At 51.9% G+C, this 56,756-nt stretch carries 64 protein-coding genes (1 of these 64 running past the window's edge); 39 read left to right on the plus strand and 25 right to left on the minus strand.

The features are described from left to right. The 11 genes from DPV68_RS07490 to DPV68_RS07540 all read left to right on the plus strand — a co-directional run. A partial coding sequence (locus tag DPV68_RS07490; RefSeq protein WP_198662270.1) for a transposase occupies positions 1-326 on the plus strand: 326 nt, incomplete at its 5' end. 158 nt (positions 327-484) lie between these two features. Then, positions 485-919 carry a hypothetical protein gene (locus DPV68_RS07495; protein WP_051627722.1) on the plus strand — a complete coding sequence of 145 codons (435 nt, stop codon included), beginning with the start codon at positions 485-487 and terminating at the stop codon, positions 917-919. A 92-nt stretch (positions 920-1,011) separates the two neighbouring features. After that, a complete protein-coding gene (locus tag DPV68_RS07500) occupies positions 1,012-1,695 on the plus strand; it encodes a hypothetical protein (protein ID WP_114166150.1) in 684 nt (227 codons plus the stop codon). A 71-nt stretch (positions 1,696-1,766) separates the two neighbouring features. After that, positions 1,767-2,543, plus strand: a complete 777-nt coding sequence (locus DPV68_RS07505) for a hypothetical protein (RefSeq protein ID WP_114166151.1) — start codon at positions 1,767-1,769, stop codon at positions 2,541-2,543. A gap of 221 nt (positions 2,544-2,764) precedes the next feature. Further along, complete coding sequence (locus DPV68_RS07510) at positions 2,765-2,959, plus strand: hypothetical protein (protein ID WP_114166152.1); 195 nt, start codon at positions 2,765-2,767, stop codon at positions 2,957-2,959. A 9-nt stretch (positions 2,960-2,968) separates the two neighbouring features. After that, complete coding sequence (locus DPV68_RS07515) at positions 2,969-3,475, plus strand: DUF2750 domain-containing protein (RefSeq protein WP_114166153.1); 507 nt, start codon at positions 2,969-2,971, stop codon at positions 3,473-3,475. Between the two features lie 145 nt (positions 3,476-3,620). Then, positions 3,621-4,382 (plus strand): hypothetical protein, encoded by a 762-nt coding sequence (locus tag DPV68_RS07520; RefSeq protein ID WP_114166154.1) that lies wholly within the window; start codon positions 3,621-3,623, stop codon positions 4,380-4,382. Positions 4,383-4,407: 25 nt separating this feature from the next. After that, positions 4,408-4,917: a GNAT family N-acetyltransferase gene (locus tag DPV68_RS07525; protein WP_114166155.1), complete on the plus strand. Its 510-nt coding sequence runs from the start codon at positions 4,408-4,410 to the stop codon at positions 4,915-4,917. Positions 4,918-4,961: 44 nt separating this feature from the next. Then, on the plus strand, positions 4,962-5,444 hold the full coding sequence (locus DPV68_RS07530) for an SRPBCC family protein (protein ID WP_157964150.1): 483 nt from the start codon (positions 4,962-4,964) through the stop codon (positions 5,442-5,444). Between the two features lie 6 nt (positions 5,445-5,450). After that, positions 5,451-5,927: a GNAT family N-acetyltransferase gene (locus DPV68_RS07535; protein WP_114166157.1), complete on the plus strand. Its 477-nt coding sequence runs from the start codon at positions 5,451-5,453 to the stop codon at positions 5,925-5,927. A 19-nt stretch (positions 5,928-5,946) separates the two neighbouring features. Next, a complete protein-coding gene (locus DPV68_RS07540; protein WP_114166158.1) occupies positions 5,947-6,927 on the plus strand; it encodes a Gfo/Idh/MocA family protein in 981 nt (326 codons plus the stop codon). A gap of 28 nt (positions 6,928-6,955) precedes the next feature. On the opposite strand, the gene DPV68_RS07545 is transcribed toward DPV68_RS07540, so the two are convergent. Continuing rightward, entirely contained in the window at positions 6,956-7,507 is a 552-nt protein-coding gene (locus DPV68_RS07545) for a P-loop NTPase family protein (protein WP_114166159.1), read from the minus strand. A gap of 217 nt (positions 7,508-7,724) precedes the next feature. On the opposite strand from DPV68_RS07545, the gene DPV68_RS07550 reads away from it, so the two are divergent. Further along, a complete protein-coding gene (locus DPV68_RS07550) occupies positions 7,725-8,291 on the plus strand; it encodes a histidine phosphatase family protein (protein ID WP_114166160.1) in 567 nt (188 codons plus the stop codon). A gap of 160 nt (positions 8,292-8,451) precedes the next feature. On the opposite strand, the gene DPV68_RS07555 is transcribed toward DPV68_RS07550, so the two are convergent. Together DPV68_RS07555 and DPV68_RS07560 are read right to left on the minus strand one after the other, a co-directional pair. Then, the gene (locus DPV68_RS07555; protein WP_114166161.1) at positions 8,452-11,832 is read right to left on the minus strand and encodes a dynamin family protein; all 3,381 of its coding nucleotides are present in this window, start codon (positions 11,830-11,832) and stop codon (positions 8,452-8,454) included. Positions 11,833-11,849: 17 nt separating this feature from the next. Next, complete coding sequence (locus tag DPV68_RS07560) at positions 11,850-12,470, minus strand: NAD(P)-dependent oxidoreductase (RefSeq protein WP_114166162.1); 621 nt, start codon at positions 12,468-12,470, stop codon at positions 11,850-11,852. A gap of 172 nt (positions 12,471-12,642) precedes the next feature. Between DPV68_RS07560 and DPV68_RS07565 the strand changes: the two genes are divergently transcribed. The 6 genes from DPV68_RS07565 (at position 12,643) to DPV68_RS07590 (ending at position 16,937) form a co-directional block, all read left to right on the plus strand. Further along, positions 12,643-13,734: an FUSC family protein gene (locus DPV68_RS07565; RefSeq protein WP_114166163.1), complete on the plus strand. Its 1,092-nt coding sequence runs from the start codon at positions 12,643-12,645 to the stop codon at positions 13,732-13,734. Positions 13,735-13,854: 120 nt separating this feature from the next. Further along, a complete protein-coding gene (locus tag DPV68_RS07570; protein ID WP_157964151.1) occupies positions 13,855-14,277 on the plus strand; it encodes a hypothetical protein in 423 nt (140 codons plus the stop codon). 26 nt (positions 14,278-14,303) lie between these two features. Then, positions 14,304-14,507, plus strand: coding sequence for a WGR domain-containing protein (locus DPV68_RS07575; protein WP_114166165.1), 204 nt, complete (start codon positions 14,304-14,306; stop codon positions 14,505-14,507). Positions 14,508-14,513: 6 nt separating this feature from the next. Then, positions 14,514-14,819 carry a hypothetical protein gene (locus DPV68_RS07580; RefSeq protein ID WP_114166166.1) on the plus strand — a complete coding sequence of 102 codons (306 nt, stop codon included), beginning with the start codon at positions 14,514-14,516 and terminating at the stop codon, positions 14,817-14,819. Between the two features lie 109 nt (positions 14,820-14,928). Further along, positions 14,929-15,438, plus strand: a complete 510-nt coding sequence (locus DPV68_RS07585; RefSeq protein WP_029595474.1) for a PH domain-containing protein — start codon at positions 14,929-14,931, stop codon at positions 15,436-15,438. Beyond that, entirely contained in the window at positions 15,435-16,937 is a 1,503-nt protein-coding gene (locus tag DPV68_RS07590) for a PH domain-containing protein (protein WP_114166167.1), read from the plus strand. Before DPV68_RS07585 ends, DPV68_RS07590 begins: the two co-directional genes overlap by 4 nt. Before the next feature lie 209 nt (positions 16,938-17,146). On the opposite strand, the gene DPV68_RS15140 is transcribed toward DPV68_RS07590, so the two are convergent. Continuing rightward, on the minus strand, positions 17,147-17,269 hold the full coding sequence (locus DPV68_RS15140; protein WP_255417482.1) for a hypothetical protein: 123 nt from the start codon (positions 17,267-17,269) through the stop codon (positions 17,147-17,149). A 286-nt stretch (positions 17,270-17,555) separates the two neighbouring features. On the opposite strand from DPV68_RS15140, the gene DPV68_RS07595 reads away from it, so the two are divergent. The 10 genes from DPV68_RS07595 to DPV68_RS07640 all read left to right on the plus strand — a co-directional run bounded on the left by DPV68_RS07595 (position 17,556) and on the right by DPV68_RS07640 (position 25,633). Then, positions 17,556-18,818, plus strand: a complete 1,263-nt coding sequence (locus DPV68_RS07595) for an NCS2 family permease (RefSeq protein WP_114166168.1) — start codon at positions 17,556-17,558, stop codon at positions 18,816-18,818. A gap of 63 nt (positions 18,819-18,881) precedes the next feature. After that, positions 18,882-19,475 (plus strand): Imm64 family immunity protein, encoded by a 594-nt coding sequence (locus DPV68_RS07600; RefSeq protein WP_114166169.1) that lies wholly within the window; start codon positions 18,882-18,884, stop codon positions 19,473-19,475. A gap of 98 nt (positions 19,476-19,573) precedes the next feature. Further along, positions 19,574-20,062: a DinB family protein gene (locus DPV68_RS07605; protein ID WP_114166170.1), complete on the plus strand. Its 489-nt coding sequence runs from the start codon at positions 19,574-19,576 to the stop codon at positions 20,060-20,062. After that, positions 20,059-20,256 carry a DUF3916 domain-containing protein gene (locus DPV68_RS15220; RefSeq protein ID WP_157964152.1) on the plus strand — a complete coding sequence of 66 codons (198 nt, stop codon included), beginning with the start codon at positions 20,059-20,061 and terminating at the stop codon, positions 20,254-20,256. The genes DPV68_RS07605 and DPV68_RS15220 overlap by 4 nt, the downstream gene beginning before the upstream one ends. Before the next feature lie 17 nt (positions 20,257-20,273). After that, complete coding sequence (locus DPV68_RS15225) at positions 20,274-20,549, plus strand: DUF3916 domain-containing protein (protein ID WP_157964153.1); 276 nt, start codon at positions 20,274-20,276, stop codon at positions 20,547-20,549. Between the two features lie 244 nt (positions 20,550-20,793). After that, positions 20,794-21,765: a DUF2268 domain-containing putative Zn-dependent protease gene (locus DPV68_RS07620; RefSeq protein ID WP_114166173.1), complete on the plus strand. Its 972-nt coding sequence runs from the start codon at positions 20,794-20,796 to the stop codon at positions 21,763-21,765. Between the two features lie 392 nt (positions 21,766-22,157). Next, complete coding sequence (locus tag DPV68_RS07625) at positions 22,158-22,931, plus strand: hypothetical protein (RefSeq protein ID WP_232819554.1); 774 nt, start codon at positions 22,158-22,160, stop codon at positions 22,929-22,931. Then, on the plus strand, positions 22,928-23,851 hold the full coding sequence (locus DPV68_RS07630; RefSeq protein WP_114166174.1) for an AAA family ATPase: 924 nt from the start codon (positions 22,928-22,930) through the stop codon (positions 23,849-23,851). Before DPV68_RS07625 ends, DPV68_RS07630 begins: the two co-directional genes overlap by 4 nt. A 2-nt stretch (positions 23,852-23,853) precedes the next feature. Further along, a complete protein-coding gene (locus DPV68_RS07635; protein WP_232819555.1) occupies positions 23,854-24,915 on the plus strand; it encodes a DUF58 domain-containing protein in 1,062 nt (353 codons plus the stop codon). Between the two features lie 13 nt (positions 24,916-24,928). After that, positions 24,929-25,633, plus strand: coding sequence for a hypothetical protein (locus DPV68_RS07640; RefSeq protein ID WP_114166175.1), 705 nt, complete (start codon positions 24,929-24,931; stop codon positions 25,631-25,633). A gap of 101 nt (positions 25,634-25,734) precedes the next feature. Here DPV68_RS07640 and DPV68_RS07645 read toward each other — a convergent pair whose 3' ends face one another. After that, the gene (locus DPV68_RS07645) at positions 25,735-26,445 is read right to left on the minus strand and encodes a GntR family transcriptional regulator (RefSeq protein WP_114166176.1); all 711 of its coding nucleotides are present in this window, start codon (positions 26,443-26,445) and stop codon (positions 25,735-25,737) included. Positions 26,446-26,597: 152 nt separating this feature from the next. Here DPV68_RS07645 and bglA point away from each other — a divergent pair, with 152 nt between their 5' ends. The 3 genes from bglA to DPV68_RS07660 all read left to right on the plus strand — a co-directional run bounded on the left by bglA (position 26,598) and on the right by DPV68_RS07660 (position 29,624). Beyond that, positions 26,598-28,052, plus strand: coding sequence for a 6-phospho-beta-glucosidase BglA (gene bglA, locus DPV68_RS07650; RefSeq protein ID WP_114166177.1), 1,455 nt, complete (start codon positions 26,598-26,600; stop codon positions 28,050-28,052). A gap of 81 nt (positions 28,053-28,133) precedes the next feature. Then, positions 28,134-28,895: a hypothetical protein gene (locus DPV68_RS07655; protein ID WP_157964154.1), complete on the plus strand. Its 762-nt coding sequence runs from the start codon at positions 28,134-28,136 to the stop codon at positions 28,893-28,895. A gap of 108 nt (positions 28,896-29,003) precedes the next feature. Continuing rightward, a complete protein-coding gene (locus DPV68_RS07660; protein ID WP_114166179.1) occupies positions 29,004-29,624 on the plus strand; it encodes a hypothetical protein in 621 nt (206 codons plus the stop codon). 139 nt (positions 29,625-29,763) lie between these two features. On the opposite strand, the gene DPV68_RS07665 is transcribed toward DPV68_RS07660, so the two are convergent. Both DPV68_RS07665 and DPV68_RS07670 read right to left on the minus strand, forming a co-directional pair. Continuing rightward, positions 29,764-30,621, minus strand: a complete 858-nt coding sequence (locus DPV68_RS07665; protein ID WP_114166180.1) for an AraC family transcriptional regulator — start codon at positions 30,619-30,621, stop codon at positions 29,764-29,766. An 89-nt stretch (positions 30,622-30,710) separates the two neighbouring features. Further along, positions 30,711-30,926 carry a hypothetical protein gene (locus DPV68_RS07670; protein WP_114166181.1) on the minus strand — a complete coding sequence of 72 codons (216 nt, stop codon included), beginning with the start codon at positions 30,924-30,926 and terminating at the stop codon, positions 30,711-30,713. 109 nt (positions 30,927-31,035) lie between these two features. Between DPV68_RS07670 and DPV68_RS07675 the strand changes: the two genes are divergently transcribed. Continuing rightward, a complete protein-coding gene (locus tag DPV68_RS07675; protein WP_114166182.1) occupies positions 31,036-31,299 on the plus strand; it encodes an excalibur calcium-binding domain-containing protein in 264 nt (87 codons plus the stop codon). Between the two features lie 33 nt (positions 31,300-31,332). On the opposite strand, the gene DPV68_RS07680 is transcribed toward DPV68_RS07675, so the two are convergent. Both DPV68_RS07680 and DPV68_RS07685 read right to left on the minus strand, forming a co-directional pair. Beyond that, positions 31,333-31,872, minus strand: a complete 540-nt coding sequence (locus tag DPV68_RS07680) for a hypothetical protein (protein ID WP_114166183.1) — start codon at positions 31,870-31,872, stop codon at positions 31,333-31,335. Continuing rightward, entirely contained in the window at positions 31,869-32,792 is a 924-nt protein-coding gene (locus DPV68_RS07685; RefSeq protein WP_370447071.1) for an alpha/beta fold hydrolase, read from the minus strand. Before DPV68_RS07685 ends, DPV68_RS07680 begins: the two co-directional genes overlap by 4 nt. Positions 32,793-32,868: 76 nt before the next feature. Between DPV68_RS07685 and DPV68_RS07690 the strand changes: the two genes are divergently transcribed. Next, on the plus strand, positions 32,869-33,678 hold the full coding sequence (locus tag DPV68_RS07690) for a glucose 1-dehydrogenase (RefSeq protein ID WP_198662271.1): 810 nt from the start codon (positions 32,869-32,871) through the stop codon (positions 33,676-33,678). Between the two features lie 32 nt (positions 33,679-33,710). Here the strand turns inward: DPV68_RS07690 and DPV68_RS07695 are convergent, their stop codons facing one another. Then, positions 33,711-34,511 (minus strand): helix-turn-helix transcriptional regulator, encoded by an 801-nt coding sequence (locus DPV68_RS07695; protein ID WP_114166186.1) that lies wholly within the window; start codon positions 34,509-34,511, stop codon positions 33,711-33,713. 140 nt (positions 34,512-34,651) lie between these two features. Beyond that, complete coding sequence (locus DPV68_RS07700; protein ID WP_232819556.1) at positions 34,652-34,912, minus strand: DUF1294 domain-containing protein; 261 nt, start codon at positions 34,910-34,912, stop codon at positions 34,652-34,654. 208 nt (positions 34,913-35,120) lie between these two features. Here DPV68_RS07700 and DPV68_RS07705 point away from each other — a divergent pair, with 208 nt between their 5' ends. Together DPV68_RS07705 and cls are read left to right on the plus strand one after the other, a co-directional pair. Beyond that, positions 35,121-35,903 carry a LysM peptidoglycan-binding and 3D domain-containing protein gene (locus tag DPV68_RS07705; protein WP_034777617.1) on the plus strand — a complete coding sequence of 261 codons (783 nt, stop codon included), beginning with the start codon at positions 35,121-35,123 and terminating at the stop codon, positions 35,901-35,903. 122 nt (positions 35,904-36,025) lie between these two features. Then, positions 36,026-37,492, plus strand: a complete 1,467-nt coding sequence (cls, locus tag DPV68_RS07710; protein ID WP_114166187.1) for a cardiolipin synthase — start codon at positions 36,026-36,028, stop codon at positions 37,490-37,492. Positions 37,493-37,541: 49 nt separating this feature from the next. Here cls and DPV68_RS07715 read toward each other — a convergent pair whose 3' ends face one another. The 5 genes from DPV68_RS07715 to DPV68_RS07735 form a co-directional block, all read right to left on the minus strand. Then, on the minus strand, positions 37,542-38,519 hold the full coding sequence (locus DPV68_RS07715; protein ID WP_114166188.1) for a hypothetical protein: 978 nt from the start codon (positions 38,517-38,519) through the stop codon (positions 37,542-37,544). Beyond that, positions 38,516-39,544 (minus strand): DUF58 domain-containing protein, encoded by a 1,029-nt coding sequence (locus DPV68_RS07720; protein WP_114166189.1) that lies wholly within the window; start codon positions 39,542-39,544, stop codon positions 38,516-38,518. The genes DPV68_RS07715 and DPV68_RS07720 overlap by 4 nt, the downstream gene beginning before the upstream one ends. Position 39,545: 1 nt before the next feature. Then, positions 39,546-40,454 (minus strand): AAA family ATPase, encoded by a 909-nt coding sequence (locus tag DPV68_RS07725; RefSeq protein WP_114166190.1) that lies wholly within the window; start codon positions 40,452-40,454, stop codon positions 39,546-39,548. 96 nt (positions 40,455-40,550) lie between these two features. Next, on the minus strand, positions 40,551-41,246 hold the full coding sequence (locus DPV68_RS07730) for an amino acid ABC transporter permease (protein ID WP_114166191.1): 696 nt from the start codon (positions 41,244-41,246) through the stop codon (positions 40,551-40,553). A gap of 6 nt (positions 41,247-41,252) precedes the next feature. Next, positions 41,253-42,101, minus strand: coding sequence for a transporter substrate-binding domain-containing protein (locus tag DPV68_RS07735; RefSeq protein ID WP_114166192.1), 849 nt, complete (start codon positions 42,099-42,101; stop codon positions 41,253-41,255). Between the two features lie 504 nt (positions 42,102-42,605). On the opposite strand from DPV68_RS07735, the gene DPV68_RS07740 reads away from it, so the two are divergent. Beyond that, on the plus strand, positions 42,606-43,145 hold the full coding sequence (locus tag DPV68_RS07740) for a GNAT family N-acetyltransferase (protein ID WP_114166193.1): 540 nt from the start codon (positions 42,606-42,608) through the stop codon (positions 43,143-43,145). Positions 43,146-43,301: 156 nt separating this feature from the next. Here the strand turns inward: DPV68_RS07740 and DPV68_RS07745 are convergent, their stop codons facing one another. Genes DPV68_RS07745 through DPV68_RS07755 form a run of 3 tightly spaced genes read right to left on the minus strand, consistent with a single transcriptional unit; the run spans position 43,302 to position 45,111 of the window. Further along, the gene (locus tag DPV68_RS07745) at positions 43,302-43,751 is read right to left on the minus strand and encodes a GNAT family N-acetyltransferase (protein ID WP_114166194.1); all 450 of its coding nucleotides are present in this window, start codon (positions 43,749-43,751) and stop codon (positions 43,302-43,304) included. Positions 43,752-43,768: 17 nt separating this feature from the next. After that, positions 43,769-44,485 (minus strand): MBL fold metallo-hydrolase, encoded by a 717-nt coding sequence (locus tag DPV68_RS07750; RefSeq protein ID WP_114166195.1) that lies wholly within the window; start codon positions 44,483-44,485, stop codon positions 43,769-43,771. Positions 44,486-44,499: 14 nt separating this feature from the next. Beyond that, complete coding sequence (locus DPV68_RS07755; RefSeq protein ID WP_114166196.1) at positions 44,500-45,111, minus strand: NUDIX hydrolase; 612 nt, start codon at positions 45,109-45,111, stop codon at positions 44,500-44,502. Positions 45,112-45,277: 166 nt separating this feature from the next. Here DPV68_RS07755 and DPV68_RS07760 point away from each other — a divergent pair, with 166 nt between their 5' ends. Next, on the plus strand, positions 45,278-45,784 hold the full coding sequence (locus tag DPV68_RS07760; protein WP_114166197.1) for a DinB family protein: 507 nt from the start codon (positions 45,278-45,280) through the stop codon (positions 45,782-45,784). Between the two features lie 65 nt (positions 45,785-45,849). On the opposite strand, the gene parC is transcribed toward DPV68_RS07760, so the two are convergent. From parC to DPV68_RS07775, 3 genes are all read right to left on the minus strand, one after another. Then, positions 45,850-48,255: a DNA topoisomerase IV subunit A gene (gene parC, locus DPV68_RS07765; RefSeq protein ID WP_114166198.1), complete on the minus strand. Its 2,406-nt coding sequence runs from the start codon at positions 48,253-48,255 to the stop codon at positions 45,850-45,852. Between the two features lie 2 nt (positions 48,256-48,257). Beyond that, positions 48,258-50,225, minus strand: a complete 1,968-nt coding sequence (parE, locus tag DPV68_RS07770; protein ID WP_114166310.1) for a DNA topoisomerase IV subunit B — start codon at positions 50,223-50,225, stop codon at positions 48,258-48,260. 129 nt (positions 50,226-50,354) lie between these two features. After that, positions 50,355-50,759, minus strand: a complete 405-nt coding sequence (locus tag DPV68_RS07775) for a CoA-binding protein (RefSeq protein WP_114166199.1) — start codon at positions 50,757-50,759, stop codon at positions 50,355-50,357. 390 nt (positions 50,760-51,149) lie between these two features. Here DPV68_RS07775 and DPV68_RS07780 point away from each other — a divergent pair, with 390 nt between their 5' ends. Further along, complete coding sequence (locus DPV68_RS07780) at positions 51,150-52,205, plus strand: GGDEF domain-containing protein (protein ID WP_114166200.1); 1,056 nt, start codon at positions 51,150-51,152, stop codon at positions 52,203-52,205. Between the two features lie 7 nt (positions 52,206-52,212). Further along, positions 52,213-53,232 (plus strand): tyrosine-type recombinase/integrase, encoded by a 1,020-nt coding sequence (locus DPV68_RS07785; RefSeq protein ID WP_232819567.1) that lies wholly within the window; start codon positions 52,213-52,215, stop codon positions 53,230-53,232. Positions 53,233-53,294: 62 nt separating this feature from the next. Here the strand turns inward: DPV68_RS07785 and DPV68_RS07790 are convergent, their stop codons facing one another. The 3 genes from DPV68_RS07790 to DPV68_RS07800 form a co-directional block, all read right to left on the minus strand. Then, positions 53,295-54,434: a hypothetical protein gene (locus tag DPV68_RS07790; RefSeq protein ID WP_114166201.1), complete on the minus strand. Its 1,140-nt coding sequence runs from the start codon at positions 54,432-54,434 to the stop codon at positions 53,295-53,297. Next, positions 54,431-55,642 (minus strand): hypothetical protein, encoded by a 1,212-nt coding sequence (locus tag DPV68_RS07795; protein ID WP_114166202.1) that lies wholly within the window; start codon positions 55,640-55,642, stop codon positions 54,431-54,433. Before DPV68_RS07795 ends, DPV68_RS07790 begins: the two co-directional genes overlap by 4 nt. A 69-nt stretch (positions 55,643-55,711) precedes the next feature. Next, positions 55,712-56,756 carry the 3' portion of a MalY/PatB family protein gene (locus DPV68_RS07800; protein ID WP_114166203.1) on the minus strand. 128 nt of this gene lie beyond the right edge of the window, so the window shows 1,045 of its 1,173 coding nt (coding positions 129-1,173); the start codon falls outside the window, past its right edge; the stop codon is at positions 55,712-55,714.

Here is a 56,756-nt window from a genome sequence, read left to right on the forward strand (position 1 = left end):
TTCGGGAAGATCCGTTCACCCGGGACCTCTATCAAGGACTTCAACATATTCGATATGTGCTGAAGGCCACGTGCCATGGACAGGCGAAACGTCGACTGACCGATTGGTTGGATCGTTATCAGTCCCATCCTTGCGGGCCTCTGGCGAAGATCGCGAAATCGATCCAGAACCGAGAGGAAGCGATGCGTCGAACAATCGTGTCCAGTCTATCGAACGGAAAGATGGAAAGAACGAACAACAAAATCAAGCTTATCAAACGCCGTGGTTATGGCTACCGAAACCTCGAACGTTTCTTTTTGAGATTACGCTTCGAGCTTGGTCGTTAAAATAGCAACCACGTGTTATGGTGATGAGCCAATGATTATAGCGTGTGATAGTTGCGGAAACAAATCGAGGATTCTTCGTTCCATCGCGCTAGGTTTTAAACGGAAATGAATGAAAAAAAGAGCGTTGATGAATCATCAAGGAAGGGGCAAGCGTTCAAATGAGCCTGAAAAAACAACTACACAAGGCGATCCTCTCAAATGACCGAGCGACCGTTCAACGTCTAGTGAAGCCGCTCGCTCACGAAGTGGTGTTAGATACATTTCTTGAAGTTGCGTTTGATACGGATGATTTAGCGGTCTACGAAATCGTATGCGATCAGATTCAAGTTGAGCAGACTGCGGATTGGGAAGAGGCTGCGTCGCTTCTCATGAGCCAACCGTTCTGTCACCATCCTCATGCCTATGAACGGGCCTACGAACATGCGAAACGTGCTGTCGTGCTTGATTCTAGTCGCATAGATCTAAAGGAATACTTGCTCTTTTTCAATGCGATTCCCGACAAATTAATGACGGATGATGAAGCGAACGAATTAGCGACCGAGATTCTAAAGCTGCGGCCAACAAGTCAGGTCGCTAAGATGCATCTTCTGTAAAACGATGACTAGAGTCGTGCTGAATGATTATTCCAAGTGGAAACGTCCAATGATACAATGTGATGTAAGTCATCCCTAGAGGAGGCGACAACATGCGTTGGATGATTCGGCTTGGTTTGACCGCAGTGCTGACAGTAGGAACGGTCTTTATTGGACTTCGTCTCATCAGCTTGTTGATGGAATGGTGGTATGAGCCTCCGACCTCGGGGTTAAAGTTGCGACCGACACCGGCAGAATCTGAGTATTTTATGGAGTCGTCCGAAGGAAAGATGAGGATACCGAAAGAAGAAGAACAGTCTCGTCTGAAACTGGACTATTTGGATTATACGATTGATTCTGTGACTACCGTCATCGAACGAGGCGATGGCCTCTTCTATTGGGTGTTGATACTAGCCTGTGTATTGCTTAGCGTACTGATTTTTGCCGCTAACATTCGTTTTCAGCACCGCAAGCGAGCTGACGAAACAGCTTCGTTCACGACGCGGACGTTCTCGCGTCATTCAGTCCCGAGCTCGATGACGAGTGTCGAAGAACCGGCTTGGACCGGTGTGACGATTCGAGACGCGCTCATCACGTTCAATCAGGCGTTACCGCCGGCGAAGAAATGGTTGCCGACAGAAACGGTTTTAGAGTGGGCACGGCGCATCGAATTGACGGACATCGATTTCAAGCCATATTTGGAAGAGCGCTATGGAATGACAGATTCGGTGACACCGAAAGAAGTTGACCGCTTCCGCAGAAGGCTCGAGCAGTATCAAGACCGTCTAGCTCGTTGAGTAAACGTATAAACGATTCATCGTGTTCGATTGAACAACAAGATAGCAGTGAATATGGGAGGTGAAACTGGATGGAGCTACAAGTTGAGACGTTATTTAAAATGGATAGGCTTAGCATAATTGATGCCGATTTATCAGGTGGTGAAGTGATTGTTCTGGTGGATCAGGATGGCCAGGTCGTCTATTGGAATGAGCGAATGATACGACTGCCGTTTCATTTGAGTTCGCCATTCATCCGTCTACTTGATTCAGAAACGTTTCTCGTCGTCGATGTGACGCACGAAGGTACACCCGGCAACGCCTGGGTTATCGATGGGCGAGGGTCGATACTTCATTCGTTCCATGCGGGCAACGCCATCGGAGCTGTCGCCGTCAACGACACGGGGATTTGGATCGGCTATGCCGATGAAGGGGTGTTCGGGGAAGGGATATCCACCGAGGCACTCGTCTGTTTCTCGAGGACAGGGGAAGTGTTACAACGCTATCAGTCAGATTTTGTACGTCCGCCGACCATTGTCGACTGCGAATTGTTGCAAGCAAATCAAACCGGGGTATGGTTCTGTCCGTCGATTTGGTATGACTTGATTCATGTTGATTTAACCGGTCGACTCAACAAGTATAAGACGCCGAAGCGACTTCACGACAGTTCGGCGCTGACGATTCAAGGACAGGTCGGCTACTTCGTAAAAGACGGGTTGTTGTACAAGTGGCCGTTCGGTGCACGCAAACGCCCTGACGTTGTAGCTGAGTTTTCGGGAACTGCTAGAGGGTTAGGGGAGGGTGAACGGTTCCACTTCATGAAAATCGGTGATTATGAAGTGAGCGGCGTTCAGCTCGTTAACGAGTGATGACGCATATAGGTAGTCGTTGAATCGACTAAGAAGTTACTACTTACAACCGAATGATTTCTCGTGACGATGGACCTTGTCTATAGGTCCTTTTTTACGTTTTACAAACGTTTGGCGCAACAGAATCGTGATCATTATTGAATCAACTTGTCGGAATCAATTCCCTCTTTTTTGTAAATTCAGTATACTCATGTTATTGATGTTAGAAAGAGGGCGTTGAGATGAGACGTGAGACAAACCTTCCAGGATTTTCGGTCGAAACGATTGACCAGGTGGAGCAACAAGTCGGCGCACGCTTCCCGGATGGCTTGCGTGACGCATGGGGGCATGGGAACAAGTTTGAACTTGGGGATTGGTTTTTCTATCCGATCAAGGACGAGCGGTTTTTCAATAAGACGTGGGATGATGTGATTTGAGCCAACGAATTGAAGCAAGAGGAGTTGCCGGAAGGGTTCGTGACGTTTGCGACGAATGGGTCTGGTGATGAGCTCGGTTTTCTAAAAGACGACCGGGAGACGATTTACGTCTGGTGGCACGAGTTAGACGAACTCCAGGTGGCGCCGCTTTCGTTTGAGGCGTTCGTCGAAGTGACGCAGGCGGAAAGCGACGTGCTCGAGACGTTTTGCGAACGAGTCGAGGAGAATGGACTCGTCTTCGGATTATCTGCGGAGCAAGACGAGGGGTGGGCGTACGCACCATCGCACGTCGAAGACACAGACGTCTTGTTATTCTTTTCGTCACGAGAGCTTGCGCTCGCGTGCCGGGTTAAAGAATGGGCCGACTATCATGTGATCGAGTTGCCGGTCGAGCTATTCCTTGAACGCTGGTTGCCGAACATGTCGGATGATGAGCTGCTGTGCGGCCTCGATTGGTCGAGCGAGCTGGTAGGGTTGGAATATGACCCAGAAACCATTCTAGAGTATTTTGAATAATTTTATTTCAAATACCGCATGTGATTTCTTTTTTAAAGAAAATATAGCAACGAATATGATAAATTCTTTTTCTAAAAACGCAATCATATCGACAGAATTACTAGCGCTCATCGTGGAAAGCGACGTGGGAGAGGAGAACACATCTTTGAATGATTATAACGTAGGGAATATCTTTGAGCTGTATTCAGGCAACGAGACCCTCTCGGTGGAGCAACAGGCGATGATGGATCCCATCGACGCCTACGTTGAGGCAAACCAGTTCAAACAGCTTGAACATTACCTTCAACAAACCCGAGGCATCGAGCAGATGTTGATTGATCATGTGATGATGGACCCGACAGATAACAGCCGATGGGACATGCTCATCGGGTATGAGTTGATTGATACCATCGAAAATTTTGCCCGGGTGAATAGCTTCGGTCTCACTGCCTATACGTTTCATCCGAATGACCCGTTCTATTTCGCGCTCGCCTTATATTGGACGGGTTGGAATGACTTTGTCATCACAGACGAGGATGTCGCTTTGGCAGAGTCGCTCATCGAACAAGGACCGGAAGAAGTGAGCGGCCTGCTATGTATTGCGTTGGCGAGGAGAGACATCGATCATTTCGATTATACATATGTTCAACGAGCGATTGAACGATGCCCGTGGGCCGTCGAACCATATATGCGTCTCGGCGAACATCGCTTGCGAGCCCATCCAGCAGAAGGAAAGATGCTTCTACAGCAAGGGCTTGACCGGGTGAAGTATACGTGGGGATTCGATCAAAAGGGGCGCTGGTTCAACACGGGATCGCAGTATTTCAATCCGACCACGTGGCGACAAGACACAATCGCTGAGCTGCTCGGTCTAAGCATGGACCACGACGAGTATAAAAAATACGAGCGGATCATCAATAAAAGATAGTCACCCTAAAGAACGGAGCATTGGAATGAACACAATCGCATTAGCCAAACCATCAGATTTAACTGCAATTGAACAACTGTATCTCGCTTGTAAAGACGATTTGCTCACCCGACAGATTTTTCAATGGGACGACACGTATCCGAACCGCGCCTATTTTGAGGAATGTATCAAAGACGATTCTGTCTATATCATGAAACACGGTGAGGAGTTGCTCGGAGTCGTTGTACTCGATCAATGGCAGTCGCACGAATGGGAGGCGATCGACTGGCGTCACGACCATCCGCTCGTCATCCATTCCTTGATGGTGCACCCGGAGCGGCAAGGTCAAGGCATCGGAAAAGCCATGTTGCATGCCTCGGAACAGTTGGCGAAAGCGGAAGGTTACACCAGCATCCGGCTCGACAGCTTCTCAGAGAATGAGGCAGCCTGCAGCTTTTACAAACGACACGGCTACGTGGAACGTGGAAGCGTCCATTTCGATTCGAAACCGAAAGGGCATGAACGGTATGTCTGTTTTGAAAAAGAACTTGTCTAACGTAATGAAAAAAAGAATGTCGATCGATGAAGGGGGATTTGATTTTGAAACAACTCGAAGTGGCTACATATACGATGATAATCGACGCACCGATTGACCACACGTTCGCTTGTCTCGCAGAAGACGAACATATCATCAAATGGAACGACCATTTGATCGAAAATATTTATGAGGACGGTGACGCCTCACTCGTGACGGGAAAACGGTTCATCTCGGTCCAACAGTTCGAGAAAAAAGAGATTCGGGTCGAATCCGAGTTGACTCATGTCAATCGTCCTCACGAATGCGAGGTGCAGGCGGTGACGAATCAAGGGGTGTCGATTGCGACGTATACGTTGAGCGAGACAACGGACGGGACGGATGTGACGATTCGGATCTCACTCATCCCTTCATCCTGGCTATATGCCCTATATGTGAAGGCGTTCAAATGGGCGATTCGCCTGATTTACGATGAACAGTTCAAGCAGTTCCGCATCTACACCGAGGCGAGTGCATCAAAACCGTCACTTGCCCGAGAGGCGGAGTGATTTGCGATGATTGAACCGATTACCTCTTCGACGCGTGACGCGGTCCGTGCATTCTTTATCGATGCCTGGGGCTCACCTGAGATGGTCATCTCGACCGGGACGTATGACTGCGCCACGCTTGACGGGTTCGTCTGGTCGGAAACAAACGTCATCATCGGGCTCATCACGTATGTCATTCGGGAAGACGAGATTGAGATCATCTCGCTCGACAGTCTGCAGGAGAAGCGCGGCATCGGCTCGGCACTCCTCGATGAAGTGGAGCGACTGGCAAAGCAACATCAGCTCGCACGGCTGTCGCTCATCACGACGAACGACAATCTGCGGGCGCTCGTGTTTTACCAACGTCGAGGCTGGCGCCTCGCACGGATCATCCCGGGTGCGGTCGATGCGGCCCGGATACATAAACCGTCAATCCCCGTCATCGGGGAGCACCGTATCCCGCTCCATGACGAAATCATGCTTAGCAAAGTCATCACAACTTAAAGAAAAGAGGGATTTTCCTATGATTCGATTCGGTATCATCGGCACAAACTTTATCACCCGTTCTTTCATTGAAGCGACCCATGAAGTCGAAGGCGCATCCGTGTCCGCCGTCTATTCCCGGACAGACGAGCGCGCGAAAACGTTCGCTGAAGAATTTGATATTCCAAACACGTTCACCTCACTCGAGGAGATGGCGTCCAGTGAGTTGATTGATGCGGTCTACATCGCGAGCCCTAACTCGCTCCACGCTGAGCAGAGCCTGCTGTTCATCCGCCACGGCAAGCACGTCCTCTGTGAGAAACCGTTCGCCTCGAACGTCGAGGAAGTCAGACAGATGCTTGAGACGGCGCGCGAACATGACGTCGTTTTGCTCGAAGCGCTCCGCAACCTATTCATGCCGAACTTCGATGTGTTGCGTCAAGAACTCCATCGCGTCGGACCGGTCCGGCGTGTCATCTTGAACAAGTCGCAATACTCCTCACGCTATGACTTGTATAAGCGCGGGGACAACCCGAACACGTTCAATCCCGCCTTCTCGAACGGTTCGCTGATGGACCTCGGCGTCTATTGCCTCGGCCCGGCTTTGAAACTGTTCGGTCGACCGGAGACCGTGCAGGCGAACGCGGTCAAGCTCGAGTCAGGTGTCGACGGCAGTGGTTCGGCCATCTTGTCGTATGACGGTATGGACATCATCGTGCTCCACTCGAAGATCCATGGCACGGACGCCCCGTCCGAGATTATCGGGGAAGCGGGGCGCATCGTGATTGACGATATCGGTTCGCTCGATCGCTTGACATTCGTTGGCCGCGACGGGACGACCGTCGAACTTGGCTTAGAACAGGCGAGCCATATGACGTATGAGATTCAGACGTTCGTGAACATGATTGAGGCAGGGGAGCGGGAGACCGAGATTCATTCATTTGCCGATATGCTCACACTCGCGGACGTCATGACCGATATCCGACAGCGCATCGACGTGCGGTACCCGGCTGACGCATAACAAAGAGCCTCGAGCATGTGCTCGGGGTTCATTTTTGATGACTATAATCCTCTTTTAGAAAATTCAGCACCATCGCAATTCGTTCCTCGGTCGAGTAGTCGCCCTCGATTCTTAGGATGGGACAAGACAGTTCAGCAAGCCATTGGTTATGTAACGTCTTGCTTCTCACTTCCGTCCCGGCATGGTCATACAGGGCGGCCCAATTCAAAAACGCTTGTGATTGCTCGTATAGGCTGCCACCAGCGAATGCCTCCGCTCCATATCGCTCGAGTTCCCGTTGTTGCAATCTGGCCAAACGAACGTCGGGCGGAATCCACAAAAAGATAACCAAATCGAAATAGGGCATGAAACAGTCGCCCCAACCTGCGAGAGATCCTGATAGAATCCACCGTTCAGATTGTAGCAACTCTTCCTTGAGCATCTCGCGTCGTTCAAGGACGGGTCTCGCTTCGGTGAACTTGGTGATCCAGAAATAATCGTCCGTATCCAGATGAGTATGCGCCAGGACGTTGGCTAACGCGTCGCCAAGTGTTGACGTTCCAGAGCCCGAAGCGCCCAGTATGTGAATTCTGCTTCTCATGTTTGGCTCTCCCATCAACCTATATTTTTACGGCTAACATCGTGAACTCGCACGGTATATTCTCACTGTTCCAACTTCGATGTTCGTCTTCGTCGAGAAAATGTGTAGGCGTTATCCTCTTTTTGAGGATTATAATGAAGTCACGCTGGATAATTTTACAATAAGTTTCAGTGGAATAATAGTGAATGATGACATCCATAGAACGGGAGACGATGACATGACGACCTTATATTTCGTAAGACATGCACACTCTACATATACAGCCGATGAGTGGACGAGACCTTTATCTGAAAGAGGGGCGGGTGACGTGCCTCACATCACAAACATATTAAGCAAAGAAGCGATCGAACTCGTCGTTTCGAGTCCATATAATCGAGCTATTCAAACCGTCCAAGGGATTGCTGACCAGATTGGAACAGAAGTTCTGCTCATCGATGACTTGAGAGAGCGGACCTTGACGACAGAGCCGGCCGAGAATTTTACCGTGGCGATGACGAGAGTGTGGGAAGATCCTACGTTTGCATGGGAAGGCGGCGAATCGAACGTTGTCGCTCAAAAGCGGGGAGTCCGTGCGATTCAGGCACTACTCGACCAATACGAAGGAAAGCGAATCGCAATCGGTACGCACGGGAATATCATGGTATTGATGTTGAACTACTTCGATGACAAATACGGCTATACGTTCTGGAAAGAACTCGATATGCCGGACATATATAAAGTGACGTTCGATCAACATGAACTCGTGAACGTCGAAAAGCTATGGGACCGTCAAGGAGTGGTTTGAAATCCGTTCATGACGACATGAAAAAAGGATGGGGCCGGTCTCGGTCCCATCCTTGAAAGTCTACTCTCTATTCAGATACAGGTGGCGAATAAACAAGCCGAGTGCGACCGTCATGATGACGGCCGGAATCAGGCCGACGAGCAACAAAGAACCCATGCGTTCAGTCCTTTCTGAGCGCAGCGAGGCGCTGTGTCATGTCTTGGAACGATTGTCCGTCCGAGAGCACGCTCAATTCACCGGCGACGAGGTCGTTCACTTCACGGTCCCAGTCCTGGCTGAGCGTCGTCTCGAGCGCGGCAAGGTGCGTCGCCGTCCGTTCGACTTGATGACTTCCGACGCGCGCAAGCTGTTCACGCACCGCCGTCTTCAAGAGGGCGCTCAAGTCGTCGCGCAACTTCGTCCGGCCATCGCCTTCGAAGAACTGGTTCGCATTCTTATAGTGCTTCAAGACTGGACGGAAAGGGGCCGCCTCGAACGTGATTGGGTCGACGGCGTCGCGGAGCCAATCGATGTCGATGTCGTCTTCGAACGACAACGTCGGCAAGAGCGGACGCAGTTTGAGCGTCTCGCGCTCGATCAAGCGTTCCGTCTCCCGTTTCAAGAAGCGCTCGAGCCGATATTGGAACACTTGCAGCTCCTGATGGATGTCATACGCATACTTGTCGAGCGTGCGGGCGAGGGCGCGCTCCAGGCTCGCTTTCGACCCATCCACTTCGACCGGGTGGAACGTCTCCTTGACGAAGTCCGACAGCCGGAGGAGCGAGCGGGTCTCGAGGTGGGCGAGCAACTCGTCCGTCTCGCGCTTGAACGGGGCTTCGAGCGTCGTGACGTTGAGCCGATTGTCAGACGTGCGCACTTGTTCGAGCTTGTCACGGCGGGCAGCCTTGACGCTCGCATCCGCTTCGGCCTCGCGGACGACGTCCTCGAACGCGGTGACGAGGGCATGTGCCTCGTCTTTGATGCGGACCGCGTTCGCCTGACGCAAATCGTGGTCGACGAATTGCTCGAGCTTGGCCGAGAATCGGTCGAACCCGGCATCCGTGCCCTGGATGGCGTTCCGGCTCGAGATCGGCAGCACCGTCGGATGACGGACGCCGAGCTTCGTCAACTGGTTCGACACATAATCGGTGACGGCGAGCCGTTCCGCTTCATCCGCCGCCAAATCGGATGCATTGACGAGGAAGAACATGTGATGGTCACCTGTCCCTTGGACCCGTCCGAGCTGGATGACGAGTTCACGGTCGGCCTCGGTGAAGGCGTGATTGTAATACGTCACAAATAAAACGGCATCGGCGTCGCGCATGTAGCCGAACTGCACTTCGCTATGACGGTTGAACTGCGAGTCGGCACCCGGCGTGTCGACGAAGATGATGCCACGCTCGGCCCAAGGGGAGTCGATGGCGAGCTCAATCTCTTTGACGATACAGCTCTTCTCTTCCTCCGTGACGAACGAGCAGAACGTGTCATAGTCGACCGTCTCCTGGCTACCGAGATAGGACAGGGGAGCGTTCTTGACCGCATTGACGAACGGGTGATCGAGATGGAGCGCGTCGAGGGACGCCCCGTAACCGTTCAGCTCCGCCTCGAGCTCGGCACGTGTCTTGAAGGTGATCAACGCACTCTTATTGGCGCGGCCGTTCGGCGGCACGATTTTCGTAATCGACGCCGTCAACGGGTTCGGTGATGTCGGGAGCACCGTCTCACCGAGGAGCGCGTTCAACGTCGACGACTTGCCGGACGAGAACGCCCCGAAGATGGCGAGCGTGTACGTCTCGGATTCGGCCCGGGCCAGTTTATGACGGAGCGACTTGACGCGTGACTTGAATAACGGATGTTTTTCTAATATTTCACATACCGCATATTCATATAAAAAATCAAACGACAAAGCAGTTATATCATCCACAAAAAGCGAGGTCGAGGCAACTTCTTGTTGCTGATGTTCGACTTGTTTCTGCGGCAATTGGTCGGCCGTGACATAGTGACGGGTCTCAAGGTCCGTCAAACGTGAATCAGAGAGGTCACGTGTCGTGTAATTGATGAGCTCGTCTCGCTGTTCGGCCAGCTGACGTTGTAGCGCCAACGTGTCGAGCATGTCATATAATTCGTCTTGCTCGGTCTCAATGGCATGGATTCGGTCTTTACCTTCGGCCTCAAGATACGTTTCGACGGACGTGACCCACGGTTCGGACACTTTCGTCACCCAAGAGGCGAGAGCCGACTCGATGTCGCGGCTGAATTGAAGCACCGTGTCACCGCTGAGCGATGCGCCGGACTTCACTTGGTCACTGATGAGCGTGCTCGGTGCAGTCGGTAACGTATCCGGACGGGACAAAATCGCCTCGGGCAGTTTCAAATCGCGGACGATGTCTTCCGCGTACTTGATCAAGTGGGGGCGAAGGTTCGTATCAATCAACCGGTTGAATTCCTTGACGGCGATGTCTTCGCGACGCAGCCGTTCCTGGCGCGTCTTGTCTTTTGAGAAGAACAGGCCGACCTTGAACTCCGGCGCACAACTCTCGAGATAGTCCCGCAACAGTTCGCGGAACTCGTAGTTCATGATCGGCGCGCTCGCGACAATCGGTGTCTGGTGTTTGAAGAACTCGCGGCGGAACGCGGTGAGCCATATCGCTTTCTTGTCGAGGCGCTGCAGGCGGGCTTGAATCTCCGTCGGCAGCTTCTCGATGACCGGCAACTCGTTCAGGAGCGCGTCGTTCGCACGAGTGGACCGGGCGAGCAACGTGTCGACGAGCAAGTCGGCGCGCGCTTCCGAATGTTCCCGCGCGGCGTCGATGACGGTTTGGACGTACGTCCGGAGGCGTTCGACCTCATTCTCCGGGTGATCGAGCTCACGGAGCGAGATGTAGAACATATCGTCCGGATTGATGGCGTGACGGGTGAAGGCGGTCTCGAGCGAGCGTTTGAACGTGCTGAATGGAAGCTCTCCTTCATCGTGCTTATCGATTTGGTTGATGATAATCGAGTAGGGACGCCCTTCGGCGCTGAACTGTTTCATCAGTTTGATGTTTTGTTCGGACTGGACGTGATTGTAGTCCATCATGAAGAACAGATGGTCGGCGAGGAAGAGCGAGCGTTCCGTCGCTTGACGGTGCCGTTCATCGGTCGAGTCGATTCCGGGCGTGTCCATGAGGACGACGTCGCTTCCAAACGGGAAGCGGGGCAGGGCGTACTCGACTTCTTTAATCTCTTCGATTTTGCAGTAGTCGCTCAAACGGTCGAGCTCATCCGGCGCGAGTCGAATCCAATCTTTATCGTTGACGGCGACGGATGCCCCGATTTCCCCATGTCGAAGCGTCACGATATTCGCACTCGTCGGAATCGGACTCGTCGGTAACACACCGTCCCCGAGCCAATTGTTGAGAAGTGTCGACTTACCGGCCGAGAAATGACCACAGACCGCGATCCAAATCTCGTTTTGTGTCACTTTTCGGAGTGCGGTCTTGGCGAGACGAGCCGACTCGGTCTCAGTTTGTGTGTCAAATACGTCGGTCAATTGCGCGAGGCGCATGCGTTGTTCGTTCATAAATCCCCATCCCCTACTTATGATTCCGTCGTGATGCCGACGCGATGTCTACGATATGATTTGTTTTCCCAGGCTTGAATGACGAGATCTGCTACATCGTCACGCGAGATTGGTCCCGAGTTTTGTGTCCCGAGCACGTCAGCTGTGATGACGATGTTCCCGACGGACGAGTCTTCAATCAATTGCGTCGGGCAGACGATTGTATAATCGAGCGTCGATGCGTCGAGCAGTTCATACGCCCGGGCGTGATCTTCGGCCGCGGTCGTCATCGACCGTTTCGACTCGCGGGTCTCGAAGCGATAGTGATCGGAATCGTGTGCCTGCAAAATGCCGGCCGTCCCGACCGTCAAGATGCGCGTGATCCCAGCTGTTTGCATCGCTGAGATGATGAGCGGTGTGAAGCGGGACAAGACGTCCTGCTTATCCGTACCGAGCGCCGACATGACGACGTCGGCCGATTTCACCGTTTCTGCGATGGCATCCGCATCGGTTGCGTCACCGATGATGACCGTGAGACGATCCCTCGGTTCAACCTCGCGACGTGACAAGAGTCGGACGTCGTGGCCGTCTTTTAACAAACGTTCAAGCAACCGCATCCCCGTGCGGCCGCTCCCTCCAAATAAAGCAATGGTTGACAAGTAAACCCCTCCCAATCAAGATTAAAGAAAATATCCAACGCCATCATACCACGGAAGCGCTATCGAAACAGGAGACAACGGCTTGAAGTTGTGAGGTTTCAGGGCAGGGTAAGTGGGATACAAAAAGTTAAGACGTGTATAAGGGAGGAAGACACTTCGTTGTCGACACCGCATGAGATTTGGAGCTAGAACCATCAAGACCGGGATATCCGTCGCCTTGGTATTGCTCATCGCCGAGGCATTTCAATTTCAACAGATTGTCGTACCGGCACTCGCGGCTTCGCTCGCATTATTGCCGTCCGTTTATCAGACGGGTGTCCGGCTATTAGAAGAACTAAAAGGGAACTTGATCGGGGCTTTGCTCGCCGTCTTCTCATTAATGTTGACGCCGAACCCGACACCGATCGCCATCGGAGTCGTCATCATCATCGCCATCTCGATCCTTCTCTTTTTGAACCTCGAGTCGACGACCCGGACCGTCATCTTGACGACGATTCTGATTATGGAAGGGGCGAGCCAGTCGGACATGCCCGTCTGGATGTTCGCCGGTGAACGTTACTTGCTCATCATGATGGGGATCACCGTGGCGCTTGTCGTCAATGCGCTCTTGTTCCCGCCGCGCTATGAGCGGAAGCTTGAGGACGAGATCGCGACCGTCTCCCAAATGGCCGTCCGCATCGCGCGACTGTTCTCGGAAACAGAGGGAGGACGCTCGTCATTTGAGTCACTCGATGAGACGAAAAAGAAACATCGAGCCTCAAAGACGACGTACGACTTCTTTGAAGAAGAGATTAAAGCCAACCGCTGGCTCGAGAAGAAGACGCCAATTTATCGCCGGGCCGTCTTGAAGTCGAAGATGATTGATACGAACAGTGCCGCTATCCACGTGCTCGACAAGCTGCATGACGATTTTCTGACACTCGAACATCTACCACCTCAGCTCGAGGACGAATTGATGCGTCATATGCGGCACTTGCTCAGACGGCATGAGCGTCTATTTTCAGCGTATGAACTCGAGAACGAGCATATCATCGACCGGGAAGAAGACCTCATCCATGAGAACTTCGATTTCGCGAAGTTGATGATTGAGAAGATGCGGGATGAAGAGGAAGACCTCATCCTTACCGTCGTCCCGCTCGTCGCGACGATGACAGATTGGGTCAAGGCAATGAACGAACTCGAACGCTACCTCATCACTGAGATGAAGAAGCACGGGGACAACTTGAAAGTGGAACCGCGTAAGAAGTGGTTCTTTGAAGACTAACAAATCGCCAAGTCGCAGAAGCGGCTTGGCTTTTTTTATGGAGCGAAAAGGAATACCGGAAGTTGTCGCTGAATGTATGAGAGGCGTGCAGTAATGAGGGAGGTATGAGGTATCAGCATGATGAATAAGAAAGTAAGTATAGGCTTTGTTATTCTTTTATTTGTAATTTGGATGGTTGTCTCATTGACCCTACCGCCCAAGCTTATTGCGAGTTCAAGTGACGGGAAGTTTGATGCGGTTTATACGGTTTCTCATTCCTTAAAAGAGACGTGGGCGGGTCAGGTGGAATGGGAGGAGTCAGACGGTGTCATCGTCAATCTATCTTTTTATGAGAACGACATCCAACTGACGGGGGATATTATGACCCATCCAATTGAGATGGATCAAAGCAACTCGTATGAATTTGCATTTTTAGGTGCTGAACCGAATCCGACCAGTGTCTACACGCTACGAATTTCTGTAGAAGAAGAAGGGAAAACTCATGAGGAAATTCTGACGTTCAAACCAAGAAAACGTCTCTTTGTCCTACCCGCACTTGACTGAACTCATATATCATTCTGGAGGTTTTGATGAAAACGTACCTACAACACACCAAGAAGTTTTGGAACATCCGCGTCGGTTCCGACGAGTTCGCCGTCCATTACGGAAAACTCGGGACGATTGGTAAAGTTCAAATTAAGTATTTTGAATCCGACGGTATCTGCCGCAAAGAAGCGGACAAGCTGATTCGTCAGAAACTCCGGAAAGGGTACGTCGAGACCGATACCGATTGATACGACTTGATTTATGTCGACGACCCGGAAGTCGGACCGAACCGACTCACGACACAGCCTCGGTTCAATGCTCACTTCCAAGATGACTATTATTTGGACTGCAAGGATGAATATAGTCGATTCGGGAGCGATGAAGGTGTCGACGTGCTCGTGATGTTCGAGGACGCAATCCGAAAAGACCGGAACATCGACTTCCTCGTCGGTGCGTACGACATCGTTTCAGGCTGGATGGAGCGGGATGTATCGAGCCCTGACGACTGGGCGACATATGGCAAGTCGAATCAGAAGACAGACCGCGGTTTGAATCGATGAGCTTGCAGTTGAACAGTTTCCCGACCTCAATTTGAAACTTTTTTAGGGAGTGCGCCGTATACTAGAGGTAGAACGGACACATGCTCCGAATCGTTAGGGGGAAACACCAATGTCAGACATAGAAACAACACCGATATCATTCAGTGGCACACTGCCGATCGAGGCCCGTACCGTCTTCCGACTGTCGAGCGCCATCTTTTATCTCATCGGCCTCGTCATTACAGGAGGGCTCGTCGCAGCCGCGCTTTATTTTGACTGGCCGACATGGCTTCAATATACGATGTACGCCTTACTCGCTATCGACCTCATCTATAGTGTGATCGATATCGTCGTCTTCCAAAAATGGAAGCAAGAACGGTTCACGTATGATGTAAAGCCGCTCGAGATTCGTTTGCATCACGGCATCATCACGACGCACGATGTGTTGATCCCGATGACGAAAGTACAATACGTCCACGCCCAGCAAGGCCCACTCTTACGAAAATATGGCCTGCAGACAATTACCATCGGGACGGCCGCCGGATCGCATGACATTTATGCGATTGAGGAGTCGTTCGCGAAGACGCTTCGTGAACAGATTGCGGTCTACGCTCGCATCGAGGAGGAGGATGTCGTATGACGGAAGCCGCCCTCACGTGGCATCGGCTGCCGAGTCGCGTCTTACTGTTACGGGTATTAGAGGTCATCAAGTCGTTCGCCATCCCACTCGTGTTATTGTTCGTCGTCAACAACGATTGGGAGTCCACGTTCGGCATCATTTTACGGGTCGGAATCCTGCTCTTCCTCGGGCTCGATGTCCTGCAGAAGTTCTTCGGCTGGCTCAACTTCCGGTATGCGCTCGATGAGAAGACGGTATATATCATCGATGGCAATTGGATCAAAAAAGAGAAGTCGCTTCCGCTCTATAAGATTCAAAGTGTCCATTCGAACAGCCCGTTCTTGTACCGGTTGCTCGGGGTCGTCGAATTGACGTTCGACACGAACGCGAACAGTGACGACGCCTCGTTCAAACTGGCCGGCGTCTTCCCGAACGAGGCGAAGCGGCTCGAGGACATCCTTGACCAGGTCCGTCACCGCAAGACCGAGACCGACATACCGGTAGAAGGGGAGACGGACGGGACAGTTGCACCGGTGGCAATTGAAAAACCGTCGAGCCGTTTGTTGTACGCGCTCTCAACTCGGGAGATCATCATCGCCTCGCTGACGTCTCTGTCGGTGTTCGCCATCTTCCCGGTCGCATCGACGATCATCTCGTCGATTGATGACTTCATCAATCTCGACGGGACGTTCGATACGATTGGGGATTGGGTCGTCCATGCGTCAATCATCGCCATCGGTGTACTCGTCTTAGCAGTCTTGATCTTGTCGATTGTCATCGGTATGGTTATCAATTTCTTGAAGTACGGGAATTTCCGACTCGAACGACGCGGCGACCGCATTCGCGTTGAGAAGGGATTGCTTAACCGTTCCGCCAAAGAGATTCCGTACGAGAAGATTCAAGCGGTCCGGGTCAAAGAGACGTTCATCCGGCGCTGGTTCAATATCGTCGGTGTCGAACTCGTCGCAGCAGGGACGATGGATGAGTTGAAGAATGAGTCGTCGACGATTCTTCCGTTCGTGAAACGGGAGCGGGCGATGAATGTGTTGGACGAGCACTTCGACCAGTTCGTCTGGTCTGACACGCTGTATCGTTTGCCGAAGCGTTCCCTCTGGGTCAAACTGCTACGCATCAGCTGGGTCGGACTTATCGTCTCGGGTGTCGTGCTGTATTTCTTCCGCGATTACGCTTGGTGGCTCATTCTGCTGTGGGCCATCATCATCGCCGGCCGCCTGTTGAGCTATATGACGACACGCTACGCCCGGAACGGTCGCTTCATCGAATTACGGACCGGTGCCTTCAACGTCACGTCGTTCTTGACGGACAAGCCGCGAATCGAACAGATTCAAGTGACACAGACGCCGCTTCAACGCCGTTTCAATGTATGTAACGTTCTGTTCTCGACGCGTGGTGTCTTATCGAATGAAATGATCGAGGACATCCCGAAACAAGAGGCGGACGCAATGCTGAAGTGGTTCTCCCGCTATACGATAGAGGAAGATATGAAAACACCGGGCTAAAATCGCCCGGTGTTTGTTCGTCACGTCAACTTCACCATTTTCGTGTTTCTGTTACTGAAAAATGCGTTCAAGTATGGTATGATGCAAGTAGAAAGAGACCGGTGCTGGACACACCGGCCTCTGGCGTACAGGTTACCACTTTAAGAGTGGCCCAGCCGCCACAATGGTTAGTGAATCAGAAAGTGACCCATCTCATTGCGCCGAGGGGGTCATTTTTTTGTGCGTTCAGACGTTGCACGATCGGATGTTTGGTGTAACACCAAGTGAACGATAATCGGAGCGAGGATCGGGACGATCACATAATCGCCGACCCAGGTCCATAGTTGCTCCATCCGCACCACCGCCTTCCTCCATTGTGGACTTGGCGGCTGACCCCACTATTGCTGCGTTAACCTGCCTCTTCATTATAGCAGATTCCCTCCAAAAAAGATGCTAAAAATAGGAACGTTTGTTCCTATTTTATAAAATGAACCTTTCGTCCGAATGGGTCTCATGACTGGGTCCAAAGATGGATTTGAACCAAGATTGTCTTGCATGTCAGAAGTCAGACAGGATATAATCAACCTCGTGTGTATAACCACATGGGTGGGTGAGGGTGCCAATAAAGGATTGATTCCTATGGCAAAACAAACAGAATGGAAAACAGAAACATACGGGGGCGTGCTGAACTTTCTGGCGACAGCATACATCCCGGCCGTTCACGCGGCAATCTTGACACAAGCCGGACTCCCGTTCGAGGGAGCGCTCGTCGGAGCGATTTTGACAAGCATCATCGGAACGTTCATCGCAGGGCTGTTCAACTTGCCACTGCTCCTGTTACCGGGGATGGGCATCAACGCGCTGTTCACGTACACGCTCGTCCTGCAGATGGGGCTGAGCTGGCAAGGCGCGCTCGCTGTCTCATTCGTCTCAGGGGCGCTCGTCGTCCTGTTGACGGTGACGAAGGTGGCGAGGAAACTCGCGAACGCGTTCCCACCGATCATTCATGACGGATTGACGGTCGGACTCGGCCTGTTCCTCATCTTGATCGGACTCGAGGCGGCGGGGATCGTCTCGGGCGGTGGCGGGGCACTGCTTCATATCGGAGACCTCGGGGAACGGACGGTGCAGGTCGCGTTCCTGTCGCTCTTCGTCGCCATCCTTCTCTTCTTGAAGATGGGGCCGAGCAGTTTCCTATGGACGATTGCGTTCGGGGTCGGCTTGAGCGCCGTCATGGGAACGCTCGACTGGACCGGTGAGTTCGCGCTCATGCCGTTCCTCGAGTCGTTCGGCACCGTGTTCGGCAACGTCTCGTTCGCCGAGTCGGCGTCACCGATCTTCCTCGTCGCCGTCGGCGTGTTGACGCTCGTCTTGCTGATCGAGAACATCAGCCTGATCCAGAATCAGACGCGCGCCATCGGCAAGGATGCGGATGCCCCGAAAGGGCTCGTCGCCCAAGGGTTATCGACGATGGCCGGTGCCATGTTCGGTTCGAGCCCGACCGTCTCGACGGTCGAGGTAGCGGCCGGCATCTCGGTCGGCGCTCGGGGCGGCATCGCCTCGTTCGTGACGTCAGGCCTGTACGTCGTCTCGCTCTTGCTGTTGCCGCTGTTCGCGATCATTCCGGTGACGGCAATCGCGCCGGTGTTGATCATCATCGGCATGATGATGTTCCAGAACGTGAAGCATCTCCCGCTCGACAATTGGGAGCATGCCTTCCCGGCGATTCTCGTCATCATTATGATCCCGTTCACGTATTCCATCGTCGATGGCATCGGGTTCGGATTCATCGCCTATACGATGATCGTCTTGTTCAAGAAGGGCTATCGGTCGCTCAGTCCGGTCGTCGGTGTCTTGACCGTATTGTTCCTGGTTTTCTTTTCTTTACCAGTCTGGCTATAAGATGGGGCGGTACCGTGTATACGGTGCCGCTTTTTTGTATGATGAAACAAAGGAGGTGTTTGAATGGATCAAGCAGGCGGATTCATTTCCATCGGGATGGCTTATCCGAGCCATTATCCGTTACCTGAACTTGCTCAACATGTATGTGCGGAACTGTTAAGTAGCGGTGGCGAAATCATAAACGTGACATACAGTCAGAATGAGGCGGGCACTAGTTGGACGACAACGACAGATCCCGATTTTGCTCAGATCGGGCATTACGGATCTATCCATTTACAAAGCAACTATTTTGGAGACGTGGACATGACGATGACCGCGTCCCTTCAAGAGATGGACACCTATGTCGGGATTCTCATCGATGTAAAGTGGAATGATGTCGTTTCACATCCTGCATCGAGAACTGCGTTCACACAGCAAATCGAACGACTGCTCATGAACATGTACCGGTATGTGGCATTTTCATATGCGATTGCCGGGCACGAACTTGAGCTCGACTGGGCACCTGATGCGTTTCCGACATCAGCGGACTGGTTGGATACGTTCCCTCTTTCTATGGTCCCGTCACCACAAGGCGTGGCGGTAACTTACGGTTCAATTTCAATCGACGGGGTGACTCCTCAAACCAATATAAAGAGGTCTATCCCGTTAGATGCATAAGTGAGACTAGATCACCTCTATCAAGCATTCCTTGATTGACGAAGCTAAGTGCTAAGCGGCCCAATTTTCTTAGCTTATAACCGAAGGAGGATACTTTTATGACGAAAACCTCAGGTGTCATCGACGAGTTTGCATCCTATATAGACTGGTTAAACACATTGTCGGGATTGGATGAATCGATGTGGGAAAAATCGATTGCAACCGACAAATGGTCAATCAAAGCAATCGTCCTTCACATCGCCCATTGGGACAATCATCTGTTGAACGTCATCGTCCCGGCCGTCAAGACCGGGGAAGCCATGATTTTCCCTGAATTCGACTCATTTAACGCGCGAGCGACCCAAAAAGCGAAACGTCTTTCGGGAGAAAACGTGCTCCAGTTAGCCAAAACGAGTCGGAGCTCGCTTATAGAAACGCTTCGGTCATTACGTCAAGAGACGCTGACTTCTCACACGATGGCAAACGGAACGACCCATTCTCCGCATGACGGTGTTCCGTACACACTTGCCTATATCGTCACCGAGTTCATCGAACACGACCGGCACCATCAGCAACAAGTCGACAGCCTCTTGGGGAAAACGTCTTGAAGAGACGAGCGAAAGTACGCGGTGTTAGACGAAGACTGAAACGGTTGCGCATGGATGTCGACGAACAGACCTATTCGTTCCCGACGACGTTTCACGACGGATATTGGCATAACAAAATTCCAATCGATCAACCGTTCTTACTATCGATAGAGAAGAATAGCCGAATCCAGCACGCCGTCATCGAGCGATGTTAGAAGGGGGAACTCAGCTTGTGCGCCTTCGAGAACAGGAGAGTTGCCGGGTCGTCGTCTTGATCGACCTGCCGTCGCTCTGGCAGTCCGAACTTCTCGTATTCGAAAGCGACGCACGACTAAAGGCGTTCATGGAACGCGATACGTCTGAGCAGACGTGGACGCGGTTGCCAGTGGACTCTGTGTGCCTACAGCGATTCATGCTTCCGGCGAACGTCGAGGTACATCGGTTCCATGAGCTGATTCAAGACGAGGATTACACACATAGCGGGGAAGTCTGGTTGCTCGTTCAATAAGCGGGCAATTTTTTTGTGAGATGAATTATAAAATTAAGTGCAACACCCAACGTGAACGTAAAAAATGATTATGGCAGTCTCGAGGCACCATATAAGCATTCAGAAGGGGCATCGATAGAAAATATGGTACAATTTAACATATATGAGAAGGGTGATTTATATAACAAAACTACTTCTTACGGAGAGAAAAAAGTATCAACATGATCAAAGCTTGATGGTTTAAAAAGAGACGGAGGACGTTCAATTGAAAAAATTGACTATCATTTTACTTTGCATTCCTTTAATTCTGTTATCAGCATGTTTGGGTGATGAAGAAAATGTAGAAATTGATAAAGAACGTATTGACATGCAACCTGAGACCATGAAAATCAACCAGGATAGTGAATTGAAAATTGTGCCACTTTACACACAATATCAAAAATATTTGGAAGCATCACTTGAGACAAACGATACAGAACAGAAAAGAAAATTTTTTAAAGAATTTGTTCTTGATTACATAGAGGAGATTGGAGAAGAGGAGAAGTTCGGAACAGCAGATTTGAAAGGCAACTTTTTAATGAAATCGACATCCTATGAGCAAGAACTCCTAAATCGAATCGATATATTGATGAGCAAACATGAAGAAATTGAAGAAATGATTATAGAAACCTACACCGCTTCACATAAGGTACTTCCTAAAAAGAAAAGTACGATTTTCCTCGTACCAATCAATTCAGAATTTGCATTTATTGGTGAGTCACTGGGTGGGGTTAGTGGAAATGCATATAAAGACTCTTTTGTCTTTTATCTGAATGAAGACTTCGATAAAAATATTCTTGCTTATGCGACTGCACATGAATATCATCACTTGATTCTTCGGGACACACCAAACTTTATGATTAGTTCGATTTTAAATTCTGTCATATTAGAAGGGAAGGCAGATGCTTTTGCAGATCGAATTGTTAAAGGCGTCTCACCTCCCTGGCATGAACCAATGGATGAGAAAACTAAAGAGCATGTAGCTAGCCTTGTTAATGATTATGAAATAACATTTAACGATTTTGTTGTCGGTAATGAGCAAAAGAATCTTCCTCGCTGGAGTAACTATATCTTAGGAAAAGACATCCTCGACCATTACTTAGAATCAAATCCAGAGCTCTCGATTCAAGATTGGACATTCAAAGAAGATCATGAAATCTTAGAAGGCTACAAATATCAGGAGATTCTTCAACAATGACGAAACAAGTCACATAATTCCAAAATATCGCAGTCGTGATATCTGGCTCCAATCAGTTCGCTTTATTGATTGGGGCTTTTGTTCGAAGGAAAGAACACTGAGTTGTGACTATAAAAGGTCCTAATACATTACGAGTAGAAATCAATTTCATATGAATCCGAATTTAACCGTGCTTGAAGGGAACATATGATTAATTTAAGAACTGATGAGAGCCATTGTTTTGTCCTAGAATGAAAATCACCCGAGATAAAACCATATTTGACTTGCATTTCCAATATGCTATAATCCTACCAAACACTTTTTCCAAAAAAAGGATTAAATGGAATCGATGAATGAAAGGAGCCGTTGAATGAGATGCAGTCGAATCTACATATTCACATACGGGTCGTTACATGAGAAAAGCCAAAGTTCTTTTTGTATCCGTATCCTTGCTTTCCTTACTGGTTGTCGCACTCATTTCATTCTCAGGTCAACTCGCTTATACCTACTTCAAAGGGTTGGACATCTCTGGAAGCCCCATCACGAGCTGGGTCACGGATTGTCATGACAAGCGAAAGTTGTTTGGGATCATTGAGGTCGTCGATACGGATGTTTGGTGTGGAGATGGTAGTGACGTAGATTCCGGGCCCGGTATTTCTGAAGCAGGGGCGATTGTTGGGCCATCAGATGATGAAGGCGGCACACCAAGGGAAGATGAGAATAACTCGTCTCCGTCATATGGTACACCATCTACAAGCGAATCCGATCGCCTTTCCCTGTTGCCTTACATTGTCAGCACCATCCTCCTTCTTTTGATTGGTGTATGGATGTGGCGTAGACGCTTCCACAAAAAGGGGAGGGAAGCAGTTCCGATAGACGAGAGGATTCACTCAAGGCAAGAGACAGGCGAAACGTTCGAACAGGCAAAACGCTCCGCTCATCCGCTACCAGATTCCCCGTTGCGGCAACATTTGATTCAATTCGAACAAGCGCTGCCGCCACAACAACGAAGACGGCCGTTCGAGACGTTATCCGCGTGGGCGCGCCGTATCCAACTCGATGCTTCACTGCTGAGCTATTTAGAGACCCGTTATGACAAAGTCGAGATCACGCCACAACGTGAAGAAGCGTTCAAACAACAGCTTGATGCCTATTTACTTCGTTTAGAAAAGGAGCCACCCTTATGACCATCAAACGCGTATTGGAACAATTGGACCAAATCTATCTCGGAAAACCTGAAATCACGCGCCTCTGCTGCACGGCGCTACTCGCGAACGGGCACATCTTGTTAGAGGACGTCCCGGGTACCGGGAAAACGTTACTTGCCAAAAGTATTGCCAAGAGTTTTGAAGCTGATTTCACGCGCATCCAATTCACGGCCGATTTGCTTCCGACCGATATCATCGGTTCTGACTTCTTCAACATGCAGACACAGACGTTCGAAAATCGGACAGGACCGATTTTTACCAACATCTTATTGATTGATGAAGTGAACCGAGCCGTCCCCCGGACACAATCCGCCTTGCTCGAGGCGATGGAAGAGCGGCAAGTCTCGATCGGCGGAGTCACGTATCAACTGCCGGAACCGTTCTTCGTCATCGCAACGCAAAACCCGATTGAATCGGCAGGGACGTTCGCCTTGCCCGACGCTCAACTCGACCGCTTCTTGATGTCGCTCCAAGTCGGCTATCCCGAAGCGGGGGAAGAACGGCAACTGATTCTACAGACGATTTCGAAGACACGCCACGCCGTCCATGCCCTCATGTCGTCCGAGACGTTTTTAACTGTACAGCGAGAAGTCGAGGAGATCCGAGTCCATGAAGATGTCGTCACGTATCTGCTCGCCCTCATCCAAGAGACACGACATCATCCGCTCGTCGAAGTCGGAGCCAGCCCTCGCGCGACGCTCGCCCTCGTCAAGGCGTCTCAAGCTTACGCTTATATCGAAGACCGTCAATTCGTGACCCCGGAAGATGTCCAAGCCGTCGCGACGCATGTTCTGGCACACCGCTTGACGCTCACGCTCGAAGGGGACGTGAAATCGACGAAACGGGAAGTTCTCGCTGACATTTTGGAGCGAGTCGATGTACCGGTCGAGAAGGTGTGAAGATGCGACAAGTCGAAGTGAGCACACCGTCCCTTTTAGATGACAAGCTTTGGCCGGCCTATACAGGGATGCTCTTCTTCTTCGTGTGGTTCCCCTACGTCTGGCCGTTCGCTTATCTGGTTGGCGTGATTCTGGGGTTGATGCTCATACGGAAATGGCTGACGAAGCAAATCGTTGAGGCGACAGGCTTGTCGTTCCATCAAAAGGAGCAGTTGTTGTTCGTAAATGATCGCGTCTCGCTCAAGATGGAAGTGACAGGCATCGAGCGACTTGAAGAGCTCGGAATCCCGACGTCGGTCCGCTTAGTCACGGGACACGGCTTGACGTTTGACGAGGACCAGCGCGTGCATGTCATACAAATTCGTAACGAAGCGACCTATTCACTTCCGATTCACGCGAAACAGCGCGGTCCCGTTAAAATTGAAGAGTGCAGCCTTCAGTTCAGGCTCCCGTTTTGGCTCGGCACCATCTTCGTCACAGATCATACGCTACCGTCCTGGATTATCCTCCCGTCCATCATGAGACAGAATAGGTTCGACTCACGCCTGGTAAGGATGGGGGACCGACTCGTCAAACATTCGCCGCTCAAGGACCCGTTGATGATTCAAAGCACAAAGCGGTATGAGCAAGAGCCGGTCAAACAGATTGACTGGATCGCGACAGCCAAGACAGGAAAACTTCAGGCGAAAGTGTATCAACGCCAAAACCTCGATACATTCACGCTCGTGCTCGACTTGAGCGGTCCGCTCGGAAATGGCCTCCATGCCCGTTACGAAGAGTTGATTCAACAAGCCGCATATCTGGTATCCTATTTAGTGAAGGAAGATTGTAAAGTCGAACTGTTCATCAATCGGCTCGATGCTGATAATCATATCGACCACCTACGGATGAGTGACGGTCGCAAGCAGTTGCGGCTTGCGCTTGTGCGCCTCGCCTGGATTCATGAATCCGATCGATTCGTCGCCACGAAACGATTTACCCAAATCATCGATCGACACATGCATCCGCATGCGGAAATGATTCGGATTGACGCGTCACTGCTCAAGCAGATGTCTGTCGGTTGAAAGGAGTAAAGATATGTTCCGCCTGATCAAAACATTCGCTTTAGCCGGGATCTTCACGCTCGCTGCCACGTCGGCAGCTGCGGCGCCGACAGAACGATCCGCGGAGCGTTTCGCTGAAGAACATTTCGAGTCGATCGTCCTCGACCATATCGAAGGAGACGACCCGAGTAACTATCACTTGACGGAAAGTCGCGCCATCTCGTTCGGTCCGCTCCATGAAGTGATGATTGCTGCGCAATCCTGTTATTCGCCAGACGAAATGTGCACGTTCGTTCCGAGTGACGAGTACGTGTCGGCCGTCATACAAGACGGCGAGCCGAGAAACGTCATCGGGACGTATGAGCAAGAACCGGGTGTCTTCGCCTTCTCCACGTTGGGGTATGGCGACGAGTTAGCCATTGCCTTAGCTGATGTGTCCGGGACATTGGTCCATTCCGCGCGAGAAAATGCATGGTTTGATTTTGACGGGGAGACGTTGACTGCCTTGACGAATGATGCGAAACGGTTCATCGGCGGAGACACGATCACGCTCGAATCCTATCAGGCACTCTTAGTCGAGGCACATTTAAACGTTGAAGGTTCGTTGGAGGATGGCCTCACTGGTAGTTCGGGTAATGTTCAGACGACAACTCCAAGATTGTATTGGATGCTTGGCTTTGCGTTGTTGGCGGGGCTCCCGCTCAGTTATCTTTTGTACCGGAGGCGAGCGAATAAATAAGACGGTTGCATGGAGTCGGTACATATCACCACCTGACTCAAAGATAAATAAATTACACCTATAAAAAACACCGCTCCACGCAATAGCGTCGAGCGGTGTTTTCACATGAACGGTCCGTTCGCCTGGACGACGAACTGCGAGTGTTCGAAATGATACGTGATGCGTGAATAGTCGAACGGCTTCCCGTTCGAAAGATGGAAAATCGTCTCGATGCGGAGCGTCGGGTCGTCCGTCTGTAAACCTAGATAGCCGGCCTCCGTGGCAGTCAGTCGCCCGACCTGCATGTACATGTCCGAAAAGCCGATGGTGACGCCGAGTGCGCCCTGGACGTAATCGAAGATTGAGTCGGCGACGATCTCTCGGTTCAAATACGGGACGATCGCCTTCACATAGTACGACTCCTCGTAACAGAACACCTCGCCGTCGACGAAGCGGACCCGCTCGACGCGATAGACGTCATCTGTCACGTCGATGCCAAGGTTCTGCGCGACCGTCGTGTGCGGTTTCGTGACCGAGACGTCGAGCACGTCCGACGTCAACGCCCGGTCACCGAGATTGCTCTTGAACCCTTGCGTCGAGAATAGGCTCATATAGCCCGGACGGTTGTGGCGCCGGACGAAGATCCCGCTTCCCCGCAATTGAAAGATGACGCCTTTTCGCTCCAGCAACTCGAGCGCTTTCGTAATCGTACTCTTGCTGACGGCATATTGGCTCATCAACTGCTCGAGGACGGGCAGTTTATCTCCTTGTTTCAAATCCTTTTGATTGATGTACTGTTCAATCTCTGCTGCAACCTGTTGGTATTTTAACATGCGTATTCCTCGCTTCATATTCGGTAATTCGATTGTACCATGTCACTATTTTAACGAGAATAAAAAGATACCGGACTTGTATAATTGTACCGGTACAATTATACTAGACGTGTATGATTCATTATTGGCATCTCGAAGAAGGAGGAACACATATGAAGACATTACCGAAAGACTTTCTATGGGGCGGCGCGCTTGCCGCCCACCAATTTGAAGGCGGCTGGGACGCCGACGGCAAAGGACCTAGCGTCGTCGACGTCTTGACAGCAGGCGCTCACGGCGTCGCGCGTCGGATCACGGACAAGGTCGAGCCGGACGAATTTTATCCGAACCATGAAGCAATCGACTTCTATCACCGTTATAAAGAAGACGTCGCGCTCTTCGCTGAGATGGGCTTGAAGTGTCTCCGCACGTCGATCGGTTGGAGCCGGATCTTCCCGAACGGGGACGATGCGGAGCCGAACGAGGCAGGACTCCAATTTTATGACGACTTGTTCGACGAACTGTTGAAGCATGACATCGAGCCGATCATCACGTTGTCCCACTTCGAGATGCCGCTCCACCTCGCACGTGAGTACGGCGGGTTCCGCAACCGTGCCGTCGTCGACCATTTCGTCCGTTTCGCCGAGGTGTGTTTCGACCGCTATAAAGACAAGGTCAAATATTGGATGACGTTCAACGAGATCAACAACAAGATGGACGTCAACAACCCGCTCTTCTTATGGACGAACTCAGGCGTCATCGTCGAAGACGGGGAGAACGCCCGTGAAGTGATGTATCAGACGGGGCACCATGAGTTGATCGCGAGCGCGCTCGCCGTCGCAAAAGGGAAAGCAATCAATCCGGACTTTGAAATCGGGGCGATGGTGTCACACGTGCCGATTTATCCGTTCTCGTCGAACCCGGACGACGTCATGCTTGCTGAAGAGATGATGCGTCAACGTTACTTCTTCCCGGACGTGCAAGTGCGCGGGGTCTATCCGAGCTACGCCTTGATCGAATTCGAGCGTGAAGGCTATTCCATCCCGTTCCTCGATGGGGACGAAGAGATTTTGAAGAATGGGACCGTCGATTACCTCGGTTTCAGTTACTATATGTCGACGACCGTGAAGAGTGATGTCATTGCCGACAACATTGGCGACATCGTCAACGGTGGTCTGCCGAACGGCGTCGAGAATCCGTATATCAAGTCGAGCGACTGGGGCTGGTCGATCGACCCGGTCGGTCTCCGCTATGTACTCAACCGGTTGTACGACCGCTATCAAATCCCGCTCTTCATCGTCGAGAACGGATTCGGTGCTGTCGATGAGATTGTCGACGGGAAAATCCATGATGCGGCACGCATCGACTACTTGAAGGCGCATATCGAACAGTTGAAACAAGCGGTCGTCTATGACGGCGTCGACTTGATCGGCTACACGCCATGGGGCATCATCGACATCGTCTCGTTCACGACGGGCGAGATGAAGAAACGGTACGGCATGATTTATGTCGACCGTGACAATGAGGGCAACGGCTCGATGGAGCGGATGAAGAAAGACTCGTTCGATTGGTACAAGCATGTGATCGAGACGAACGGGGAAGCGTTGGAATACAAAGTGACAAAATAAAAATGACTCCTTTTGACTTTCTAAGTGATAGTCAAAGGGAGTTTTTGTATGATGGTAAGTAGAAAGAAATGGGGGCACTCCATGAGACATATCTCAATTCGTTTAGGTACAACTCTTAATCAACCACATGATCGGAACTGGAGGAAGCGACACATCACCGAGATTCACTCGTCATACGTGTTTGAAGAATTGCTTGCGAATTATCTGTCTCGATTCATCGAGCAAGACGAGGTCCGATTCACATCCGACGAACTCGTTGGGATAGAGCTTCTAGTGGCACATGAGACGAAGTCATATATGCACCATACGTTTGATGGGACAGACAATCAGGTGCTGGTCCATGAGTTCACGAGTAAAACGTTCAACTATGAGAATTATTTAATGATTCTTGACGAAAAAGAGAAGTTTCGTCATTTCGCTGAGCTCGTACGTGAAGTGCTCGTACCACTATTAGAAGTACATACGTTCAGTAAGAGAGAAGCGATTTCTGACATCATCAAACAATGTTTGAGGCAAATCGAAATGAATGACTACAAGTTGGTCATTTTGCTAAATAAAACTCCAAAATCAAATAAAAAACGAAATCGGATAGCTGTTTTTAAATTGATTGTCTCTGTGACAGGTGCTTCGTTTTGGATTGAAGTTTATGAAAAGGGGATGAGGTTATTCCAAGCAAAAGTGATTGAAGAAATCGCGAACCCTAATTCGTTCTCATTATATTTCGGAACGAGTAGTTGGGAGTCCGATGACGTGTTCACGATCCATTCCAAAGTTCGAAATTGGAATGCGCGAGTTGATGTCCTGAATGGAACAATCGACATTTATAAACAAATAAGGGACTAAGGAAGCAAAGCCATCTCGGAGATACAGAACGCTATGACTAAACGACAGTAACTGTCATTGTATGAATAACTCTAAGCCAATCACCATTCATAACGGGAGGGACATCAAGTGGAATACCCTGTACTTAAAACTCCAATTTTTTTTAGTGTAAGATATGAAGAACTTACTCCAAAATTGTTAAATCAATATTTCGAATACATGATGACTAATCTAGAAACTAGAATATGGGTTTTAATAAAACAAACAACACTAAACCGCGTAGTAGAGCATAAAGAAATATTTAGTGATCAAGTCATGGATGAAGTATTTGATTGGGCCATAGAAAATCTGGAAATCAGAAAACTCTCAGAATATACGGAGGAAGAACTATTAAACTGTAACCTTGAAAATGCTGCGCCATACGAATTATCAAAAAGGAAATTTCTAGCCTCGTTGCTAAAAATAAAAAATGAGAATCACGCCGCTATAAATATGATAGACATTCACGATTACAAATTATTAATGGATTTAGGTTTATATTTTGGCGAGTGTTTGAGGCAAAGAATAGATGGTGCCGAATGGGGAGTCTTTAAGAAAAAGAAATATGACATTACAAATCATTTAGTAATTTTCTTTAGTAATGGTGCTGCATTCTGTCCTTTCTCTGAAGTGGAATTGCTTTTAGGCGATTACGAATCAGAATTTATGACTTTAAAAGATCGAATGATTGAACTTAAAGAAATGGATTGAAAACACGACTTGAAGTAGACAATTCAGGATTTATAACACACAAAACCAATGAACTACTCTAACGAATGAATTATAAACGAGTCGAAAACGCCCCCCTAGATATTAACTCTAGAGAGGGCGTTTTTGACTAGGAGACTGTTTATTCTTTCACCGCTACCCACACTTCGCTATAGACGTTGTCTGATGGTCCGTCATGCTTCGTGAACGAGATGCTCGGCAAGTCGGCCAGTTCGTACCCAGACGTCGGCAGCCATTCGGCATACGTTTTGGCCATCGTCTCCTGGAGCGTCTTCGGGAACGGACCGGTATTCGGGAAAACGGCCCATAGGTTCGACTCGATCGTGATTTGTTCAAGGTCCTTGTACGTATTCTCTTGCGTCGTCGCGAAACCGATCATATGCGTGAGTGAACCCGTTTCGTCCAAATAGCCTTCATCAAAATCAAATGACACGTTCAGTACTTGGTGCGGATAGAGGTCCGCCAACTGATGCATCTCGCTTCGCTGTTGCGCCGTGATTGACTGCGCCAACTCGACGATGTCATGATTCACGCCTTCGAACTGAATCGGGACGCGTTTGGACACGCCGACGACGTTGAATGAAGATTTGTGTTCTAATTTGAATTCCATCGAGATTCCTCCTTTGATGTCGATGAAGAAAGTGAATTTCGGGAATGACTTTTGAATCTTGTTCTTAATCACTTCAGACGGTAAAAAGCCACACCAATCTCGAAACGCTCGCGAGAACCCGTCGACGGATTGGTAGCCATACGTATACGCCACGTTCGTGACCGACTTCCCATGGATCAAGTCCTTGTTCGCTTCTGACAGCCGACGATTTCGGATATATTCATTGAGCGTCATCCCGGCCATGTAGGAAAACATGCGTCGAAAATGATAGTCGGACACCCCGACGATGCGTGTGATATCCTGACTCGTGATGTCTTCTATTAGATGTTGATCGATGTGGTCCATCAATCGGTTCAGTGATTCAAGCATCAGCATTCCCTCCTTTCTGCATTCATCATACTTCGAACATCGTAGGGGTACTCGATGATTTCGATACGGATGTCATTGGATAGAAGACGTCACTGGTTGTAGCCGATGAACATCGTGAACATGATGAGGATGACCGATGACGTCATGAGTAAGAACGTAAGCGAGCTCGCGAACACGAGAAAACCTTTGGAGAAGTGGCGTCGTCGTTTCCAAATCCCTATGACGAACACCACGTTCAAAATGAGAAATAGTGCGAGCAGCAGTAACGGGAGAGCCCGGTCCTGCATCAATATAAGTAAGTCCATAGATGTTACCTTCCTTCAACTATTTTTAAAAAGCAGGAGATTCATCATAACTGCCCTTATAATAAACAAGAATTAACACTGATATCGTTTGTTACCTAGGAGGAAAACTATGAAAAAGCTACTTCGTGCGACCATCGCCGGCATCGCGTTGTTCACGCTGAGCATCGCACCGTCAGAAACCGTGGACGCCGCACCGAAAAAAATTAAGAATTGCACCGAACTGAATAAGACGTACAAAGGCGGTGTCGCCAAAACGAAGACGACGAAAAACAAAGGTGGTAAGACAAAGTACAAGCCTTACGCCAACAGTTCGTTATACGAAGCGAACAAATCAAAAGACCGTGACAAGGACGGTATCGCCTGCGAGCGCTAAGAGATGAGAGGACAGCCGTCCTCCGTCTCTTTTTTAGTTGTTGAAGCGGTAAGATACTTCCCCTTCAGAATCATAGCCGGTGATAGACTCAATCGACTCGATTTGGTCGACGAGCACGAACCAAACGTCATTCCCGGCCTTCGTCTTCAACAGTTCCGGTTCGAACCTTTCCCCGTTCAACTCGACGACGACTCTTGTCGTCTCGCCGTGGTTCATCCCGTAAAGGATATCGTACGGGGAACATGCTGACGGATCTCCGCACGATTGGCCGAAAGTCGACCACGTGAGACCTGCCTCGGACAGCGATTCAGATGTAACCGACTGAACCTGATTGTCGACAGTAAGTTCAAGACCTATGCCTTGCGCAACCGGCTCTTCACTCCATTCCTCGACGGTGTAACTGTTCGTGAAAAAGCGAAGACTCATATTACGGTCATCAACAGGGTAGGTGAGAATCGGTTCCGCTCCTTCGGGCAACTGTGGCTGTTTGGTCGACTCGACTCCCCATGCCACTCCGGCTGATAACAACAACATGAACACAATAATGAGGACAATTTTTTGCTGACGCTTCATGACAGACCGCTCACTTTCTCGACTTGTAAAAATTGTCGTACCTGTTCAATCGGGAACGCCGGGTTCCAATGGACGAAGTGGCCACCTGTCATTCGTATGTAAGTGATTGGCAGCTCATGCCGTTGCAGGTCCATCATGGCTGACTTCGTCAATCGGGCTTCTTTGTCGTCCAGTCCGACAAAATCGCCGTAAATAAGCAACGTCGGGACTTGAAGTGAACGCATGAGCTGCGGCACGGCAAGTTGATAGAAGCCGAACAACAGATTCAATCTGCCTCGACCGAGCTTAGCCGGGGCGTCCAACGCACGTCGAATCTCGTCTCGTTCAGTGAGACCTGTCTGTGCGCAGAATGCCTTAACCTGTTCCTCTGGCATCGGAGCTGACACGTTGTCTGAAATGATTTTTGTCTCGATTTTCCGGACGAGTCGAGGTCCGAACAGACGATAAAGTCCGCTCAGGAGCGGGACGGCAAGGCCCAACACCCTATATTCTCTCAACGGAACGCGCGGGAACGTCTTATGGCCTTGGTCTCGCTTTCGCCGCTCCACGTGCTCGGGATAATAAGCGGCGAAAGCGAGACCTACCGCGCCGCCGAGTGAATGCGCGATCACATGGACGGGTCTGATTCGATGTGTGACGACGTAGTCGTTGACCCAATCCGCCAACTGTTCGAACGTCACGGCCTGCTTAATCCCTTCACTTCGCCCGAACCCTGGCAGATCGAACAAATGAACTTCGAAGTCGTTGCGCAACGCCTCAGCGAGCGAACGGCCTTCCTCCCCAGTGAATCCCCGGCCGGTAAAAATAGCACGGGTGTCCCGCTCCCGAGCACTTCTGCATGATAACGATTCAATTGAACCCCACCTTTCAACTCCCAATATCTGTATCTTTTCATTGTACGTGACTGATGATTGGAACAAAAGCAGATTCTTCCAAACAGAGACACGTTTCCCTCCAAATCCGGGTATAGACTACTGACACGTGAGCAGGTTGCACATGTCGTTTTCACTGTCGCTCTTGAGTTGTCTCAACAAGGAGGAATGCGGTGTGAAATTATCGGGTAAAACGGCGCTCGTCACCGGGGCCGGGTCAGGGATGGGTCGGGCGATCGCCAAACTGTTTGCCGAGGAAGGGGCACGCGTCGTCGCCGTCGACATGAACGCGGATTCGGTCGAAACAGTCGTGTCAGAGATTAAAGCGAGCGGTGGGGAAGCCGTCGGCGTCGCCGGGAACGTCACAAAGCAGGAAGATATCGACAAGATGGTCGAGACGGCGAAGAGCACGTTCGGTTCGCTCGACATCTTGGTCAACAATGCCGGCATCATGGACAACTTTTTGACCGTCGGCGAAGTGACCGACGAGGTGTGGGACCGTGTCATCGCCGTCAATTTGACCGGACCGATGAAACTGGCCCGGGCCGCGATCAACATCATGGACAAGCAAGAAACGGGCGGCGTCATCATCAATAACGCCTCGGTCGGTGGCCTGTTCGGGACACGGGGCGGCGCCTCGTACGTCGCCTCGAAGCACGCACTGATCGGCCTGACGAAAAATATTGCCGCCACGTACGGTACGTTCAACAAGATTCGGGCCAACGCCATCGCACCGGGCGGGGTCAATACGAATATCGGCGCCACCATCACCGCGCCGAGCGAGCTCGGGATGCGGGCCATCCAAGGGGCAGGGGAGGCACCGATGGGTGAACCGGAGCAAATTGCCAAGGTCGCGTTGTTCCTCGCCTCCGACGATTCGAGTTTCGTCAATGGCGACGTCTTGAAAGCGGACGGTGGGTGGACCGCCCGTTAACGAGAAAAAGCCGACACGATTGTCGGCTTTTGTTATGTCTTCTGCTTGCGAAACGCGAGCGGTGTTTGATGATGCACTTTCTTAAACGTCTGGACGAAATGGCTCACGCTCGTAAAGCCAAACCGGTTTGCCACTTCAGCGACCGGACTGTCCGTCTCACATAACAGACGGGCGGCTCGTTGCATCCGGATGTCTTGGACATAGGCGAGCGGCGATGTGTCGCCCCATTTTGTAAAGTAGCGGCAACATTCCGCCCGGCTCAGACCACCCGTTGCTGCGATGTCTTCGAGCGTCAGTTTCATCGTGTCATGGTCATGTATGTAGGCGAGCATGAGACGCATCCGTTCCTGAACATGATGTTTCGTTCTGCTTTGCGGCTGTTGAATCCAATAGCGCCAAATGACTGCGAGTTGTAAGCTCGCATCGAGCAACGCGAACGAGGACTTCTTTTTCAGACTGCGAATCACTTTGTCGATTATGTCGAGGATGACCTTGTCATCCGGTTCAGCCGGATGCAACACTTTACTACGCGACGTCTCGGCATGTGGTGTCACGTACAACTCCGCAAGCGACGGAGAGAATAGGTCAAACGGCTCGACGGAGATCACGATCAAACGAAATGGCTCTCCCTTCGGTTCAACTTTCACGATTTGTCCACGGTCTAAGATCAACGCCATCCCGGAGCGGAGCCGAGACCGTGTCCCATTGACGAGCAGGTCGAGTTGTCCGTTCGTGATTAACCAGATTTGAAACTGCGGATTCACTTTGATCGTCGTGTCAATCGTCGTTTCAGTCCACTCTTGGATATCAATCAGATTTTCTTCAACCTTCATCCGAACACCTCAATATTTGAACATTTATTTTGTTTTAACACCGGATGGACACACTTCTTTTTCACCACGAAGCGTCTATCAAGACATTTCATCGGAATTTTCTGCGTGGCGATTGAACAAGTTCCCTCTATATAATGGCGTCAAAAGATGAACCAGCCCGTGATCCCGGCATGCACCAAGATGGCAATCGGGACCCCAATTCGAAACATCGGCTTCAATGTCTTATGACGGAAGAGGCGCATCGCAAGATAGGCGCCGAATGCGCCACCGATCCAAACAAGAATGAGTAACGTTCGTTCCGAAATGCGCCATTCACTTGATTTGGCACGGCGTTTATCGAAGAAAAATGTCATAAACGCTAGTAAATTAGTCACAATGTAATATAGCAGTAATAGTTCCAAAGACTAAAACCTCCTTTCTCTTCTCTTTAGTATAGTCGAAAACGGCTCAACAAAGCCATTTGTATCTAGATTGTAAAAATTCAGAGTCCTCTCATCCCTTTGAAAGCTTCTGTAACTGAACTGATATCACTCTCATATCAGCCTGTAACGGCAGTGAAACATACAGGTGTTACAGTAAGGGAGCGTTAGAAAAGGGAGGAATATTCTTATGAAAAAACCACTATTGACACTAACGGCACTCGCTGGCCTTAGTTTAGGAGTCGCTGCTCCAGCTTCGGCAGCATCAACACACACAGTTCAGTCGGGAGATACACTTTACCGTATCGCCGTGAACAACGGTGTATCAGTTAATGACATCAAACAAGCGAACGGCTTAAACTCTAATATGATTTATCCAAACCAAGTATTGAAGCTTGCGAAGTCAGAAGCTAAAGCTTCAAGCGCTTCAAAAACGTATACAGTAAAATCAGGTGACACGTTGTATCGCATCGCGACAAACAACGGCGTATCTGTCAAACAGTTGATGACATGGAACGGTCTTAATTCAGATCTCATTTTCCCTGGTCAACAATTCTCTGTAAAAGGTGCTAAAGCAGCATCGGTTGCGAACAGCGCACCAGCCGCTAAACCAAAAGCATCAACATCTGCACCAGTGACGAAACAGTCTACGTCGACAACGCAAACCCAAGCTCCGGCTTCAGGTAAGACGATGACTGTGGAAGCAACGGCTTACACGCCATACTGTGCAGGATGCTCAGGAATCACGGCAACAGGAATCGACGTCCGCTCGAACCCGAACCAAAAAGTTATCGCGGTTGACCCTTCAGTCATCCCACTCGGCTCTAAAGTATGGGTTGAAGGCTACGGCGAAGCAATCGCTGGAGATACTGGTGGCGCCATCAAAGGTAACAAAATCGATATCTTGATGCCGACACGAGAGCAAGCGCTCAACTTCGGTCGTAAATCAATCACAATCAAAGTCTTAAACTAATCGATTTACCCCAAAAACACCGCAGGCGCGGTGTTTTTTTGTGTTGTAGACGCGGTATCTGTAAACGAGCATTTCATTCTTACGAAGAATGGGTAAACAAGAGGCAAAAGGAGGAAATCGAGATGGTCACGACAGAATTCATTCTAGGCATACTCGGTATCGTATTGGTCATTCTCAACGTGATGTTTGCGGTCACCATCATCTTCTTCGAACGGCGCGATATCGGGTCAACGTGGGCCTGGCTACTTGTTTTATTCTTCGTGCCGCTGCTCGGATTCTTCATCTATATCTTCTTCGGACGCTTGATCAAATCGAATAACTTCTATCAAGTCGACGAGGAACGACGACATGAATACGCCGAGCACGTCCAAAACCAGTTGACCGAGCTCGATGCGGATGAGGGTTTATTCGCCCGCGACCCGCTCTTATCCAAATATCGACGGCTCGCTCGCTTAAATTTATCATCTACGAACGCACTCGTAACGTACCATAATGCGATTCAGGTCATCCATGACGGTGAGCAAAAATTTGAAGCGTTGTTCCATGACATCGAAGTGGCGACGCGTGAAATTAACATCCAGTACTATATCATTCAAAATGATTCACTCGGTCAAGCGCTCATCGAGGCGCTCACACGCCGGGCCAAGGAAGGTGTCAAAGTACGTCTGCTTTATGACGCCGTCGGCTCGAGGGGGTTGCGACGCTCCCATTTCAAACAGCTCCTCGCGCACGGCGGCGAGGTAAAGTCGTTCTTCCCGTCACGCCTCGGCATCAACTTCCGCGTCAACAACCGGAATCACCGCAAGCTATGTATCATCGACGGAGACATCGGCTATATCGGCGGTTTCAACGTCGGGAATGAATACCTCGGGACGAATCGACAGTTCGGTTATTGGCGCGACGTGCATCTACGGATGAGAGGAGAGGCGGTGCGTGAACTGCTCGAACGTTTCCTCCTCGATTGGAACCGTGCCGTGCCGACGAAGCATCGGGCTGAGAAAGAGGATTTTGTATGGCCATCCGTCCTCATTAAGACGGCCCAATCACCGGTGCAAATCGTCACATCGGGTCCGAACTCATCGACCGAGCACTTGAAAAACATGCTCGTCAAGATGATCACCGAGGCGAAAGAGACGATTTACATCCAGACCCCTTATTTCATCCCTGACGCCAGCTTCCTCGACGCCTGCCGCAACGCGCTCATGTCTGGGACGAAGATTCGCCTGATGATCCCGAATAAGCCGGACCACATGTTTGTCTATTGGGCGACGTATACGAATGCGGCCGAGCTCGTCCGCTACGGTGCCGAAGTATATACGTATGAAGGCGGTTTCCTTCATGCGAAGACGCTCGTCATCGATGGCGAGGTCGCCTCGATCGGCACGACGAACATCGACGCCCGCAGTTTCCGTCTCAATTTCGAAATCTCGGCGCTCGTCTATGATGAGGTCGTGGCCCAGTCTGTCATCGATGCATTCGAACGGGACATAGATCGTGCTGACCGCTTGACGATTGAGCGTTATGAGACGCGGACGAAATGGATCCGTTTCAAAGAGAGCGTGTCACGCCTGCTCAGCCCAATCCTCTAAAAAAGACCAGCCAGATCGTCCGGGAATACACGGCGAGCTGACTGGTCTTTTATTTGTTGAGCGTCTGGGTGACGTGTCGTTCAAACGCCTCCACAATGGGTACCGGGGCTTCTTTCTCTCCGTACTCGGCGGCCTCGAGCCAGACGGCGAAGCGGCTCCCTTCGCTGAATCCGATGCGGTCGAACCATTCCATGACCGTCTCTTCACGATGGCGAGGATGGGCTTGTTCAAGCCGGCGCCCGGCATCGAGCAAACGGACATGCCGCGGGGCCCGTGTCGAGCGGCGAACCGAATCGGCCGCTTGATGGCGTTGCTTCGGCATCGTCACATCCTCATGGATTTCTTTTCGGCGTTGCACATAGATGAATAAAGCGATGACGCTGACGAGAACGACGAGAAACGTGACGACCAAGAATAGCGATTGGTTCGTCGCCGATTCGAGTAACGTCTCGTTTGAAATCGTCTCGGCATCGATGTTCGGATTGTCCGGGACGAGAATCCGGTTGACACGGTCGGTCGGATCCAAGTTGAAGCCATCGAACCAACCGCCGATCCAAATCAGGATGGGCTGGACCCATGCGACGAGGTTGCCGAATAGTAGTTCTTTGATGGTGCGAATGATCACGGCCAAACCAAGCCCGACACCGAGTGCGACAACAAGTGTCGACATCATCCGTTTATAGTCACGTCGATAATACAGGCTCCGCTGCCAAAACAAGAACAGGAACGGGAAGCCGATCATTGCGAGCGGCTGCGACGCCGGCGGGAACAACCAATCGACGATCAAGAAGAGCACGCTGGCAATCGCGTAACGGTCCGTCCAATCGAGCGTCCGGATAAAGGCGTGGACGTACGTGAACAACAGCAACGTCACGCTCATCTCATAGGAGAACCAAAGGGCGACGATGCTCAGTGCCGTCTGGACCCCGAGTTGCCAGTTGCGCGGCAAGCGGAACGTCAACAGAAACACGAGCGGAAACACGTGACCGACATAGAACGCGGCGAACACCCACCAAAGCTGTCTCATCGTCCGTCACCTCCGAGTCGTAAAATCGATTGGCTGCCGCCGTATTTGGCGACCTTCCGTTCGAATAGCGACCGGGCGAGCGGGAAATCCCGTTCCGACAGACAGGCGAGCGTCGTCATGACCTTGCGGAAGTGTGTCTCACCGCTTCCCGGGGCGAGGTCATAGGTGATGCCGTCCTTCGTCAATGTCGGCACGATCAGCCCATAGCTCGCGTTCTCTTTCTCGAAGTCGCGGCACAGAGCTGCCGCCTGCGAGATCAACCGCTCCATCTGATGGGTGAGGGCGCGTCCGTCTTTCGTCAACAAGTCGAGCACGACGACATATTCGTTCGCCTGGACGGGTTGCTCGGTGCGGGCGAGCAGTTCACCTGTCTTCGCGTAGGCCGACCAATACAGTTGCCGCATCGGCTGTCCGTGATACGGCGCCACCGACTGGAACGTCTCCGGGTCACGGTAGGCGCTATGACGGACCATCTCTTCGCCTGGTAACGTCGGCGGACGTTTCGGGATCGGATAAGGCAGGAATTCAGGGAAGACATACCCGATGCGGTCGAGCGGATCTTCTTTATAGAGCGAAAACATACGGAGCGGGTCCCGGATCTCCATGCCGATCGCCTCCATGCGGATCGGACCGCGTCGAATCGCCTTGAGTGGAAGCGTGTAGGCGACGGCCGCCTCGCGTCCGACATAGTTCTCTTGGCGCCAGAAAGCGTGTTCCTCTGACTCGACGGTCGGATGGAGATATCCTGACAAACGGACGACACCGAGCGGGACAGGCGCCGTCGATACCAATTTGATCGTATACGTTTCTTCATCGTTCGGGAACAGCTTCAGCTCGTCGGTCACTTCGACGTGGACGTATTCAGCGAGCCGGAACAACAGCTCCGGCATGATCAATGCATACAGGCTGAAGCCGATAATCACACTCGCGAGGAAGACGTTGCCGTACAGGGCGGTGAACACCCCGACGACGAACAAGAGCCACATATACCCGGACTCAAGATAGCGAGGGCTGACGAGTTGCATGTCACACCTCTGACGGGACCGGGATGGTCTCCAAAACGGACTTGATCAATTTGGACGGCTTCGTCTTGAGCGACGCTTCCACCGTCAACACGATCCGGTGGCCGAGGATGGGCAAGGCGAGCGCACGGATATCTTCCGGCGTGACGTAATCCCGTCCGTCCATATAGGCATGCGCCCGGGCCGCCATCGTGTAAGCGAGCGTCGCCCGTGGGCTCGGTCCGACCTCGATGTCCCGGTGATGACGGAGCGCCTCGACGAAATCGAGGAGATAATCCTCCATCGCCTCGTGAAACAAGACGTCACGGACGGCTTGCTGCATCTCGGCAAGTTCGGTCTGTTGCAATGTGAACGGGGCCGCACTCAAATGCTCGTTCCGAAGCAACCGGCGTTCCGACTCCCGAGACAACGGAGCGAGCGACAGTTTGAACAAGAAGCGGTCGAGTTGAGCCTGCGGCAACGGGAACGTCCCTTGCCCATCGAACGGGTTTTGCGTCGCGATGACGAAGAACGGGTCCGGTAAACGAAGCGACACCTCGCCGAGCGTCACTTGACGCTCCTGCATCGCCTCTAACAGTGCCGACTGCGTCCGTGGTGTCGTCCGGTTGATCTCATCGACGAGCAAGATCGACGTGAAGATTGGGCCAGTTCTCCGTTCGAACGTGCCTGTCGTCGGATTGAACAGTTCCATCCCTAAAATGTCACTCGGCAACGTGTCCGGTGTACATTGCACGCGTTGGAACGCGGCCGATACCGACGTCGCCAGGCTACGCGCGAGCGTCGTCTTTCCTGTCCCCGGTCGGTCCTCGAGCAGGACGTGCCCCCCGGAGAGGAGGGCGATCGTCGCCAGCTTGATCGCCTTTGACTGCCCGATCACTTGATCGTTTAAATGTGTCGTCCATTGTTGCACCATAATAAAGTTCCCCCGTCTATTTTCTGAATATTTATAAAAATCATAGCACACTCGACGCTCACGCAAAACGATAAACAAAAAACGATGACGTGATCGTCATCGTTTCGGTGTGTCCAAATAGCGTTCGAAATGCCGCTCGAGCCAATCTTGGAAGAACGACATGAACGTACAGATGCCCCAGTAGATGAGGGCGACGACCAAATAGACGGTCATATAATCGAATTCCCGGCCTCCGACGATTTTCGCCTTGTTAAAAATTTCCGGGACGGTAATCATGGCGGCGAGCGAACTCGCTTTAATCAAATCGAGGAATACGTTCGAAAGCGGGGGAAGGGCGATTCGCGTCGCCTGTGGCAAGACGACCCCTTTCAGTGTCAGCCACTTCGTCATTCCAAGCGAGCGGGCCGCCTCGACCTGTCCCGGATCGACGGCACGAATCGCAGCCCGGACGATTTCGGCGATATAGGCCGCCGAGTTCAGGCTGAACCCGATGATGGCTGCCGTTAACGCCGCGAACTCGATGCCGATGAACGGAAATCCTGAATATAAGATGAACAGGATGATCAGAATCGGTACACCCCGCATGAACGAGATGTAAAACGTCGACGGGAACCGAAGCATCCGCGACGGTGAAAGTTTCCCAAGGGCGAGCACGAGACCGAGCAACAAGCCGAAGAACATGCTGACGAATGAGATCCAAAGCGTGTTCGGCAAGCCGCCTAGCAGATAAGGGAACGAGCGTACAGCCAGGTCGACATCAAAGAGCGCTTCCCAGTTCACACCTTCGAACATGAGCGCTTAGTCCAATTCGACGATGGTCGCGTCAACGTCCGGTTCGACCGAGACATCGGCACCGTTATAGAACGTTTCCGACAACTCTTTCACCGTGCCGTCTTCGAGCATCTCCGCCAGGACGCGGTCGATGTTCTCTTGAAGCTCTGCGTTCTCCTTGTCCATCAAGAACGCAACTTCCTGAGGGTTATAGGCGATATCCGGGTGAATCGTGATATCAAACTCCGGGAAGAAGGCGAGGGCGAGCGTCTGGAGATAGTAGTCGTTCAAGATAACGTCGGTCCGTCCCGTCGAGACGTCGCGAAGATACTGGTCGTTCGTCGCGTTGTCATAGATGACTTCCTCGGCCCCGTATTGACGTGCCACGTCCATGAAGACGGTCGTCGCTTCTCCAGCGGCTTTCTTACCTTTCAAATCCTCGAGTGACTTGATGCCAGATAAGTCGCTCTTGCGAACGATGGCCGTCCCGTACGTATACTTGTACGGTGTCGAAAAAGTGAACTTCTCTTTCCGGTCGTCTGTGACCGAGATATCATTCGCCACGATGTCGACTTGTCCGTTTTGGACGCTCGTCAACATGTTGTCGAACGCCATCTCTTTGAATTGGACCTCGAGGTCGAGACGTTTCCCGACCTCTTTCATGAGCTCGACGTCAAACCCAGTCAATGTATCGCTATCTTCTTCCCGGAACGAGGCCGGATAGAGCGTACCGGCCGTACCGACTGTGAGCGTACCTTCTTCTTTGATCTCATCCCAGCGCGAAGTTTCGGCCTGATCGGTGCTAGAATCACCACACGCCGCGAGCGGGACAGCCAATAATAGGGATGCTGCCAAACCTTTTGTCATACGTTTCATTCAAGTTCCTCCTTAAGTTATCATCTGTCTAAAAATAGCATGACATCCGCTTACAGGCAACTCCTAAGAGCGGAAAAACAGTCTTAATGTTATATTTGAAACATTAATCCATTAAGCGCTAACATGTTGATGAATGAAGGATTCAATCGAATGACACAGTTTATTAATTATGATGAAACAGATAAATGGATGTCGGTTGAACAATACGGTTTAAGCGAAAATATCATCTTGTTGATCAGCCTGCTCCGACGCATGTGAACTTTAATAATTCATGTATGATAGATAGTGAAGGCTTATTCGTAACATATCGAAATGAGGAAAAAAGGGCACACATGGAAAAATGGGAAAGATGGACCGTCAATCCAGAGATGCCGGATAAACTATATCTGCAGGCGCTAATTGATGATAAAGACGGATTACACTCGTGTTTACGGATGCCCGTGAAAAAATGATATGTAGTTATTGGATGGAGCGGTCATTACATATGAAAGGGAGAATGGTGCAATGAATCGCGCAAACATCTCGATCAAAGCGTTTGATGAGTATTCCGTCAGCGTCGTAAATGAAGCTAATAACCCGTTTCCAGTCATCGGGGAAATCATCCCGAGCTTTTCTGACGGGGTTTGGACGTATGAGGAACAGTTATATGAGAAAGCCCGTGTGACAAGCTTTCCAGACGATTTGCTGGACTGTTATGAATACATCAACAGTGAGGACAAACAAGTATTCTTGGCGTTCGACGAGACGACATGTATCGGACAGAATCGTATGGTGAAAGACTGGAACCGTTTTGCGTATATCGAGAACATCGCGGTCCGTGCCAGTTACCGACAGAGCGGACTCGGACATTTGCTGATGGAAGCTGCGGAGACGTGGGCAAACGAGCAATCGTTGCTCGGATTGTCACTTGAGGCCCAGAATGATAACGTGATGGCGTGTCGATTTTATGCGAAAGAAGGGTTCGCACTCGGCGGTGTCGATACGCTCAAACAGACCGGCAATCCGAACATCGACATGACGTTGTATTGGTACAAGATTTTCTGATTTTCTCGAGAGGAGAGACGTCACATCTGACATCGATTTTCTTCGTTTTTTCTTTTAGTTAACATAACATATATTATCAGTAAAAATAAAACTCCGTCTCAATTCTTTAGTATACTTAAAGTAGTGAGACGGAATGTGAAATTTGACGAAAGGGATTCAAGTTCGCGTAAAACGGATCAATGTGACGCCCGGTTCGGGTTCAAACTCGGCACTCGGTTCGAACCCGAGCTTCGTGTACAGTTTCTTGGCCGGTCCATTGTGTTTGCCGGTGTGCACATAGACGAGTTTGTCCTCGTGTAAGCTGAGCACGTGTTCGAGCAACGTCGTCGCGAGCCTCGCCCTGAAATATGTCGGATCGATACATAATTTCGTGACCTCGACCGTGTTCTCAGCCGCTTCGGCCGTGATGAATCCAATCAACCGCTCGTCGTTATATAAGCCATAGCTCGTCCCAGGCAGATTTTGAATCACTTCGACCGTCTCATAACGCGCTGGGATCTCATCGAAACCGATTAGCTCGGCCTCGACCGCATAAGCGTTTCGTTGAATCTCGAGCATTTGCTCGGCCAGTTGATAATCTGTCGTCTGAATCTCGCGTAATTCCACCTGTGAGCACCCCCGGATTATCGTAAAAATAGACGTGCCTGCTTGCGTTTGGCCCGCTTCAGTGCCAAATAGAGCCGATGTGTCCCGGCGACTGGTTGCCCATGACCGACGAACGTACGTTGCGGTGCGAGATCGATCAACTTCTCCGCATGCTCTAACGCTGCACGCTTATCCCATGTCGCGATACCCGGCAGCGGGAACAACGGACGAACGTCCCCTGCCACGGCGACTCCCCCACGCGTCTGAAATGCATCTCCCGCAAACAAAATCCGCTCCTTTTCATCGAAAAAAGCAATCGAACCAGGGGTATGACCCGCTGCCGGATAGACCCGTAAGCCGAACAGCCGCTCACCTGGGTCAAGCAATTTATCCGGCAAAGAGTGGATTTTCGGGAGAGAACCCTTCAGTTTGAGAGCCCGCTCGTCCGGGTCAGTCGTCCGGTCCCCTTCAAGGAGACGGGCGTCGCGCCTCGAGACGTACAGCTCGGCATGAGGATGGGCTTTCAAAATCGTATCGACACCGCCGACATGATCCCCATGGGCATGCGTCAACAAGATAGCGAGAAGCGGGCGTTCGAACGTCTCGATATACGCTAAAATCGCTTCCGCGTTCTGCGCGAGCCCTGTATCAATCAAGACAAGCCCGAGCTCACGTTCAATCAGTTGGACGTTGATGGGTAAGATGGGTGCGAAAAACGTCAGTTGATGGACGTGATCAAAACGTGTGACTTTCATGGAATCCCCTCCCCTTAATCGAATAACGTGGTCCAATCTTCTTGCCAACGGGCCTCAAAACACATATAGAGCTGCTCTCGAGTGTTCCGCGCAAGTGACAAAGGTGGTAAGGCGTCTCGTGTAAAGAACGCAACCTCGCTCGTCTCATGACTAATTTGCGCCTCTCCACCAATCAACTCGCATTCGATAAACAGTTTATAGTAATGCTGCGACAACGGCGGATGGTCGTGATGATGCATGTCGAACAAGGCAAGCAGCCGAATCGGTGCGACGTCGAAACCGGCCTCTTCCTCGATCTCTTTGATGATGTTCTCTGCCGGGGACAGTCCGATCTCACAAAAGCCGCCCGGAAGCGTCCAAAGTCTGTCTGACCTTTCCTTGACGAGTAACACTGCGTCATCCTTGAAGACGACGCCTCGGACATCGAGCTTCGGTGTCGGATAACCATCGACGTGGGTCAATTCGGTGATTTCATGCAAAGCAAGATTAGATTGTTGCTCGAACATCTCGGTTGCGATTCGTTGGAGTTCGAGGTAACGTTCTCGATCGAACTCGTCTTTCGTAAACGTCAAGCCAGCCTGTGACAGCGCCTGTAGCCGCTTGGCCCAATCGAGCCACTGTGACATACGTATCCCCCCATGATTTGTCCTCCTGTCCCATTCGCCAAAAGGGATCGTTGTTCCTTTTAGAAATACCCGCTCCTAAGAGAAACTAATGTGACATGGAGTTGAAAAAATCAGCTGATGCCCCCGTGTTATACTGGATAGAGAATAAAATCAAGGGAGGTTGGACATGCCGATTTCACTGTTATCCCAGTTCAAAGCAGACTTGGACGGCTACACCGAGCGGCAGCTCCGTTATCAGGCAGCAGCAGACGTCTGGTCAATCGGGCAGATGTACGACCATATCATCGTGGTGGCCGAGGAATATGCGGACGAGATTGAACGGTGTCTCGCTTCCACTGAAGAACAACCGCTCGGGAAGACCGAGTTCGATGAACGATTGTTCCGGATGGGCGGTTTCCCACCGGTCAAAATCCGCTTACCTGATGAGATGAACCAACCTCCGAACGATACGGACAAGCGCGAGATGCTCGAACGACGAATCGACGAGTTATCTGCACGCTTGAACCGCCTTGAACCGCTCGCCCGCGCGGCGAACCTTGACGTCAAAGCCCGGCATGGCGGTTTCGGTTGGCTGAACGCCCAGGAATGGTACGACCTCATCGGGATGCATAGCCGTCATCATTTGCGCCAACAGGCCGATTTGGAGCGCTATCTGATAGAGGCCGAGCTTTGAATCCATAAGAAAAACCCTGTATCAAAGACAATCGTCTCTGGTACAGGGTTTTCTTTAGTTCGATCTCAATCGAGATACACGTCCTCAATCTCACCGAACGTCTCTTCATCAAACACGAATGAGCCGTTGGCGTAGCGGTCCAAGAGCGTCAATTGCTTCGTCTTGACCGTCTTCGCTTTCTCTTTCCCGATGATGTGGAGCGTTTCATCGTCATGCACCGGGAGCACACGACGAATCTGGTGCGGTTTCGATTTGACTTCGCGGATGAGCATCGTCCCGCGCAAGTTGCGGTTCGTGCAGTCGAACTGGTCCTCGAGCTTCATCTTCTTGACCGCTCCACGTTGCGTCACGAGGACGAACAGCGGCGGTGTGAAGAAGGCAAAGGCATCGGCGACCACATCGCCATCTTTCAAGTTCATCGCTTTGACGCCGGCGGCACGTTGGCCGACGACCGGAACATCGTCTTCTTTGAACCAGAGGCCATAGCCGCGCTCAGAGACGAGGAACAGTTGTCCTGGACCGTCACTGATGCCAGCGAAGACGACCTCATCGTCACCTTTTAACTTGAGCGCCATGAGCGCCTTCGACTTGCGTTGGGCGTCATAGTCACGGAGCGGCGTCCGTTTGACCATGCCTTCACGCGTGACGAACAGGCAGTGCGCGTCAGTGTCGAACGTCGAGACGACATCGGCCGAGACGACTTGTTCGCCTTCGATTGGCACGAGATTGGCCACATGCTGTCCGGCGTCTTTCCATTTCGACTCTGGAATCTGATGGACCGGGATGAGCAAGTAGCTGCCTTTGTTCGTCCAGACGAGCAAGTGGTCTGTCGTCATCGCCTGGGTGACGAGTACGGGACGGTCTTTCGCCTTCATGTCCGGCATCTCGTCGCTCGAGGCGCCATATGAGCGCATCGATGAACGTTTGACGTACCCGTCGCGGCTGACGAACACCATCGTCTCCTCGACGGCGATCATGACCTCTGTCTTCAGTTTCAACTCTTCGACCTCGGACTCGATGACCGAGCGCCGTGCGTCACCGAACTCGTCACGGAGTGCGGTCAACTCTTTCGAGATGAGCTTCCGTTTCGTCGCGTCGACGTTCAAGATATTGGCGAGGCGAGTGATCTCCTTCTGGAGCGCCTTCGCCTCTTTTTGGAGCTCGACGATATCCGTGTTCGTCAACCGATAGAGTTGGAGCATGACGACCGCTTCGGCTTGACGGTCCGAAAACGAGAACCGCTCCATGAGCTTCTGTTTCGCCTCGGACTTGTCTTTAGCCGAACGGATGAGTTCGAGCGTCTCATCAAGGACCGAGATGGCCTGTTCGAGCGCGTCGACGATCTCGGCGCGTTTCTTCGCCTGATCGAGCTCGAACGTCGTACGACGGGTGACGACCTCTTCGACGTGTTTCAAGTATGCATCGATGATCGACAAGAGTCCCATCTGTTTCGGTGTCCGGTTGACGATGGCGACCATGTTGTAGTTGTAGGCGAGCTGCAGGTCGGTATGCTTCAAGAAGAAATGGAGCACACCTTCCGCGTCGGCTTCTTTCTTCAACTCGATGACGACGCGGACGCCGGTCCGGTCGGTCTCATCACGGACTTCGGCGACGCCTTCGACTTTGCGGTCGAGACGGAGCTCTTCCATCTTCTTGACGAGGTTCGCCTTGTTCACCTCATACGGGAGTTCGGTGATCGTGATCTGTTCACGGCCGCCCTTGAGCGGCTCGATGACCGATTTGGCACGGATGATGACCTTGCCTTTGCCGGTCTCGAATGCCTTCAAGATGCCGTCTTTGCCCATGACGATCCCGCCAGACGGGAAGTCAGGTCCTTGCATGTAACGGAAGGCGTCATTCGTCGTCTCGACCTCACCTTTCAAGCGGGCGATGGCGAGGTTGAGCACCTCGGTCAAGTTGTGCGGCGGGATCTCGGTCGCATAACCGGCAGAGATCCCCGTCGTCCCGTTCATGAGCAGGTTCGGGAGGAGTGACGGCAAGACGAGCGGCTCTTCGGTCGAATCGTCGAAGTTCGGCGTATAGTCGACCGTGTTCTTCGAGATCGACGTCAGCATGACGCCGGCGATCTTCGACAGACGGGCCTCGGTATACCGCATCGCGGCAGCCGAGTCGCCGTCCATCGAGCCGTTGTTCCCGTGCATGTCGATGAGCGGGTAACGCAACTTCCAGTCCTGCGATAGGCGTACCATCGCCTCATAGACGGAACTGTCACCGTGCGGGTGATAGTTACCGATGACGTTTCCGACCGTCTTGGCCGATTTGCGGTACGGTTTCTCGTTCGTGTTGCCTTCATGGTGCATCGCATACAGGATGCGGCGCTGAACGGGTTTGAGCCCGTCGCGCGCGTCCGGGAGGGCCCGGTCCTGGATGATATATTTCGAGTAACGCCCGAAGCGGTCACCGACGACCTGTTCGAGCGACAAGTTTAAAATGTGTTGAATCGTCGACATCGTTACATCACTTCCTCAATCGCTTTAGTCACGTGTTCATTGGCGATGATCGAATCATCTTCCTGGAGACCGAAGGCGACGTTCTCCTCAATCCACTCCCGGCGATGGGCGACATTGTCTCCCATGAGCACCGAGACGCGCTTGTCGGCGACGGCGGCGTCGTCGACCGTGACACGGATGAGCGTCCGTGTGTCGGGGTTCATCGTCGTCTCCCATAGCTGGTCGGCGTTCATCTCACCGAGACCTTTGTAGCGCTGGAGGATATAGCCCTTCTTGTACACTTTGACGAGCTTCTCGAGCGCCTCTTCGTCCCAGGCGTACTCGAACTGTTCCGACTTACCTTTCCCTTTCGAGATGCGATAGAGCGGCGGCAAGGCGACGAACACTTTGCCGGCCTCGACGAGCGGACGCATATAGCGGAAGAAGAACGTCAACAGGAGCACTTGGATGTGGGCCCCGTCCGTATCAGCATCGGTCATGATGATGATTTTGTCGAAATTGCAGTCCTCAAGGTCGAAGTCGTGGCCGACCCCGGCCCCGATCGCGTGGATAATCGTGTTGATCTCCTCATTCTTCATGATGTCCTGGAGTTTCGACTTCTCCGAGTTGATGACTTTCCCACGCAGCGGCAGGATGGCCTGGAACGTCCGGTCGCGGCCCTGTTTGGCCGAACCGCCGGCCGAGTCACCCTCGACGAGGAACAGTTCGTTCTTGGCGGCGTTCTTCGACGTCGCCGGCGTCAGTTTCCCGTTCAAGATGCTCGAACGTTTCTTCTTCTTTCCGTTGCGCGCCTCTTCCCGGGCTTTCCGGGCGGCTTCGCGGGCCTGGGCGGCACGGATCGCTTTCTTGATGAGCATCGTCGCCATCTGCGGATTCTCCTCGAGGAAGATCGTCAGTTGTTTGGCCATGACACCATCGGCGCTCGTGCGGGCCTCCGGCGAGCCGAGTTTCGACTTCGTCTGTCCCTCGAACTGGAGGAACTCTTCCGGAATCCGTACCGAGACGATGAGCGTCAAGCCTTCGCGGACGTCACCGCCGTCGAGGTTCTTGTCTTTTTCCTTCAACAATCCGTTCTTACGGGCGTACTCGTTCACGATGCGGGTCATCGCCGTCTTGGCGCCGACCTCGTGCGTACCGCCGTCACGTGTCCGGACGTTGTTGACGAACGAGAGGACGTTCTCGGAATAGGCGTCCGTGAACTGGAAGGCGAGCTCGAGCTCGATGTCGTTCTCCGTCCCTTCGAAGTAGACGATCGGATGAAGCGTCGCCTTGTCGTCGTTCAAATATTGGACGAACTCGGCAATCCCTTCCTCGTAATGGAACGTCTCTTCTTTTCCAGAGCGCTCGTCCGTCAGCGTGATCGTCAATCCTTTTAATAGGAAGGCCGATTCACGGAGCCGTTCAGCGAGCGTGTCGTAGTTATATGTCGTCGTCGAGAAGATCGAGGCGTCCGGTTTGAAGGTGACGCTCGTCCCCGTCTGACGCGTCTTTCCAGTCTCGAGGAGCGTCGTCTGCGGGATCCCGCCGTCGGCAAACGTCTGCTCGAACACTTTGCCGTCACGATAAATCGTGACAAGAACCTTGCTCGAGAGTGCGTTTACGACCGAGGCGCCGACCCCGTGGAGTCCACCCGACGTCTTATAGCCGCCTTGGCCGAACTTACCGCCGGCGTGGAGCACCGTGAAGATGACCTCTGGCGTCGGCTTCCCGGAAGCATGCATCCCCGTCGGCATGCCGCGCCCGTGGTCACGTACCGTGATGGCGTCATCTTTATGGATCGTCACGTCGATTTGGCCACCGAATCCGGCGAGCGCCTCATCGATCGCGTTATCGACGATCTCATAGACGAGATGGTGCAAACCGCGATGGTCGGTCGAACCGATGTACATCCCCGGACGTTTCCGGACGGCGGTCAGTCCTTCGAGCACCTGGATGGCGTCTTCATTGTAGTTAAATAAGTCTGTTGACATCTTCGTCACCTCAATTTCGAACACACGTTCGTTTTTCTATCCTATTGTATAGCTGTTTTTGGATTCTGGCAAGCCTCCCTCCGCGAGCAGGGCCCGTGAAAAAAAGGAGACCTACCAAGGAGGTAGGTCTTAACCGAGAAGGCGGGCGTGCTCGACATAGATGCATCGATTTTCGATGTAGTCGAGTCCGGCATCGCGAGCGATCCGCTCGGCGTCCGGGCTGGTGAGCCCGAGCTGGTTGAAGACGAGACCGACATCCCCATGTCGGGCGGCATCTTCGGCCACGCCGGCCAAATACTCATTGCGTCGGAAGACGTCGACGATATCGACGCGTCCCGGGATGCTCTCGACCGTCGGATAGGCTTTGCGTCCGTTCCACGTCTCGAGCGTCGGATTGACAGGGATGACCGTGTAACCTTGCAAGATCAAATAGTCTGCGATTTGGTTCGCGGTCTTGTTCGGGTTCGCCGACACGCCGACGACAGCGATAGTCTTCGCTTCGGTAAGCCATTGTTTCAAACGTTGATCGTCCATCCTGAAAATCCCCCTTTTGTTTACGTTCTCAGTGTACCTTTACCTGAATCACCGTTTCAAGCTTTATTTTCTTATATCATACAACTGTAACTCTTTCAAATTTTTAAAACAAATCAATTGGTTAACTATAACTAATTATGTAAACCGGTTTATATGACGTTATTCAACCATTCGGCAGGTCGATATGTGTCTCGCGTGAAGATGACGCTTGAACGAACGTTGCGTGAAATATCTATTTCACGCAATTATATGCACTATTTAAAGGCGTTTGTGCGTGTCGGTTTTAATCGATTGTTGAGGCGTTTGTGCGTGTCGGTTTTAATCGATTGTTGGATAGGCATGGGCAAATGAGGATGGGTTCGGTATACTGAAAAAAAAGGAGGTGTTCGCGTGGGAACAGCCTATGAGGAACGTCGCGGTACACTATATAATTACCGCATCACTTTTTATGGGAACGTGTTCGCTTGGCTCATCCATGTCGTGTTCTTGATCACGTTTTGGCGACTTGACGTAACCGTCCTTGCCTGGTCGAACGTACTCAGCGTTCTTTATTACACGTTGTCTTTTTATTTTGTACATAAACGATATTATCGGACGTTCTTCATCGGTCTCTTCGTCGAGGTCGTCTATAACGCCATCATCTCGACCATCGTCCTCGGCTGGGGCGCGAACGTCCACTATTTCATCCTCATGGTCGCCTATGGCGTGTTCTTCATGCCGAACGTCAGCCGGGCCATTCGCATCGCCTCGACGATGCTCGCCATGGGAATCTACGGCTATTTATATGTGACCGTGACGGACGGGACGTCGCCGCTCAGTCCGACCCTGGAGCAAGTCATTGGGGTGACGTGCTTACTCGCGACGATCGCCTTGGTCGCCGGACTCTCCCTCATCTTTGAAGGGGCTGTCGTCGAGGTGACGTCCGAGCTCGAACGGTCGAACGAACGGCTGCATACCCTCGCCTCCCGTGACGGGCTGACCGGGCTCTATAATCGAACGACCGGATATCGTTTGGTCGAGGAGGCCATCCGCGAAGCTGTCGTATCGGGACGCCCATATACCATCGCTCTCGCTGACATCGACCATTTCAAGTCGTTTAATGAACAACACGGCCATGATTGCGGCGACCTCGTGCTCAAACAAGTCGCCTCCGCGCTCGCGCGAACAGACAGCATCGCCGTCCGTTGGGGTGGGGAAGAATTTCTCTTGTTCTTGGCGGGTCAAAGCGAGGACGAGGCAGCGGAAACAATCGACCGGTTGCGACAACAAATCAAATCACTCGAGACGATTTACGAGGGACGTCGGCTCAGTGTGACGTTGACATTCGGTGTCACGACGTGGCATGGGTTCAAAGATGTCGATACGCTCGTCAAAGAAGCGGACGACCGTCTCCGGGCCGGAAAACAAGCCGGTAAAGATTGTATCGTCACGTCAATCCATCAGTAAGCAAGGAGTGATTTATTTGAGTATATTCCGTCAGCTCGGCCAGTCGCCGACGAAAGTCGACGCGCGACGTTTCAATTTGAGCGGCTATGAGCGCATGCCCGGCTTCATCCAACGGTTCCTGAACCACATGGCCGCCAAACACTATTCGGAACAGACCGCGCAGCGCTATCTCTACGACTTCTTGGATTTCTTCCGCTGGGTCGAGGCCGCGAGCGCCTCTGAGGTCGACCCGTCGACGATTGAAATCGAGTCGTTCGTCGAGTTCGACCACGCTGGGGCCGAGGCGTATGCGACATACCTCGCCCTTGAACTCGACAACGCCCCGAGCGTGATCAATCGTAAACTGTCGTCGATGCAGTCGCTCTTCAACCACTTGATCGAGACGGGCATCACGGCGCATAACCCGTTCCAGGCCGTAGAGCGGCCGAAACGCGCCAAACGAAATCCGATCTATTTGACGGAGCAGGAATGGCTCGACTTCTCGACGCTCGTCCGTAGCAATGTCGGCATGTCCGACCGCGAGGCGAGCTGGTACGAACGAAATCGGGACCGGGACTTCCTGATGATCCAACTGCTCGGGTTGACCGGGATGCGTGTCTCGGAACTGGTCGGCCTTGATTGGAACGACATCGACCGAGAGAACGGGACGATCCGTGTCATCGGGAAAGGGAACAAGGAACGCGTCATCCCGATCGCATCCCCGCTCGAGCCGCTCCTCGACGGTTATCGTGGTCAAGGCGCAGGTCCCTTGTTCCGCTCCGAGAAAGGAAAACGAATCTCGGTCCGGACGGTGCAACACGCGTTGAAAAGCCACATCGACCGCCTGAAACCATATTTGCCTTTTTTGACGTACAAACAAGTCACGCCGCATAAACTGCGCCACACGTTCGCCTCCCGCCTCGCCATGAGCGGAGTCGACGTCTTGACGATTCAACAGTTGCTCGGCCACGAATCTGTGGCCACGACACAAGTGTATGCCCATATCGGCGACGAGAAGAAAAAACAAGCGTTAACCGGTTTACGATAACTTATTATGTAAACCTATATAAAACACCCGAACCTAGTCATCAATAGGTTCGGGTGTTTTTGTCATAACTGTTTTGTCGAAAGGATGACGATCGTCTCATCGAGCACTGTGTAGTAGGCGTCCTCGAACGTTTGACGTTCGTTCGTCTCGAGGTTGAAGATGCTCACACCCTCACCCTCTCCACCAGCCGACTCGTGGATAAAGTAGTTCGAGGCGAGCACGCGCTCGAAAGGAGACGTATCGAGGAAACGGGATCCGGTCGTCGCATCAATCAATTCGGTGTGATCGGGCGACTCATCGACCTTGATGAAAATCGTTGAACTGACATCGTCATATGTGAAGTCGATCGGCTCATAGGCCCCCCAATCGACAACCGTTACCTTACTAAGAACCCCAGGTGCCGTCAACTCGTAAATCGTTTCCTCATTCGCGGCATCGATAAAAGCGGAGAATCGGAGCCGCTTATTTCGCTCTCCTAGGTATTGAACTGTGTCCCCTTCCCCGTGCAGACGAATCAAGTCCTCGAACGGAATCTCATTTTGACGGGACTTGATCGCCTCGACCGCCTCGTCGAGCGAACAAATCAGAATCGCCTCCGAATGGTCAATCGCATCGTCCGGGGAGACCCGACCGTCCTCGAGTGCCTCGTAATAGGCAAACTCGTCCAAGCGGGCGTTGCAGACGATATAAGGGACCCCGTCCAGCTCGGTCGTGAACAGATACAGCTCACGGAACTTATCGGCATGTCCGACGAGCCGCTCGTCACGGATTCGCTCTTGGAACGCCGTCTCCGCATCATACAACCATGCCTCATCAGTATCTCCGAAACTCGTCAAGAAGAGGAAGTAACAATCTGCGAGAACCCAATAGAGCGTGCTGTTGCCTCGCTTCTCGAAGGTCGTCATTACAATCTCTTGACCTGTGTGATACTCAAAAGCGATCAGTTCAGTCCGGACGACGCCGGTCCGGTCTGGAATCTCGTTCAAGAAATAGACCCGATCGCCACTGACGAACAGCTTCGAAATCCCGTAGTCTTCGTAGACACGCCGGCCCACCTGTGTGACGACCCCGACTGCTTCGTCATAGCGAAAAATAGAGAAATTCGTTTCGCCCGACTTTTCTCGGTAAAAGACGGACGTCTCGGTGACCGCGATCAAGTCCTCATGGCTGATAGACATCGCACGTGCATCAACGATTCTCATATGGCACCTCTCTCATAAGAAGATTCGACCGGCTCGACGGTGACGATGCCGGGAGGTCGTTTCGGGAATGAAATCCGCAGATGGGCAAATTCGATGACAGACTGGTGAGGATCCGCCTTTTCGATCCAGCGAATCCGTTGCTGGTTCGCCAGGGCGTGACCGATCCGTTCCTCGATTTGGAACTGGGAGATACCGCGATAGGCGACTTCTTGGATATACGTTGCCTCATCGACTTCAAATTGTTGCCAAATACCCATGACGAGCTGTCCGAGTGCCGAGACCCGTTGCTCCGGCAAGCGTACCGTCCGGAGCGTCTGCTCGACTTCCTTCAAACATTCGAGTGGGTCGTCGGCCACCGCGAACAGGCGCTTCGCCGAGTTGTTCATGACCCGATAGCGTCGCTTCCCGCTCTCGAGGCGGAGCACTTGCGCGTAAGGTTCGACCGGTACCCCGTGAAAGAACGTGTCCACCCCACCCCAAGAAAATCCGAAGGCCGGGTCGAATTTTTGAATCGTCTTCATGAAGGCGAGCATGAAATCCTCGACCTCGCGACGCTCGAGCCGTAACCATTCGGCGAGCGCGAGTGTGCCGCGGTCTTTCTGAATCCGGTGCACCGGGAAGAATAAGTCCCCCTCCGCCAGGCGATGCGGTTTGAGTTCGGTCCCATCGGCCCGGTAGTCCGTCGCCGGACGGCCGCTCCGGCCCGCATAGACAATCCATTCGTCTTCGGTGCTCTCGAACGCGTAGGCCTGGTGCGCCCATGGCGGCGTCACGTATAACGCCGGATACTCTTCATACGTCTCTAAGTGAAGGTAAGAGCGGTCGGTCCACAGTTGCGCGAGCAAACGGACGATTTCCCCGGTCTCCGAGTCTTTCGGTGCGATATAGTTTCCCGTGTTGCCGATATACGTCAAGACGTGGAAGTCATAGGCGTGATACAGGTGACGGACGATGCGCTCGAACACGGCGGCGATCATGCGTTCGAACAGCGGATGGTCCTCGTTCCGGTCGACCGAGGTCGCATCGACCGTACACATGAGCCAGCCCATGCGCACATATAACCGAATCCGGAGTGGATACGAGATCAACGGGGACGAAGACGCATGAATCTCCGTCAGACCGAGGTTGGCCATGTTCTCGACCTGTAACGTGAATCCGCTGCGCCTCAGTTGTTCCTCCATCTTCTTTTTCCAATTGATCGTCTCCATCGCATTCACTCGCTTTCCGTTGCCATGTCAGCTTTGTGGCTCATTGTGAAATTTTTCCCGTTTCTTGATTCATACAAACGCCTTTCCACTTGCGTGTTCCGTCAGGCGCTTGAGCGCTTCGTCGAGCACTGGTCGTGCCGTCCCGAAATTGAGCCGTTCGAACGTCGTCCCTGACACACCGAACGGGAGTCCTGGTGACAAGAACAGTCGGACTTCCTCATGCAGCCACTTCTTCCGCGCTTCCGGCTCGAGACCGAGCGCCGCGAAGTCGACCCAGAGGAGATAACTGGCCTCGGGCATGAACGTCTTCAATTGTGGTAGTTCTTCCTGGAGCCGCTTGACGAGGTACGTTGCCTGCTCCTCGAGTTCGGCCGTCAACTGGTCAAGCCAGCGCTCGGCCCGCGGGTCCGTATAAGCGGCGACAATGGCCGTGTTCGCGAACGGTGTCGGCAGGACGTGATGTTTGTTCTGGACTTGTATGATTCGTTTGCGCATCGCATCGTCCGGACAGATGATGTAAGAAGCAAACAGCCCAGCGATATTAAACGCCTTCGACGGCGCACTCACCGTGATGACCGAGTCATCGAGTCGATTGAGAGCGGTATGTCGCTGTGACGGATAGGTCAAGTCGGCATGAATCTCATCGGCGACGAGGATGACGTCATGGCGACGCGCCAGCTCGACGACCTGCGTCAGCTCGTCCTCGGTCCATACCCGTCCGACCGGATTGTGCGGCGAGCAGAGCAAGAACAGCTTCGCCTTGCGCATCTGTGTCTCGAGTGCATCAAAGTCCATCTCGTAGCGACCATCGACTTGACGAAGCGGGGCGTCGAGCAACTCCCGTTTCAACCCGGTGACCAGTTCATGAAATGGCGGATAGACGGGCGCCTGGATGACGACCCCATCCCCTTCCTCCGTCAACGCCTCGACGATATGCGTCAATCCCGGTACGACGCCGCTCGAGAACAAGACGTGATTGGCATCGACGTCGAGCCCGTGACGGCGGTCGTACCATGAACTCACGGCCGCTTGCGCCTCTCTAGAGAACAACGTGTATCCGAACTCCCCTGTCGCGGCCCGCGCCGTGAGCGCCTCCGAAATGGACGGAGCCGTG

Origin of the sequence: Exiguobacterium sp. TNDT2, from assembly GCF_003331145.1 — a bacterium.
Taxonomy (GTDB): domain Bacteria; phylum Bacillota; class Bacilli; order Exiguobacteriales; family Exiguobacteriaceae; genus Exiguobacterium.

What these genes read in the sequence shown, in the direction of transcription:
- DPV68_RS07705 (WP_034777617.1), top strand. Translation starts at nt 35,121, where the DNA reads ATGAAAAAACCACTATTGACACTAACGGCACTCGCTGGCCTTAGTTTA.
- DPV68_RS07605 (WP_114166170.1), top strand. Translation starts at nt 19,574, where the DNA reads ATGACGAAAACCTCAGGTGTCATCGACGAGTTTGCATCCTATATAGAC.
- DPV68_RS15140 (WP_255417482.1), bottom strand. Translation starts at nt 17,269, where the DNA reads ATGGAGCAACTATGGACCTGGGTCGGCGATTATGTGATCGTCCCGATC.
- DPV68_RS07760 (WP_114166197.1), top strand. Translation starts at nt 45,278, where the DNA reads ATGCCGATTTCACTGTTATCCCAGTTCAAAGCAGACTTGGACGGCTAC.
- DPV68_RS07640 (WP_114166175.1), top strand. Translation starts at nt 24,929, where the DNA reads ATGTTCCGCCTGATCAAAACATTCGCTTTAGCCGGGATCTTCACGCTC.
- DPV68_RS07575 (WP_114166165.1), top strand. Translation starts at nt 14,304, where the DNA reads ATGAAAACGTACCTACAACACACCAAGAAGTTTTGGAACATCCGCGTC.
- parC (WP_114166198.1), bottom strand. Translation starts at nt 48,255, where the DNA reads ATGTCGACGATTCAACACATTTTAAACTTGTCGCTCGAACAGGTCGTC.
- DPV68_RS07750 (WP_114166195.1), bottom strand. Translation starts at nt 44,485, where the DNA reads ATGAAAGTCACACGTTTTGATCACGTCCATCAACTGACGTTTTTCGCA.
- DPV68_RS07680 (WP_114166183.1), bottom strand. Translation starts at nt 31,872, where the DNA reads ATGAAGCGTCAGCAAAAAATTGTCCTCATTATTGTGTTCATGTTGTTG.
- DPV68_RS07510 (WP_114166152.1), top strand. Translation starts at nt 2,765, where the DNA reads ATGAGACGTGAGACAAACCTTCCAGGATTTTCGGTCGAAACGATTGAC.
- DPV68_RS07595 (WP_114166168.1), top strand. Translation starts at nt 17,556, where the DNA reads ATGGCAAAACAAACAGAATGGAAAACAGAAACATACGGGGGCGTGCTG.
- DPV68_RS07500 (WP_114166150.1), top strand. Translation starts at nt 1,012, where the DNA reads ATGCGTTGGATGATTCGGCTTGGTTTGACCGCAGTGCTGACAGTAGGA.
- DPV68_RS07525 (WP_114166155.1), top strand. Translation starts at nt 4,408, where the DNA reads ATGAACACAATCGCATTAGCCAAACCATCAGATTTAACTGCAATTGAA.
- DPV68_RS07630 (WP_114166174.1), top strand. Translation starts at nt 22,928, where the DNA reads ATGACCATCAAACGCGTATTGGAACAATTGGACCAAATCTATCTCGGA.
- DPV68_RS07790 (WP_114166201.1), bottom strand. Translation starts at nt 54,434, where the DNA reads ATGAGAATCGTTGATGCACGTGCGATGTCTATCAGCCATGAGGACTTG.
- DPV68_RS07635 (WP_232819555.1), top strand. Translation starts at nt 23,854, where the DNA reads ATGCGACAAGTCGAAGTGAGCACACCGTCCCTTTTAGATGACAAGCTT.
- DPV68_RS07775 (WP_114166199.1), bottom strand. Translation starts at nt 50,759, where the DNA reads ATGGACGATCAACGTTTGAAACAATGGCTTACCGAAGCGAAGACTATC.
- DPV68_RS07740 (WP_114166193.1), top strand. Translation starts at nt 42,606, where the DNA reads ATGAATCGCGCAAACATCTCGATCAAAGCGTTTGATGAGTATTCCGTC.
- DPV68_RS07735 (WP_114166192.1), bottom strand. Translation starts at nt 42,101, where the DNA reads ATGAAACGTATGACAAAAGGTTTGGCAGCATCCCTATTATTGGCTGTC.
- DPV68_RS07540 (WP_114166158.1), top strand. Translation starts at nt 5,947, where the DNA reads ATGATTCGATTCGGTATCATCGGCACAAACTTTATCACCCGTTCTTTC.
- DPV68_RS07720 (WP_114166189.1), bottom strand. Translation starts at nt 39,544, where the DNA reads ATGCAACTCGTCAGCCCTCGCTATCTTGAGTCCGGGTATATGTGGCTC.
- DPV68_RS07495 (WP_051627722.1), top strand. Translation starts at nt 485, where the DNA reads ATGAGCCTGAAAAAACAACTACACAAGGCGATCCTCTCAAATGACCGA.
- DPV68_RS07695 (WP_114166186.1), bottom strand. Translation starts at nt 34,511, where the DNA reads ATGAAGGTTGAAGAAAATCTGATTGATATCCAAGAGTGGACTGAAACG.
- DPV68_RS07755 (WP_114166196.1), bottom strand. Translation starts at nt 45,111, where the DNA reads ATGTCACAGTGGCTCGATTGGGCCAAGCGGCTACAGGCGCTGTCACAG.
- DPV68_RS07570 (WP_157964151.1), top strand. Translation starts at nt 13,855, where the DNA reads ATGAATAAGAAAGTAAGTATAGGCTTTGTTATTCTTTTATTTGTAATT.
- DPV68_RS07715 (WP_114166188.1), bottom strand. Translation starts at nt 38,519, where the DNA reads ATGAGACAGCTTTGGTGGGTGTTCGCCGCGTTCTATGTCGGTCACGTG.
- DPV68_RS07550 (WP_114166160.1), top strand. Translation starts at nt 7,725, where the DNA reads ATGACGACCTTATATTTCGTAAGACATGCACACTCTACATATACAGCC.
- DPV68_RS07690 (WP_198662271.1), top strand. Translation starts at nt 32,869, where the DNA reads ATGTCGTTTTCACTGTCGCTCTTGAGTTGTCTCAACAAGGAGGAATGC.
- DPV68_RS07730 (WP_114166191.1), bottom strand. Translation starts at nt 41,246, where the DNA reads ATGTTCGAAGGTGTGAACTGGGAAGCGCTCTTTGATGTCGACCTGGCT.
- DPV68_RS07555 (WP_114166161.1), bottom strand. Translation starts at nt 11,832, where the DNA reads ATGAACGAACAACGCATGCGCCTCGCGCAATTGACCGACGTATTTGAC.
- DPV68_RS07625 (WP_232819554.1), top strand. Translation starts at nt 22,158, where the DNA reads ATGAGAAAAGCCAAAGTTCTTTTTGTATCCGTATCCTTGCTTTCCTTA.
- DPV68_RS07670 (WP_114166181.1), bottom strand. Translation starts at nt 30,926, where the DNA reads ATGGACTTACTTATATTGATGCAGGACCGGGCTCTCCCGTTACTGCTG.
- DPV68_RS07795 (WP_114166202.1), bottom strand. Translation starts at nt 55,642, where the DNA reads ATGGAGACGATCAATTGGAAAAAGAAGATGGAGGAACAACTGAGGCGC.
- DPV68_RS07585 (WP_029595474.1), top strand. Translation starts at nt 14,929, where the DNA reads ATGTCAGACATAGAAACAACACCGATATCATTCAGTGGCACACTGCCG.
- DPV68_RS07545 (WP_114166159.1), bottom strand. Translation starts at nt 7,507, where the DNA reads ATGAGAAGCAGAATTCACATACTGGGCGCTTCGGGCTCTGGAACGTCA.
- DPV68_RS07645 (WP_114166176.1), bottom strand. Translation starts at nt 26,445, where the DNA reads ATGTTAAAATACCAACAGGTTGCAGCAGAGATTGAACAGTACATCAAT.
- parE (WP_114166310.1), bottom strand. Translation starts at nt 50,225, where the DNA reads ATGTCAACAGACTTATTTAACTACAATGAAGACGCCATCCAGGTGCTC.
- DPV68_RS07590 (WP_114166167.1), top strand. Translation starts at nt 15,435, where the DNA reads ATGACGGAAGCCGCCCTCACGTGGCATCGGCTGCCGAGTCGCGTCTTA.
- DPV68_RS07535 (WP_114166157.1), top strand. Translation starts at nt 5,451, where the DNA reads ATGATTGAACCGATTACCTCTTCGACGCGTGACGCGGTCCGTGCATTC.
- cls (WP_114166187.1), top strand. Translation starts at nt 36,026, where the DNA reads ATGGTCACGACAGAATTCATTCTAGGCATACTCGGTATCGTATTGGTC.
- bglA (WP_114166177.1), top strand. Translation starts at nt 26,598, where the DNA reads ATGAAGACATTACCGAAAGACTTTCTATGGGGCGGCGCGCTTGCCGCC.
- DPV68_RS07675 (WP_114166182.1), top strand. Translation starts at nt 31,036, where the DNA reads ATGAAAAAGCTACTTCGTGCGACCATCGCCGGCATCGCGTTGTTCACG.
- DPV68_RS07565 (WP_114166163.1), top strand. Translation starts at nt 12,643, where the DNA reads ATGAGATTTGGAGCTAGAACCATCAAGACCGGGATATCCGTCGCCTTG.
- DPV68_RS07725 (WP_114166190.1), bottom strand. Translation starts at nt 40,454, where the DNA reads ATGGTGCAACAATGGACGACACATTTAAACGATCAAGTGATCGGGCAG.
- DPV68_RS07665 (WP_114166180.1), bottom strand. Translation starts at nt 30,621, where the DNA reads ATGCTTGAATCACTGAACCGATTGATGGACCACATCGATCAACATCTA.
- DPV68_RS07505 (WP_114166151.1), top strand. Translation starts at nt 1,767, where the DNA reads ATGGAGCTACAAGTTGAGACGTTATTTAAAATGGATAGGCTTAGCATA.
- DPV68_RS07600 (WP_114166169.1), top strand. Translation starts at nt 18,882, where the DNA reads ATGGATCAAGCAGGCGGATTCATTTCCATCGGGATGGCTTATCCGAGC.
- DPV68_RS07655 (WP_157964154.1), top strand. Translation starts at nt 28,134, where the DNA reads ATGAGACATATCTCAATTCGTTTAGGTACAACTCTTAATCAACCACAT.